Origin of the sequence: Vibrio aquimaris (assembly GCF_009363415.1) — a bacterium.
GTDB classification, from domain to species: domain Bacteria; phylum Pseudomonadota; class Gammaproteobacteria; order Enterobacterales; family Vibrionaceae; genus Vibrio; species Vibrio aquimaris.
On the sequence record NZ_CP045350.1, the window covers coordinates 1,498,156 to 1,555,826 of the forward strand.

Here is a 57,671-nt window from a genome sequence, read left to right on the forward strand (position 1 = left end):
CGTCCCCCATATTGGGAAGGTGCGTTAGCCGGTAAACGTACGCTTTCTTCAATGAGACCGTTAGCGGTACTCGGGGATAACATCACTACGGATCATTTATCACCTTCCAATGCCATACTCGCTTCAAGTGCAGCTGGAGAGTACCTTTCAAGCATGGGGGTCCCCGAGCAAGATTTTAACTCCTACGCAACACATAGAGGGGATCACCTTACTGCTCAGCGAGCGACGTTCGCTAACCCTAAACTTTTCAATGAGATGGTTCGCGAAAATGGCGAGGTGGTGCAAGGTTCTCTCACACGTATTGAGCCTGAGGGTCAAATATCACGTATGTGGGAAGCAATTGAAACTTATATGAGCCGCAAGCAACCTTTGATTATTATTGCTGGCGCAGACTATGGCCAAGGTTCTTCAAGGGACTGGGCTGCGAAAGGAGTTCGCTTAGCTGGCGTTGAGGTGATTGTTGCCGAAGGGTTTGAAAGGATTCACAGAACAAACCTGGTAGGGATGGGAGTACTACCCCTTGAGTTTAAACAGGGAGAAAACCGAAAAACACTCAAACTTGATGGTAGTGAAGTTTACGACATAGTTGGAAACATTCAGGCAGGTGTAGATCTTAGTTTAATCATTAGACGCAAAAACGGTGAACGAATAGAGACTTTGGTGACATGTCGTTTGGATACGCAAGATGAAGTCTCGGTATACGAGGCTGGTGGTGTGTTGCAGCGTTTTGCTCAAGATTTTCTTGCTCAGTAGGAGGAATTATGTCGAGTCATCAAACCAATCAAATAAAGGTTGCAGCAACTTACATGCGCGGCGGGACCAGCAAGGGCGTTTTTTTCAATATAAGCGACTTACCTCCTGAAGCGAAAGTGCCCGGAAAAGAGCGTGATGCACTTTTATTACGGGTAATTGGCAGCCCTGACCCCTATGCAAAACAGATTGATGGAATGGGAGGAGCAACGTCAAGCACCAGCAAAGTTGTCATTCTCTCCCCAAGTACTCAACCTGATCATGATGTAGATTACTTATTTGGCCAAATTTCGATTGATAAGGCATTGGTCGATTGGAGTGGCAATTGTGGAAATCTCTCTGCAGCGGTAGGCCCTTTTGCTATACACACTGGTTTAATGCCATCCGAGCGTATCCCCAAGAACGGAACTGCTGCGGTCAGGGTCTGGCAAGCCAACATAAAAAAAACTATCGTCATTCATGTTCCTATTAGAGATGGATTAGTACAAGAAACTGGCGACTTTGAGTTAGATGGAGTGACGTTTCCTGCAGCAGAAATTCCGGTTGATTTTATGTCGCCTGCAGATGGCAAAAGTAATATGTTCCCTACTGGAAACTTAATTGATGATCTCGATGTTCCAGAGGTTGGTACATTCAATGCTACGTTTATAAACGCAGGCATACCAACCATATTTATGCAAGCCGACTCCCTTGGTTATACGGGGACCGAACTTCAAGATGACATCAACAATGACCTAAATGCGTTGGATAAGTTTGAGAAGATTCGTGCTTATGGGGCATTGAAGATGGGGCTCATAAGCAATATTGAGGAAGCCGAAAACCATCAGCACACACCTAAAATAGCGTTTGTTTCTAAGCCTAAAAGCTACCACGCATCAAATGGTAAATACATTTCTGAAAATGATGTGGATTTACTTGTTAGAGCCTTATCTATGGGGAAACTACACCACGCCATGATGGGGACGGCTGCGGTAGCCATTGCTTCAGCAGCATGTATCCCAGGAACACTGGTTAATCTAGCCGCTGGTGGCGGTGAAAAGCATTCAATCACATTTGGTCACCCGTCTGGTGTACTAAAAGTTGGTGCTATTGCAAGTCACAATGAAAAAGGTTGGGTTGTTGAAAAAGCAGTGATGAGTCGAAGTGCACGAATCATTATGGAAGGTTTTGTTCGTGTTCCTTCCAATATTTTTTAGAGCAGGCCTGTAAAGTCATTACAGGACTTAATCCTATCTGGACATACGGGAGGATACGTTATGTCTGCCTATCAGAAAGAATATTTATTGGCCAAGGAAGATCCTAAAAAGTTTTGGCAGAGCCAAGCGGGCAATATTGATTGGTTTAAAAAACCGACCAAGATTTTAGAGTTTGATAATAATGGCATTGAACGCTGGTTTACCGATGGTGTTCTCAATACATGTTGGTTGGCGCTAGATTATCACTGTGAGCAGGGGCGGGGTGACAATGTCGCTCTAATTTATGACTCTCCGGTTACAGGAAATAAAAGCCAATACACTTATCATCAGCTACGAGACCAAGTATCGAAAGTTGCTGGCATGCTTGCTAATCAAGGTGTAGAAAAAGGCGATCGGGTGATTATTTATATGCCCATGATCCCCGAGGCCGCGATGGCTATGCTGGCATGCGCAAGACTAGGTGCTATCCACTCCGTGGTGTTTGGTGGCTTTGCTCCCCATGAACTTGCGGTTCGAATTGATGATGCGCAGCCCAAAACCATTATGACGGCTTCTTGTGGGATTGAATTCACGACAGTGATTCCATATAAGCCTCTTGTCGATAAAGCGATTGAACAAAGTCATTGGAAGCCTGAAAAAGTATTTGTGTTCCAGCGCCCTGAGTGTCAAGCAGAGTTAGCTCACCCTTATGATTTAGATTGGCAGCAAGAAGTTGAGAAAGCCCAACCTCACTCATGTGTTCCCGTTTTGGCTACTGACCCCTTATATATTCTCTATACATCCGGAACGACAGGTAAACCAAAAGGTGTTGTAAGGGACAATGGTGGTCATGCTGTTGCGCTCAAGTACTCTATGAGCGCGATTTATAATGTTGCTGAAGATGGCGTTTATTGGGCCGTCTCCGATGTTGGTTGGGTATTAGGCCATTCATATATTGTTTATGCACCTTTGATCCATGGCTGTAAAACTGTCCTATATGAGGGGAAACCAATAAAAACACCGGATGCTGGTGCATTCTGGCGTGTCTGCGCAGAACATAAAGTCAATGTTTTGTTTGCTGCTCCCACCGCCTTTCGTGCGATAAAGAAAGAAGACTTTGATGGTGTCCATATTGAAAAATATGACCTATCCAAGTTACATACAATTTTCATGGCTGGTGAGAGGCTTGATCCTCCAACTTTAGCTTGGGCACAGGAAAAAGCAGGTAAACCCATTATTGATAATTGGTGGCAAACCGAGACGGGCTGGCCTATGGTCGCAAACCCTATCGGACTGGAACCCATGCCAGTTAAGGCTGGCTCATCAACCAAACCAGTACCCGGCTACAACATAGAAATACTTAATGAACAAGGGGAGGTTTTAGGGCCTAATCAGCAGGGTTTTATTGCTATTAAACGTCCTTTACCCCCAAGTTGTCTGCCCACGATATGGCGCAATCATGAAAGGTTCGAATCTGGCTATCTAAATGTATTCCCCGGTTACTATATATGTGGCGATGGTGGCTATTTCGACAGTGACGGATATTTGTACATCATGGGCCGGGTTGATGACGTAATTAATGTCGCAGGGCACAGGTTATCAACAGGGGAGATGGAGGAAGTGGTTGCTGGACATCCAGCTATTGCAGAATGTGCCGTAGTGGGGATAAGCGATGAATTAAAAGGACAGTTGCCTCTGGGTCTTGTTGTGCTCAAGGATGGGGTTAAGGTGGATAATAATCAACTGGAAGACGAAATTGTTGATGTTGTACGAGACAAAATTGGCGCGGTTGCCTGTTTCAAGCAAGCTTTGGTGGTTGAGCGCTTACCAAAGACTCGGTCGGGTAAAATTTTGCGAAAAACCATTAGACAGATAGCCGATGGGGAAAAGTATACCGTTCCTTCTACAATTGACGATCCAAACAGTTTAGTGGAAATAGAGAAAATACTAGAGCGCTAGATTAACGCATTGTATAACCACCAAGTAGCCTTTAGTATATTGAGCTACTTGGTGCACTAAGCTCTGTGATTACTTTATATAAGGTGGGCTATGAAAAACATCACGATTCGAGTTGCACAAACTCAGGATGTAGAGCAGCTCGATGAATTAATGTTCAGGCTACATGATGAGCATCATCACCAGTGCCCTGAACATTTCAAAACCGCTCAAGAGATAGAGCAGGAAAAAAGCATTACTCGTTATATCAACTCGCCAGATTGTTTAGTCTTGGTGGCTTGCGATGGCGATTACATCCTTGGCTTTATTACAGGACATTTTTGTGAGCTCATTTCAAGTGTGAGTAAGCCGGTTCAGATGGGAAGTGTAGATGAACTCTATGTCATGCCTGAAATGCGAAAGTTTGGTATTGCGACACAGCTATATCACGACCTAGAACATCGTTTTGACGAGTATGGCGTCAAACAAGTGTTTGTCGAGGTATGGGACTTTAACCATGTCGCACTCGATTTATACAAGGGTTTAGCGTTCCAAAATCATATTCACTGGTTACGAAAACCAATCAGTTAGGGTTGCTTTTTCTTGGCCAATCAATTTGTTGGCGATACGAGACAAACACAACACAAAAAGATTGTGGTTTTTTCTCATTCTGATTTAGTTGACCTTCGTGTTGCAGTCATTTAAGGTCTCGGTCCGGCATTGCACAGATGATGATTTAGGCTGAGATAAAGTTGTACAAAATTAACGAAATGTTTGAAACCATACAAGGTGAAGGTGTATTTACGGGGGTACCGTCTGTATTCATTCGCCTACAGGAATGCGCTGTTGGTTGCTCTTGGTGTGATACTAAGCATACCTGGGACGCAACCCCTAAAGACGAGCGCCCTTTAAATGAAATTCTGACTAAAACAAAGGACTCGTCTACATGGTGCAGTGCTGCCAGTTCTGACATTATCGATCAATATCATCAATTGGGTTACCAAGCTAAGCATATCGTGATTACAGGCGGAGAGCCATGCATTTATGACTTACAACCACTCACTGAAGCCTTTGAAAATATTGGATGTAGTTGCCAAGTGGAGACCAGTGGTACATCCGAGGTATTAACCAGCGAGAAGACCTGGGTGACAGTGTCACCAAAAGTAGCGATGAAAGGAAAGCTTCCTGTGCTGGATAGTGCATTGTTACGAGCCAATGAGATCAAACATCCGGTAGGGACAACCAAAGATATTGAACACTTAGATGAGCTAATAGTGCGAGCCAGCGTGCCAGAGACCACAGTGATCGCACTGCAACCCATTAGCCAGAAACCTCGAGCAACTCAACTTTGTATTAATACCTGTATCGAGCGTAACTGGCGACTTTCAATTCAATCCCACAAATATTTGAACATTGCTTAAAGGACATAAGAATAATGAAAAAAGCTGTAGTCGTATTCAGTGGAGGGCAAGATTCTACGACTTGCCTAGTTCAGGCACTTAATGAGTTTGATGAAGTTCATGCTATTACTTTCGATTACGGACAAAGGCATAGATTAGAGATTGAAGTCGCCCAAAGTTTAGCTAAAGAGTTGGGGGTTACGGCTCACAAAGTTATGGATGTCGGTCTGCTTAATGAATTAGCGATTAGCTCGCTAACTCGAGATGACATTCCAGTCTCTCATGAGCTGCAAGACAATGGTTTACCAAACTCCTTCGTTCCCGGTCGTAATATTTTATTTTTAACACTTGCGGGTATTTACGCATACCAAATTGGCGCAAGCACTATCATTACAGGGGTATGTGAAACAGATTTTTCTGGCTATCCCGATTGTCGTGACAGTTTTGTTAAAGCCATGAATACGGCTCTTGCACAAGGTATGGAATACCAGTTAAAAATTTCTACTCCTTTGATGTGGCTAAATAAAGCTGAAACTTGGGCGCTTGCAGATCAATGTCAGGCTCTCGATTTGGTGAAAGAGAAAACGTTAACTTGTTATAATGGTGTCATTGGTGACGGTTGTGGAGACTGCCCTGCGTGTGGGCTCAGAAAAGCAGGGTTAGAAGATTACCTCAATAACCGAGAGGCTATGATGGCTTCTTTGGTTAAAAAGCAGCAGCCTGCCTAAAAACAATACAAAAATGCCCTCATAAAGTCCGAGAGGGCATTTTCAAATGGCTTATTAACCCAGATACATTTTCGCTAATTCAGCAGGTTCTACTTCTTTACCTTCCAATTGTGCATTCCAGTTGGTACCAACTAAAACACCATCTTCTGACAAAGTGAGTAACCAATCTTCGACGAAAATATCGAGTGGGATTTCTAATACCTCAAAATCGGCCCACTCTTCGACATTGTGCGCTTGCGCATCTTCTTTTGCCGACCAGAATGGCATAACTTCGCTATTCTCAAATTCAGTGGAGTCGCATGATAGCCATCCTTCTTCGTTACGAAGCCCCCAAACTAAATTGGTCTGTTTGGTGTCCGCTACAAAAAGCTCTAGGTTCGCTTGAATGTCAGAAGTTAAGTTGCTCATCACGTTTTTCTCTTCATGGTAATTATGGATTAGGGTAGCACTGTTATCGTTAAAGCTAAATAAAAAACCAGATTTTCTGTCTAGATGACCTTGCAGGCAAAGCCTTTTAGATAAAACCCTTCTGGATAGGCTGTGTCTGTTGGGTGGTCGGCCGCTTGCTCAAAACGTTCAACAAACTTGACCTGACGACCAGCGTCAACGGCGGCATCGGCAATGATCTTTTGAAAAAGCACTTGGTCCATTAACCCAGAACAAGAATAAGTTAGCAGTGTTCCACCCGTTCTTAAGATTTGCATAGCTAGCATATTAATATCTTTATAGCCCCGACATGCCCCATTGAGTTGTGCTTTGCTCTCGGCAAATTTTGGCGGGTCCATGATCACGACATCGAATTTTGTTCCCTGATCTCTATATTCACGCAGCAACTTAAATACGTCCGCGTTGAGAAAAACGGCACGCTTTTTCGAAATATCAAACTGGTTAATTTCGGCATTGTGTTTTGCCATATCCAGTGCGGGTTGAGATACATCAGCGTTGATAACGCGTTTTGCCTCACCTTTCAATGCATATAAACCAAAGCCACCTGTGTAAGAAAAGCAGTTGAGCACTTCCTTATCTTTACAATATTTGATGGCCTGTTGGCGGCTATCGCGCTGGTCGAGGTAGAATCCTGTTTTATGGCCAGCCTTAATATTTACACTTATCTTAATGCCATTTTCTTCAATAACAACGGACTCTGGCGGCTCTTCACCATGTAACACACCAATTCGTTCACTTAGCCCCTCTTTCTTTCTCACCGCAACATCTGAGCGTTCATATATGTAGTGGTCAGGGAACACCTTTAATAGAGCTCGGGTCAGAGTGTCTTTTTGGTATTCGGCACCGGCACTCAATAGCTGACATACCAAGTAATCTTGGTACTTATCGACAGTAATACCCGGCAACCCATCAGATTCAGCGGCAATTAAGCGATAGCCTGTAAGACCGTCTCGCTCAATAATATCCTGACGAAGTACTTGTGCTTGCTGGATCCGCTGCACAAAAAAATCTAAATCTATCTCTTGGTTCTCAAAGCTCCAAATTCTTGCACGAATTTGCGAGTGTGGAGAGTAGGCAGCTTTTGCCAGCCAAGTTCCATCATGAGCAAAAACATCCGCTGTTTCACCTAACGAAGGTTTACCCTCTATTTTTTTTATACCTCGAGAGAAAACCCAAGGATGTCTGCGCTTTAGCGACTTTTCTCGGCCTTTTTCTAGATAAATAGCTGGGGTCATGATGTTGCTCACTTGAATATTAAAGGTCGGGTATTGTGGTGGAAGTCTATAAGAAAATCAAACAAAACCACCAGTTAGGATTGGAATATGCTTATTTGAATAAAGCCTTTTATACTTTTGCTAGAAAGTTACGAGGTCGATTAACTATAACAGTACATTGTATAGGTATATCATTATGGATTTTGAGTGCAAAAGGTTTCTCATAGGTGGTTGTGTACAGGGCGTCGGGTTTCGCTATCACACATCTCAGCAAGCTATGAAATTTGGCTTAACAGGCTATGCGAAAAACCTTACCAATGGACAGGTTGAAGTGGTGATTTGTGGACATAGCCAGAAAATGGTTGAGATGGAACAATGGTTACAAAACGGGCCTAAAACTTCGTCGGTAGAATCCGTTGAGTCGGAATCTATACCTTATCAGCTAATGACAGACTTTGATATTTTATAGGCACTTTGCGGGTTTGGGTAAGCCTGCCAATTTTGTTGCTTGTTTGGCTGGGCCTTGTTTAAAGAGCTTGAATAAATACTTACTATTACCTTTCTCTGGCCCATGAGCTTTTTGTATTGCTTTAACCAGCATCCTTATCGCAGGTGAAGTATTAAACTCTTCGTAAAAAGCACGGACAAAGTGAACCACTTCTAAATGCGCTTCAGTTAGTTCGATGCCTTCCTGCTTTGCAAGCAACGCAATCATGCCTTCTTCCCAATCATTGTGGTTAAGAAGGTATCCTTCGTTGTCGGTGTGAACGGTTTTGCCTTTGTACTCAAACATGTTATTCAATTCTCGGTGTTGTAGAGTCGATAGGGTAGCTCAGCTCAGCGGCGTTTCGCAACATGTAAAAAGAAAAAGCCCAGAAGATTCAACCTCTGGGCCGTAACAAAGCATAATGTGTCTAGTAATTAGTCATCATTCATAATGCCAAGAATCGTTAGTAAGCTAGTGAACAAATTCAAGATGTTAAGATACATAGAAATTGTTGCGCTTACATAGTTAGTCTCTTCACCACGAACAATACGGCTTGTGTCGTACAAAATAAAACCAGAGAAAACAAGCGCTGACATACTGCTGATAGCGAGCTGACCTAGAGTAGAGCCAACGAAGATATTAATGATTGCTGCTACGATGACAATAATCAGTCCTGCGATAAGAAAATTGCGCATGAAAGAAAAATCTTTCTTACTGCTGATTGTATAAGCAGACAACCCAAGGAATACCATCCCCGTCAGGCCGAGTGCTTGGGCAATGATCGATGGTCCATTAGGAATAGACGCATAGTGGTTGAGCATTGGGCCAAGAGCGCCTCCCATCAATGTTGTAAACACGAATGTCCATACGATACCCATAGATGAGTTGATGCTTCTTGGTAGAGCGAAGAAAAGAATACCAATAGCTGCTACTTGCATAACAAGAGCCATCATAGGAGAAAGGCCCATTGCCATTGTAGCAAGCGCTGCAATAGCACTAGTGACCAAAGTCATGGAAAGAAGAAAATAAGTGTTCTTCAGGGTTTTATTGATCTCAAGTGTGTTAGTTGCACTTGTAGAACGTGTAAACATAGGGCTGTTCATAATTGTCCTCGTAAGGGTTATGTTTATAGCTACATTTATGGGGTTAAGCTATGAAAAGATCAAGCCTTAACTGTATATTCATTACAACAAATTCTATATGAATTACACAAAAATGTATCAAGAAAGATGTAACACAATATAACAGATTGATTTATATGAGAGCCACACCAACCTATGCTCTAATTTTTCAAACAACACTAATGACTTAGAATTTGAGCCAAAAAGTTTTGAGTACGATCAGATTGAGGGTTCTCAAAGAAATCAACTGGGTTATTTTCTTCAATGATCTCACCAGCATCCATGAAGATAACGCGATCAGCAACTTCTTTAGCAAACCCCATTTCATGAGTGACACATAGCATAGTCATACCTTCTTCTGCTAATTCAACCATAACGTCAAGCACCTCGCGAACCATTTCTGGATCGAGTGCCGAAGTGGGTTCGTCGAATAGCATAACTTGTGGGCTCATACATAATGATCGCGCAATCGCCACGCGTTGTTGCTGTCCACCGGAGAGCTGACCAGGGTATTTCTCTGCTTGATCTGGAATTTTTACTCGCTCGAGGTACTTCATAGCGACTTGTTTAGCCTCATCTTTTGGCATTTTTTTGACCCAGATAGGTGCTAAAGTACAGTTTTCGAGTACAGTGAGGTGAGGGAATAGATTGAAGTGTTGAAAACACATACCGACTTCTCTGCGTACGGCTTCAATATTTTTCAGGTCTTCGGTGAGTTCGTTTCCTGACACAATAATTTGGCCTTTCTGATGTTCTTCAAGTCGATTGATACACCGAATCATTGTAGATTTTCCTGACCCTGAGGGACCACATATCACGATTTTTTCGCCTTTTTTAACACTAAGATTAATGTTCTTGAGTACGTGAAACTCTCCGTACCACTTGTTCATGTCCTTAATCTCAATCATCAAATCCTGCTGTGTCATAACATATCCTTGAGCATTAAATTATCGTTTGTGGCCAGTATGGAGTTTGTTTTCCAGCCAAATGGAGTATCGAGACATGCCAAAACAAAATATCCAGAAAACCAATGCGACAAAAACATAACTTTCAGTCGCAAACCCCAACCATTGTGGATCAGTATTGGCTGCTTGTCCTATACCCAATACATCAAACATTCCAATAATGAGAACTAAACTGGTGTCTTTGAAGAGGCCAATAAAAGTGTTCACAATCGAGGGGATAGTGATTTTCAATGCTTGAGGTAATACAATCAAGCCCATTTTTTTCCAATAACTGAGTCCGAGGGCGTCAGCCGCTTCGTATTGGCCTTTCGGTATGGCCTGTAACCCCCCTCTGACTACCTCTGCCATATACGCCGCACTAAACATGACTACCCCTATCAGAGCACGTATGAGTTTGTCTGTTTCTGAGCCCTGAGCAAGAAATAGTGGCAACATGACAGACGCCATGAAGAGCACTGTAATAAGAGGAACACCACGCCAAATTTCAATGTAAACAGTACAAATACTTCGAATGATAGGCATCTCTGACCGACGACCAAGAGCGAGAGCGACTCCAATGGGTAATGATACTACAATCCCCACCAACGCAATGATAAGTGTGACTAAAAGCCCACCCCATTTATGAGTATCAACGACCTCAAGTCCAAATACGCCGCCGTACAGTAGGGCGGCAATGATAAAGGGATAAATGTTAACAAAAAACAACCATATCCATAGCCGTTTAGGCGTTTTTTCATAAGCGAGCAGAACAGTAAAGATGGCTAGTGTTGCGTAAAATAAACGCGGACGCCATAACTCCTCTTGAGGATAGAAGCCATACATAAATTGCTCCCAACGCACGCTGATAAACACCCAGCAAGCACCTTCTCGAGAGCAGTCATCTCGGGTCGAACCTATCCAATCGGCTTGCAAAATTGCCCAATTGAAAATGTTCCAAATGAGGGAGATCGCGATGTAAGCGAGAATCAAAGTAACTATAGAATTCACCGGACCATTGAATAGATTTTTCCGCATCCAACCTATTGGTCCCACAGTATTGGCAGGAGGTGGTAAATCGGGCTGAAACTGATGTATCTTCATATCATCTCTCCACCAAAGCAACTTTACGGTTATAAATATTCATCAGCGCGGATGTCAGTAAGCTGAGCGATAAATAGACTGCCATAGTCATTGCAATGATTTCTATCGCTTGTCCTGTCTGATTGAGGGTTGTCCCTGCGAATACTGACACTAGATCGGGGTAGCCAATCGCCATCGCCAATGATGAGTTTTTGGTAAGGTTAAGGTATTGGCTGGTTAATGGCGGTATGATGATTCTCAGAGCTTGAGGCACGATGACGAGTTTAAGCGTTCTGGAACGGGGAAGGCCAAGAGACATGGCGGCCTCTGTCTGACCATGACTGACGGCATTAATTCCTGAACGAACTATTTCAGCGATAAACGAGGCGGTGTAAATACTTAAAGCTAGAAGAAGCGCGGCTAATTCAGGGATAATACTTATGCCCCCTTGAAAATTGAACCCTTGTAGCTTCGGATAATCTGCTGAAATAGGGGAGCCCATAAGAAAGTACACAGCGATAGGAAATACAAAAACTAACCCAAACACGATACGACCCATCGGGGTCTGTTGCCCAGTTAATTTCTGTTTGTTATTTGCCCAAATATTGATTAAACAGCAGCTAGCTATCCCAAAAGCAAAGCAGATTCCGACAATAGATGCACCTTGTTCGAACACTGGGGCTGGAAAATATAGGCCGCGTACATTTAAAAATATTGCTTCTCCAAGGCTGAGACTTTGTCTAGCGGAAGGCAGTGCTTGAAGTACTGCGAAATACCAAAAGAATATTTGTAACAGTAGTGGTACATTGCGAAAAATTTCTATATAGACGGCGGCCAAACGGCTCACTAACCAATTAGAAGATAAACGGGCAATGCCCATAATAAAGCCAATCACTGTGGCTAAAATGATTCCGAGTATAGAGACTAGGGCGGTATTCAAAAGCCCGACAACGAAAGTACGGCCATATGAGAAAGTTTCGTTGTACTCAATCAGTGACAAGCCAATCCCAAATCCAGCTTCCTGATTTAGGAAGCCAAACCCTGTCGCGATACCACGGGCTTCAAGATTGGTAAGAGCATTATTAACGATTGTGTAAAAGAAAAAAAACAACGCAATGATTGCGATGATCTGAAAAACGACTGATCGAAATGTGGGGTTATAAAAAAGGCTAGTTTTCGAATTCTGGCTTTGTGCGCTAGGCTCATTGGCATTAGTATGTTTCATTTAGCTATGGCCTCAATCCCTTGGTTATAAAAAGGGCGGCAGTACCGCCCATTTTGGTTGCCTGCTAGCGAATTGGCGGTGCGTACATGAATCCACCGGCATTCCACAGCGCATTGACACCACGAGAGATTTGCAATGGGGAGCCGCTACCTACAGTGCGCTCGAAGCTTTCACCATAATTCCCAACTTGTTTAACTATCTGGTAACCCCAGTCATCACGTATACCGAGACCTTTCCCTTTTGGCCCTTCAATACCCAAGATTCTTTTTACGTTAGGGTCTTTTGACTTTAACATTTCTTCTGCATTCTTGGATGTAATACCATACTCCTCAGCATTAACCATTGCTGCCAAAGTCCATTTACCAATGTTGAACCACTGGTCATCGCCTTGGCGCACTACTGGACCTAGTGGTTCTTTCGAAATAATTTCGGGTAAAACCATCGCAGAAGCTGGATCTTGAAGGTTTAGACGCAGCGCATAAAGCCCTGATTGGTCGGTCGTTAATGCATCACAACGACCAGCATCAAAACCCTTAGAAGTTTGTGCAGCGGTATCAAAAACAACGGGCTTGTACGACATTCCGCTATTTCTAAAATAGTCTGCTAGATTAAGCTCTGTTGTTGTACCAGATTGAACACACACTGAGGCGCCATTTAGCTCTTTCGCACTTTTGATACCCAGATCTTTTTTCACCATAAAACCCTGACCATCGTAGTAATTGACGCCAACAAAATTGAGGCCAAGCGCGGTATCTCGGTGTAATGTCCACGTGGTGTTGCGTGATAAAACATCAATCTCACCCGACTGAAGGGCAGTAAAGCGTTCCTTCGCGGTTAAAGGGACATATTTGACCTTTTTCTTGTCGCCAAGAACGGCGGCGGCTAAAGCTTGACAATACTCTACGTCAATACCTTCCCATTCGCCTTTTGAGTTAGGGTTAGAAAACCCAGGTAAACCTGTACTGACACCACAAGTTAGGAAACCCTGTTTCGTCACTTTGGCTAGGGTAGTATCTGCAGCAGAGACGCCCGTAGACATCAGAGCAGTCGAAGCCGCTACTAATGAAGCAATAAATGTGAGTTTGTTTGCCATTTGAATCCTTCCTGTATGATCCATGTTAAATTAGGTACCACTTATCACAACGAATGAAAATGTGTTGTATATCAATGGTTATTATCAAATCATCTAAAAAACGACTTGTATATAAATCAACCATTTATAAGAATAGGTAAGGATTGGTAAATTCTCAAATATATCATTTAAAAGAGGTTATTCTGTGAAGTTACGTATCTCAGACCTAACTTAATGATTAAATATTAATCAAATTGGTGTAGTGTGAAACTTCACATTAATAGTCCAAAGGTAAACAATGTTGTCAATATACGATTTTAACAGTAATAAATTTTACCATACGAGGTACTGGTAATTGATAACGTTGCATTTTCGATGGTATCCAGCACTATCTATTGCAATGACAAGTAATCTCTGTATTTATGTATCACATTTTTGATAATATCTTGTGTAATAGCTTGTAAGTTTGCCTAAGGATAGAAATGCAATATTTTCCACTGTTCATGAATCTTAGAGACAGACCAATTTTGGTCGTTGGGGGAGGTGAAGTAGCTTGTCGCAAGGTTGACAGCCTAATTCGTGCAGGTGCAAATGTATCCATTGTTTCTCCACAAATTGACCTATATCTCCAACGTTTAGTTGAGCGTAATGAATGCCACTGGATTCAAAATTTGTACTCTAAAAAAATACTTGATAAAAAATACCTTCAAGTGTGGGCCACAACGGATAACCTTGAACTTAATCACCGAGTTTATGATGATGCCAAAGCGTTGGGGATTTTGGTTAACGTCGTCGATGATCAGCCTTATTGTGACTTTATTACACCTTCAATGATTACTCGTGGCAGAATTCAAATCGCAATATCAAGCGGAGGAGCATCGCCTGTTCTTATTCGCAATATTAGAGAGCAGCTAGAATCAAGTTTGGCATTCAACCTCTCTTTGTTAGCAGACTTTGGCATGTCGAAAAGAGGGGATATTAAACAGCGTCTGCCTTCAGTTGACCTCCGACGTAAATTCTGGGAAATGTTTTTTGCCTGTATCAATGTTCAAAATGCAACGGAACGTTGCCAGTTAGAAGCTGAATATTCAAAGCTGTTAGACAGTGAAATTCAATCTCAAGGGTCTATTACATGGGTAGAGTTTGGCAATGATGTCGAGTTGTTGCCGATAAAAGCATTGCGCTTGATGCAGCAATCGGAACAAGTTCTGTATAGCCCTCAGTGTCCTGATGAGTTCCTAGAGCTGAGTCGAAGAGATGCTGAGAGACATATGTATGAGAGCGAAGTTGATCTATCCGAGAGGCTAGTTATTGGACGAAAACAGAATATGCGTGTTGTTGTATTTGTTCCTTCTGAAGCAACTGAATATAAACTTCTTATTAATGGGGATTTACATATTCGACCGGGTAGCGTATGAAGGCTAACACTCCAAGCACTTCGCTAGGCACTTGGAGTGTTCTCAATTGGTTGTATTCAGTCTCTGAAGTTTTCGTACTGAAGAGGTTGGCCGAGATCCGCGTCTCGAATCATTGCTATCGTAGCTTGAAGGTCGTCTCTTTTCTTTCCTGTAACACGTACTTTCTCACCTTGAATAGACGCTTGTACTTTAAGTTTGGCATCTTTAATCGCTTTAACGACTTTTTTGGCCATGGGAGCTTCGATTCCTTGTTTGAAAATAACAATTTGATGCCACTTTTTGCCTGACGCTTCTTCATCCTTGGCTTCCATAGCATTAACATCAACACCTCTTTTAGTAAGGTGAGAACGTAAAATATCCCGCATCTGTTTAAGTTGAAAATCACCTTCGGCATTTAGCCTTACCGATTCATCTTTTTGCATTTCAAACGAGGCATCGACACCTCGAAAATCAAAACGCGTAGATAATTCGCGAGAGGCATTATCGACTGCATTTCTAAGCTCAACAGTATCGATTTCAGATACGATATCAAAAGATGGCATTACTTATTCCTCTATGTTTACCCACGTGATTTAACGGCATTCGCCAGCAAATCCAGCATCTTGACTGTGTCTTCCCAGCTTAGACATGGATCGGTAATCGACTGGCCGTATACCAAGTTATCTATGTCTTTCATGGATTGGTTGCCTTCAACAATAAAGCTTTCGGCCATGATACCAGCAATTTGGTCTTTACCAGATAGAATCTGATCACAAATATCTTTTGCGACGTCTAATTGTCTCTTATGTTGCTTTAAACAGTTGGCATGGCTGAAGTCAACGACAAGACGAGGTGGAAGATTGAAGCTTGCTAATTGTTGGCATGCTGAGTTTACAGAATTGGTATCATAGTTAGGACCGTCATCACCACCTCTCAGAATCACATGCCCATATGGATTTCCACTAGTACGGTATACTGTCATACGCCCGTTTTTATCCGGCGAGTAAAAGTAATGAGAAGCTTGAGATGCTCGGATAGCATCGATAGATATTTTTACGTTGCCATTAGTCCCATTCTTAAACCCTACAGGGCAAGATAACGCCGAGGCCATTTCTCTGTGTATCTGAGACTCTGTGGTCCGCGCACCAATAGCTCCCCAAGAGATTAAATCGGCTATATACTGGCCTGTAATCATATCAAGGAACTCAGTCGCAGTTGCTAACCCAAGCTTATTGATGTCAAGTAGAAGCTTACGTGCTTTGTTAAGTCCAGTCTCTAAAGCATAAGAGCCATCCAAGTTTGGATCTGTAATAAGGCCCTTCCATCCTACAACAGTACGTGGCTTTTCAAAGTAAGTACGCATAACGATAAACAACTCGTCTTGGTACTCTTCTTTAACCTCTGCTAAACGCTTGGCATAGTCAAGAGCTGCATCTGTGTCGTGTACTGAACAAGGCCCCACAACGACCAATAGTCGCTTGTCTTCACCTGTCAAAATCTGTTCGATTTGCTGGCGAGATTTAGCAACGCGTTCTGCTACATCTCCAGTAATTGGATGTGCGCTCCCAAGCTCTGCTGGTGTTGGCATTGGGCCTAATGGTTGGGTTCTTAACTCATCGGTTTTAATTGGCATAAACTCGCCTGTTATTTTTATCGCGAAGGGTTAAAGATAACGGAAACAACATGACTAATAAACCTTTAGCATAATATTCTTGAAGTTGTGCTGCTCTGCACAAGGCCTGCTGTGCTCTGTTCATCATTACGATATATAATATTAACATTTTGTTGACATTGGTTCGGATTCGTTATCAACTAAGTGTCATGCCAAATGACATCGGACCAGTTGTATGATTTCTTCTCTCGATAAAGCCAATATCTATTTAAAAATGTTTGGGTTTTTCAAAGTTCCGCTCATATGGCTGTGTGGCCCAAAAATTTTGCAGCTCAATGAAAAAAGCGTAGAAATAAAAATACCGCTTAAGAGAAAAACGAAAAATCATCTCAACAGTATGTATTTTGGCGTCTTAGCCGTCGGAGCCGATATCGCTGGCGGTTTTATGGCTATGAGTAAAGCGCAGTCAAGAGGGCATAAAGTTTCATTGGCATTCAAAGCCGTAGACGGACAGTTTCTTAAAAGGCCAGAGAGTGATGTCCACTTTTTATGTCATGATGGAGAGTTAATTGACGCAATGTTAGATGAGACAATTGCAACAGGTCAACGAGTCAATCAACAGGTTAAAATAACCGCCATTTGCCCCAAGCTGCATGGTGATGAGCCTATGGCGGAATTTCTTCTTACTCTGTCGTTGAAGAAAGTGGCAGGGTAGATGTGTCGAGATCCACTTGCTCAATTGCAACAATTTTGTTTCTGTTTAGGACGATTTTCCATCGGTAATAAGTCGGTTCGTCGTTATGATTATCTTCTTTCGCAATTAGATTAATCAAATGCCGTTTTTCAACCGCCTCTTTACTCACCTGATTGTTATTGAGGGTGTAAACTTTGTTTGAGCCTTTATCCATAAGTCGCATCAAAGGACGCATGCTGAGCATCATGGACTCACGTGTTTCTTCGTAACCACTCATAAACTTGGACGTAGACATTTCAGTTTCACTTCGATAATGAAGCACCTGTTCTTCTCTTTGCACCACTCGCTTCTTACGTATGGTCTGTATCCGGTCAGGAAGCTTTTGCAAACTTCTATAGTCTAACCATTCTAATTTCTGCCCAACGGCTTTGTTTGTGGTGGGGTCGAGATAGTACTTTCTCCATTTCGGGCGTCCTTTTCTGATCCACCGCCATAATACGTCTCGCAGGTCATCTTTAAATATTTCACGAAGCGCATACACAAAAGACATCCAAATAATGAAAGAGACGGTAATTTCCCCCCAGTAGTCTCTGGCTAAGATTGCTGTAATAGTCACGAACACCATGACAAAACCGGTTGCAGATCCCTTAACAACACGTTTCATGTTTTTACCTAGTGACTGGGTTTTTGCTTTTAAAACGACTGGGTGTTCAATCAAACGGCGGAGCAGACGCATTTTATTGCTTAGCCTTGTTACGTCGTCACATACATTTTTCGAATTATAATTGTTGAGTTTTCGATGTGCTGCTTCCTTTTCTACAATGGCGAGTAATCTTTCTTTGATTGTTTTATAGTCGGCTTCTCGTGGCATATGTGCAATCAAAGACATAAAACGTTGGCCAGTGTACCATGATAAATAGTTATCTATATTCGCATAGTAACGCTTTTGACTTTCTTCATACGGAATACTGCGCCTAAGTTTTTTTAAAATATCTAGAGCAAGTTCTATCACTTCATCGACTTCTTCTGTAGTAACGGCCTCACTATTGTGTTTGTTGAGCTCATTAACGGCATTATCTAGAGCTATAACATATTGGTAAGCGAACAAACTAATACTGACACGATATTGAGTTGAAGAAAGTCTGCCTCGTTTTGCAAGTCGGCTATGCACTAAAGGTAAGAGTGTTTTGTCACTGAAATAAGCACGTTTCTGTATAATGGATTCATAATAAATTTCATTTTCCTTTAGCACATTAGGTGTTAAACCTAGTTCTCCTGGAACGAAAAAATAGAGGTCAAGGTCTGACTTTTTTGATGAAGCCATTGAATGGGAAATTTTGAGAGTGATGCCGTCCTGCTTATCAACGGTGATCAAAGAATATACTCCTGAAAAAATTCTCTTTATCTCGCGAAAGCATAACAGAGTTTCGCTATAATGACCTCAAATTTAGTAAGAGACCATTGAAATGATTAAAGTTGGACAGATAAATCACTTGGAAATCGTCAAAAAAACAGATTTCGGACTATTTCTTGATGCAGGTGATTACGGTACGAGCTTACTGCCAAACAAATTTGCTCCATCAGGTGCTGAAATTGGTCAATTCATAGATGTTTTTTTGTACTTTGACTCGGACAATCAACTTGTAGCTACCACTGAATCACCAATAGCCCAAGTAGGAGAGTTTGGGCTGATGAAAATAGAAGGTGTCAGTAGTATCGGAGCATTTGCTGATTGGGGGATTAAAGACAAAGATTTACTCATTCCATTTAGTGAGCAGCGAACTCGATTTTCAGCAGGGCAGAACATTCTAGTGTATGTCTATACCGATAAGGCTTCAGGTCGTATTGTTGGAACCACTAAATTCAATAAGTGGTTAGATAAAACACCAGCCAACTATCAATGCAATCAACAAGTTGATTTGATCATCGCTGAGCGAAGTGATCTGGGTTTTAAAGCTATTGTTGAAGGTCAACATTGGGGCATGATTTTCAAATCTGATGTTTTTGGTAAGTTGTTCATTGGGAAGCGATTAAAAGGATACATCAAAGATGTTCGAGAAGATGGGAAAATTGACCTTACTTTACAGAAAGTAGGGGTTGCTAAAATGGATGACTTGAGTGAAAAGATCCTTGATGTACTCGAAAAGAAAGGGGGGTTTTTGCCTTTAAACGACAAGTCTTCGCCCGAAAGTATCTTCTCGACGTTTCGAACAAGTAAAGGGACGTTTAAGAAAACCATCGGTGGGTTGTATAAACAAGGAAAAATTGCCATTGAAGAGCAAGGAATACGCCTGATTTCTTAACCTAGCGTTTTACAGAGACACCCACTAGGTTTTAGATACAACCTAGTGGGTAAGAACAATTTAAAATAAGTTTTTATCGCGTACAAGCTCTCTGGGCAATCCATTCTTCAATCGATTTCCGACCCACTTTCCAAGACCTATTACGTCATCGCCAAGTTTGATAATGACCTCTCCTTTGCCTGATTGATTTTCCGGTCTAACATCTCTTCCCATGAACCAGTCTCTGGCTTCAGGAATCGTCAATTCAATACAGTTAGGTTCTGCCCCTGATGCTAGGGTGGTTGCTACTTGATGATGCCATCGATAGCCGTTTTTGTGAGACTCAGCTATCTTAATTCCCATTCTTGAAAACCTAAATTCGCCAATAAATTCTTCCAGAGCACTCGGGAATAACCAGACATCTTTATCTCTGAGCCATATATCCGATTGGGAAGGAAGTTCAATACTCAAACTTTGATATAGTTTATGGGCAACTTCTTGTTTTATCTTGTTAGATGCTTTTTCAAATGGAAATTTTCCTAGGCGTTTTTTTACACTAGGGGGCGTTGTTCTTCCAAGCTTTTTGATTTTGGCTACAAAGAACCCCTCGCAATCATAGGTTTCGGGGAATACATGTAAGAATCCATGTTCGGTAATCGCTTTGTCTGCACCCGAAAATAACGAGGATAGGGATTCAAAAGAGACTAAATCGGGAAATGTATTCTTCAAGTGAAGACAAACATGTTGGTTTTCTTCGACACTGAGTGTACAAGTCGAGTAAACCATTACTCCACCTGGTTTTAATGCATGAAAGGCGCTTTCGATTAAATCTTTTTGGGTCTGAGATATGGTTAATACAGCCTCTTTGCTCCAGTTTTTCAACGCGTCAGGGTCTTTACGTACCGTCCCTTCGCCAGAGCATGGAGCATCAATAAGAACGGCGTCGAAGCTTTCTGGCAGCCACCCTCCAAACACACGACCATCATAGTTGCTAAGAGCAGAATTACGTACACCACATCGCTCAATATTGGCATGCAGAACTTTAACACGGCTGGATGAAAACTCGTTTGCGACAAGCACGCCTTCATTGTTCATCTTTGCTGCAATCTGTGTGGTTTTAGAGCCAGGAGCTGCAGCCATATCTAGAATAGTACGAAATTCATCTTCTAAATTATTGAACAGAGCTGATACAGGCATCATTGAGCTGGCTTCTTGAATATAAAATAGACCGCACATATGTTCAGCAGTATTACCCAGCGGTGCAATAGATTCATCAGCGTCAATCCAAAAGCCTTCATCACACCATGGTATGGGTGATAAGTGCCAGCCTTTATCAGATGCACGTTGAGAGAACGCATCGACAGAAATTTTTAGCGTATTAACACGTATGCTTTTACGAAGTGGACGCCTGCAAGCGGCTACGAAGTCGGAAATATCATATCCGCTAGGCATAATAGCCTGCATTTCGCGTAAGAATTCTTCAGGTAAATAAGTGTTTTGATGCAAAGTGATATCTCATGCACAAAATAGTAAAATGATAACGAATTAAACCAAAAAAACGCAGCTTTTAACACTGCGTTTTTGATTCTATGGCTTTGGTATGGGCATTCGCCACGTTTTCCATGACTCTTCGGGAGTTGAGTTTAAAAAGAAAGATTGGCCACTCTCTGCTACCGGCTGAAGAGGGATATTGTCCGGTGTAGAGAAGGTTATGCCACCTTTAATAATACTGTCGATTGTACCTGCTTTTATATTGGCTCCACCTAGGCCAATAGATACATCAACACCAGAAGTGTTCCAAAAAACACTATTTTTTCTGATCAGATAAGCATATTGAGGGGATATTGAAATAGTAGATACTACCCGATCAGCGAATTCACCGAGACCTACCTGAATCACCCTTCCCACTTCCATATCCCGAAAAAGAATAGGGGTACCAATAGTGATTGCGCCTAGTGTTTCACTCTGAAGCGTAAATGCTATTCCGTCACTATCTGAAGGTTGCTTATGTAGATTAAACTTGAATGTGGCTTTTCCGCTTCCTGGCTTCACATTGATTGCTGGTGCCCAGAAATTTTGTAAGTTCTTAACGCCGCTTAACCCTAAAGTCGGCTGTGCAATCCAAAAATAGCTGTCCTGTTTAGCGAGAATATCAGCGTATTCTGGCAGTAAACGGAGCTTAATTGTCATCGTTTCGTGCTTAAAATCTGGTGTGACAGATACGGCTTCACCCACTTTTATACCATTGTATTTAACACTGGTTCCCTTAGATATGTGATTTTCACCCTTAGCTACTAGGGTGATAGTTCGGCCATATGTTCTGGCAGTTTTAAAACTTTCGTAGAGTAACCATTTGTCCCCAGTTTTATTCTCTACCCCCGCAATGGAATCAAATGCGATGCTGCCCTGTATAAGCGATTTTAACGGAGCAGCCTTGACGTTGATACCATGGAGACCTGCATCGACTTCAACGCCAGAATAGTTCCAAAACACAGCATTTTCAGTTAATAAATGTTTGTATTGTTTTTCTATACTTACTTTTACTTCTACACCATTTTTCACAAGATTGAATTCAGAGATACGACCGACTTTGAGATTTTTATAGAGTAGGGGGCTTCCTTTGTTTACAGGCGGTAATTGCTCCGCAAATAATGTGATAGTCTCAGAGCCAGAAACATTATATTGAGCCAGCTCAGCAAGTGACTGGCTAGGGTAAAGCGTGTACTGTTTCTTCGAAGAGCGAGTGCCTTCACTTGTAAAACTGATCGAGCCAGTTAGCAGTTGTTTTGCGGGAGGGACTGAGACGTTCAGCCCGGACTCAGTAAGTTCCACAGTAGCACTACCAGTAACATAGAATCGATTCTCTGACTTTATAAGTGACGCATAGTCGCTGCCGATATGAAGAGCGATGTGGACTTTGTTTTTGACTAAAGAGACTTTCGTAACCTCACCGACCGATATACCTTTGAAAAGAACATTGTCCCCAACTTCCAGCCCAAAAGAATTTTCTGCTATCAGTGTAATAAAGGTTGAATTGGATTGTTTCTGATGAAATTCGTCTTTTTTTAGAGCGGTAAAGTAACGAGATTTATCGCCTTTTCCTGCAATTAATGTTAGATAGTTGCCCTTTAACAAGTTGGTCACATTCTCTATGCCAGAGAGCGACACTTTCGCTTCTTCCAAAATAAAGTGACTACCAGTAGTTAACATATCGGAAAACACAGGCTCAATGGCGGCAAGCGCAACAATATCCTTTCTTCCGTTACTGAATTGTAAGTCAGTGATTTGCCCGATGGCGATACCGCGATACATAATAGGTGCACCAGCAGGGTTTATCCTGTTATCATCTGGTAGTGTTATTTTTATTGGTATTCCTCGACCAGCAGTCTTCAGATCGGGATAAAGTCTAAATCGACTGTTGTCTGAAACGGGCTCTCCTCCATCAGGAGAGTCAACAGCTATCGAGCCTCCAATCAAGGAACTCAAGCTATCTAGTTTGAGGTCAACCCCATGAACACCGAGGGTTGCACCTAAACCACTGACATTCCAAAAGCGGCTTTCATCGGTAATAATACTTCTGTACTCATCTTGAATTGACGCATGGATAAGAACATTTTTTTCATTACCATCTAATTGATAGCTGTATACTTCGCCGATAGGGATCTTCCTGTAAACAATTTGCGATCCAATAGATATTCCCCCTAGGTCATCAGCCCGCAGGGTAATATTGAGGCCACTGGGTGCACGAATATCAGCAGGGGGACGTTCTAAAGCGTTGAACTTTGTTTCCGGCTCAGACGATTCATCGCCAGGTTGAATAGCAATATAATTACCAGAGACCAGCGCATCTAGGCCAGAGATACCAGATAAGCTTGCGGTTGGTTTGACCATCCAAAACAAGGTATCCCGAGAGAGAAGCTTCGTTGCCTCGGGATAGATATCAGCCTCCACGTAAATGTTGCTCAGGTCGTCTGATAGTTTGATGTCACGAACTATACCTACTTCGAGTCCGTGATAACGTATTGTAGTTCGACCTGCAATCAAGCCTTGTGCATCCGAGAAATGTATCTGGATACGTTCCCCTGCGTCATTTATCGCCTTTAATACTAACCAACCGGACAAGATCAACGCTAGGATTGGGAGTAACCACAAAGGTGACATACCTTTGTTGCGTTTGATATCAGGTGAGTACGAAGGCGAATTTTGAGTTGAATTAGCCATTTGATATTTCTTCTCTTCGGTCGGTTTCGGACTTCATCGAACCTTCATCCCAAATAAGTCGGGGATCGAGGCTTTCTGTGGCAAACATAGTTAGTAAAACGACGAAGCCAAATGCAACCGCGCCAAAGCCTGGGCTAAAATCGAGAATTTGGCCACGATCAATGACTGCCATCATAATGCAAATCACAAATAGATCCATCATTGACCACCTTCCTATCCATTTGATAATGAAATAAATAACCATTCTTTGGCGCCGGAGCAAATTTCGTTTGAGCTGAATTGAAATGAGTAGATAGCTGAGCCCCAAAATTTTTATTACTGGAACTGCTATGCTAGCAACGAAAATGATCAAAGCAATTCCCCACATACCACTTTTTACTAGTGATGCAACCCCTGAAAAGATAGTATCTTCGATACGTCGTCCATTGGTTATTAGAATGGATATAGGTATCAAATTTGCGGGGAAAATTGCAATACTTGCCGCAACTATGTATGCCCAAGTTGTTTTGATGGAATACGGTTTACGACGAAAAATAGGCTTTTTGCAGCGAGCGCAAACGTCGCTGTAAGGTTGTGAAAGGTGACAATGGAGACAGTGAAGTTCTCGCTTTTTAAAATGATAGTCTCGTTCCGGTTTATATTTCTCCCAGTAACTATGGATACCGACTCGTGTGACGAGTAACAGTGTCATACATTGTAACATGATAAAGCCATATAAACCGGTGCCAAGATAGATATCCGAATGGTCTTGGAGTTTAAAGCAAGAGATCGCGATACTTACAAGAAACACGTCGATCATCACCCAAGTCTTGAAATGCCTAATAGTGTATAAAGAGTATTTTAAAACCTTAAACTGTTTGCTTTTCAATCCTATATGAGCGGTAACAACAGAAACACATAGCAAAAATGGAGCAATAGAACTGCAGAAAAATATGAGTAAAGAAAGGAAAATAAACCCTTCATCAAACAACGTATAAATCCCTGATGGCAAGGTAGCTGGTATCATAACACCGAACAACCGGATGCTTATGAAAGGAAAAAAATGTGACGGAAAATAAAGCAAAAGGCACGCGATGGCCAACGCTAGATTACCGGAGAGAGAAGGGGAGCCTCCTCGATATAAATGTGTACCACATCGGGGGCAGTATGCACTTTTTCCTCTCTCCAAAAGGATAAGGTTGATAGGAAGCTCGCAACCATGGCACAAACGGATATGTGATGCACTCTCAGTCGGTTCATTGTTACCATCTATAAGTTGAGAGCACACTGTCTTATCCTTACATAAGTATAGAGGCTTGATTTAGGCGTGTGATTGAACATTTCCATATAAAGTTTGATATAGACCTTCTTGCGTAACCAACTCAACATGTGTTCCTGCTTGTGTAACTTGCCCATCTTCTAGAACATAGATCAAATCAGCTTGCTTCACCGCTGATAGGCGATGTGCAACAATTAAGGTTGTACGGCCATCCAAAAATGCAGTTAGCGCTTGATGAAGGGACGATTCTGTAGAAGTATCAAGTGCAGATGTTGCTTCATCCAAGATAACAAATTTCGGATTAGACAACAGCATACGTGCAATCGCTAATCTCTGTTTCTGGCCACCAGATAAACGAATACCATTGCGCCCAATTGGTGTATCCAACCCCTCTTTTAATTCACTCGTAACGTTATCGAGCTGCGCGATTTCTAATGCATTCCATAACGCCGCATCTTCAAAATCTGAGCCTAGGGTAAGATTATGCCTTAAAGTGTCATTAAACAATATAGGTTGTTGTAAGACAACGGCAATGTTTTTTCGAATGGTATCAAACCCTATCTCCTCAGTGGTTTTACCATTGTATTTGATGATGCCGGAATCTTGATGATAAACCCCAAGAAGTAGTTGAATTAGTGTTGACTTTCCACCTCCACTGGTCCCAACGAGCGCTACTTTCTTTCCTGCTGGAATATGAAGGTTAAGATGGTTTAGGACTCTAGACTCCTCATTATATGAGAAGTTAACATTTTCGATACTGACTTCTACTTGAGAGTTAGGTTTAAATGGATTGATTGTACTGGTCGGGCGTAGTTCTTCATCCAATGACAGTAGAGAGTTAATTCTTTGCATCGCTGCTTTTGCACTATACCATGAGAACTGAATACCAAGCAGCTCTTGAACAGGACCTAGCATAAACCAAAGATAGCCAAATACCGCAAAAATCTGGCCAATAGTTAAATCGCTAAACAAAACCATTAGCATGGCGATAGCGCGAAATAGCTCAAAACCAAGAAGGAATAGAAGAAAGGAGAGACGCCCGGCAGCCTCCGATTGCCATGTGTATTTATCCGCATCCAACCGAATCTGATTCGCATCTTTTTTTAGTTCGGTAAGAAAATCTTGTTCTTTATTGGCGGCACGTAACTGATAGATACCATCTAAAGTCTCCACCAATCTATTTTGAAAGTGCTCAAAGGATTGGTTTTCTTTTTTCTTCAGGTGCTTAACTTTGTTACCCAACTTGCGGGAGAAGTAGATAACAATAGGGTTAACCAAAAGAATGAAGAGCCCAAGACGCCACTCTAACCAAAGAAGCACCCCAGCAGTACCCATTACAGTGAGCACGCCTATTAGAAATTTACTTAGGGTCGCACCAATGAATTTATCAATGGTTTCTACATCGGTGACTAAATGAGCATTTATTCCTCCACTACCCCTTGTTTCGTATTGTTTCATACTTATACGACCAAGTTTGTCGAGCATTTTGCTGCGCATCTTGTATGTAATGCTCTTTGATACAAGCGTAAATTGTCGGCTTTGTAGAATATTTAGTGCTTGACTCATGGTCCGCATGATTATTACAAGTCCAAGAGTCAAAAATATGTATCCGGAAGGCGTCTGAAGTGAACTAGGCAATACAAGGTTCATTACCTCTATTCCCTTGGCTGGTTGATTTAACAACACCTCATCGACCATGAGCGGCATGAGTAGGGGAATTGGTACACTCAACAAAGTGGCACCTATCGCAATAAAATTTGCGACAACTAGCCGCGACTTGTGTTTTTTTACTTGAGTTATTAGCCAAGAGCGGCTAATTGTGTTTGCTCTTTCATCCATGATAGCGATGTTGCTTCTCGTTGATGATGTTAGATTAATTGTACTTTGGTTCTTAAGCCAAGTCTTTTTGAAATTGGAGACTACTATGAAAATAGAACAATATGAAAGGGTGACCAAGCAAGCTATTGCGCTTATTGAATCTGAAAAGGACTTGATTGCTAATCTATCAAACCTGAGCGCACTGTTAAACATGGAGCTAGAGGACATAAATTGGGTGGGATTTTATCTGGTAAGAAATGAAGACTTAGTGTTAGGCCCATTTCAAGGTAAACCTGCGTGTGTGAGAATTCCAATTGGAAAGGGGGTCTGTGGAGTGGCAGTAGAGCAGAATTCAATACAAAGGGTAAGTAATGTTCATCAGTTTGAGGGACATATAGCTTGTGATGCAGCGAGTAACTCAGAAATTGTTATACCGTTTTATATAGATGGAGGTATAGCGGGCGTCCTAGACATAGACAGTCCTGTGCTAAGCCGTTTTGGTGAAATTGATGAACAAGGCTTAACATTTTTGATGAGTGAAGTAGAAAAGCTGTTTAATTCACACGCTATCAGTGCATAAATTCATTATTGACGGTGGTTTTTCGTTTTTAGGTCACTATAATACCTGAAATATTTATCTGAATGCTCGCGGAAGACACCGCATTAACCAGGACCCCTCATGGAAAACACTGAAAAGTTAAAAAATAGCAAAGAAGTGATTGCGTATATTGCTGAATGTTTCCCTAAGTGCTTTACTTTAGAAGGTGAAGCAAAACCGCTCAAAATTGGTATTTTTCAAGATCTTGCGGAACGTCTTACCGACGATCCGAAAGTGAGTAAAACACAGATTCGTGCAGCATTGAGACAGTATACCTCTTCATGGCGTTATCTTCATGGTGTTAAGCCCGGTGCTGTTCGTGTTGATCTAGATGGGAATCCTGCTGGGGAGTTAGATGAAGAACATGTTGAACATGCCAAAACAGCGTTAGCTGAGAGCAAAGCCAAGGTTCAGGCTCGTCGTAAAGAGCAAGCTCAGAAAGCGAGAGAAGAAGGTAAAGCCAAAGCAAAACCAGCTAATAAGAAAACACAGAACCGTCGCGCACCAAAAAATAATGTAAATAAGGCCAGCAAACCCCAAGAAACAAGGGCTCTGACAGTAGAAGAGATTACTATAGGTAATCAAGTTAACGTCAATATGGGCAAAGGTAATATGGCTGCGACTATAGTTGAAATCAATAAGGAAGATGTGCGTGTTCAACTGCCTAACGGCCTGCAAATGGTTGTAAAAGCGGAGCACCTACGCGCATAAAGGAGATACTCCTACGCATGAAATGCCGTTCAAAATTGTCGCTGATTGCTGCTAGCCTATGGTTAGCAGCTTCCTCAGCATACGCTCTTAAAGCCAATATTGCTTTAGACGACCTTCCAGTGTTAGCTCCAGAAGCGCAGCACTCTACTGCAAGTAAACGTGTTACCTCTCGCTTTACTCGCTCCCATTACAAACATTTCGCTTTGAATGATGAATTTTCTGAAGCCATATTCCAGAGGTATTTAGAGTCCTTAGATTTCAATCGTAATATTTTCACTCAAGCCGATATTCAGTCGTTTACCAAGTTAGCTACTAACTTGGATGAGCAGCTCAAGTCTGGAGATAATCAGGTCGCGTTTGACGTATATAATATGTCTTTGAAACGTCGCTATGAGCGTTTTGCTTATGCGCTGTCTTTGCTTGACAAAGAGATGAAGTTCGATATTGATGAAAGTATTGAGCTTGATCGAAGCAAAGCGGCTTGGCCAAAAGACACCAAAGAGTTAGATGAACTTTGGAGAAAACGTGTTAAGTATGATGCTCTAAACCTAAAGCTTACTGGCAAAGATTGGGATGAAATAAAAGATGTTCTAGGCAAGCGTTATAACAATGCTTTAAAACGCCTCAGCCAGACCCACAATGAGGATGCATTTCAATTATATATGAATGCTTTTGCTAGAGAAGTCGATCCTCATACAAGTTATCTTTCTCCGAGAAACGCAGAACAGTTTCAGACTGAAATGAATTTATCTTTGGAAGGCATTGGTGCTGTGTTGCAAATGACGGATGATTATACGGTTATCCGTTCTTTAGTCGCAGGCGGACCCGCATCGAAAAGTAAGCAGCTTGATGAAGGTGATCGTATCATTGGCGTTGGGCAGGATGGTGAGGACATTGTTGATGTAATCGGCTGGCGTTTAGATGATGTGGTACAGCTTATCAAAGGACCAAAGGGTACTAAAGTTAATCTGCAAGTCTTGCCTGAAGGAAAAGATGCCAAAGCTCAAGTTGTAACCATAGTTCGCGATAAAATCAGGCTCGAAGATAGAGCAGTTAAGTCGGAAATTATCGAAAAAGATGGCAAAAAAATTGGTGTATTGGAAGTACCCAGCTTCTACGTTGGCCTAGCTAAAGATACTGATAAGCTGATTACTGAGATGAAAAGCAAAGGTATTGATGGTGTCATTGTAGATTTGCGTAACAATGGCGGTGGTGCGCTCACTGAAGCGACATCTTTATCAGGTCTGTTTATTACCAGTGGTCCTGTTGTTCAAGTTAGGGACAGTTATGGCAGAGTCAATGTCAATAGTGATACTGACGGAAAGATTAGCTACGATGGCCCAATGACAGTTCTCATTAATCGCTATAGTGCATCGGCCTCTGAAATTTTTGCTGCTGCAATGCAAGATTATGGAAGAGCGATCGTTCTTGGTGAGAACTCCTTCGGTAAGGGGACAGTGCAACAGCATCGCTCTCTCAATCATATTTATGATTTGTTTGATAAAGAGTTGGGTTACGTTCAATATACAATCCAGAAATTCTACCGCATTAATGGTGGGAGCACTCAGAATAAAGGCGTTGTTCCTGACATTGCTTATCCTACACCAATCGAGCATAGCGAAACTGGCGAGAGTGTTGAAGATAATGCATTGCCTTGGGACAGCATAGACAAAGCCAACTACAAAGAGATACAGCGCAACAAAAAACTCATCAAGAAGCTTAGTGCGCTGCATCAAACGCGCGTTGCCAATGAACCTGAGTTTAAATTTATAGCTGAAGATATCGCACGATATAAAGCTGAAAAGGATGATAATACATTGTCCCTAAGCGAAAAAGTGCGCAAGCAGGAAAGCGACAAGGCTGATGATGACCGTTTAGCACGAATTAATCAAAGACAAAAAACATTGGGAGAGAAGGCGTTTAAGTCTCTTGACGATGTTCCTAAAGATTATGAAGCTCCAGACGTTTATCTTGATGAGTCAGTCGCTATAATGGTCGATCTTCTCAGAGAGTCCTCTAAAAAATCGATTTAACCTTTTGGCTTTTCTCCTAAAACGAGCTTTTTATAAGCTCGTTTTTTTCATCGTTAGCGTGAGCTAGATCTTGATTTTCGCATATTTGTGCTTCTCAGCCTAAGCTTAAAGAAAAGAGCGAGGTGCACTATGAGATGGATTGGCGTTTTACTTACATGTATAAGTCTATCTTGTCTTGCTAATGAAGTACGCGATAACAGTGACTTAACACAGTTTGACCAACCTTTTTTACTTGGCGATTGGTATTTGGTTAACCCTAATCCTGAGCAGTCAGAAGAAAACTTTTTAGCCATTAAATTGAGTCTAGATTCTAACTACAGCTTTAAAATTGATATCCAAAAACGTGATTATTCAGTTGATCATTGGGAAGGCTTGTACACGGCGAATGAAGATACGCTTATTCTGGGGTTAAATACTTCAGAGCCCCAAACTTACAATTATTCCAGCAACCATAATATGCTCAACCTGAACGGAGTTGTATTTACAAAAGCACTATCCAATGCTTTGGCGGGCATGTGGTCCAGTGCAAAATTAGGTGGGCATGAGTTTGTCGCGAGTGAAGTCCAGCAAATGGACTTGATTTTGCAACCGGATTTTGTGTTTATGTTCAGAGTGAGTAATAGCGAAGGTGATGAAGCGATACACAAAGGTGTTTATTATACAGAAGGCGAGCACCTAGTTTTGCTTTATGAAAATGGTGAACATGAAACGCGGTATAGTTTAAATAGCGACATACTCACCTTGGAAATGGAGGAAGGTGCGCTTTACGCCGTGCTTAATCGGGTACGATGAGTCACTCTCACATTGTTTAAACGTGAACGAGGTATTAACACATAATACCTCGTTTTTTTATCGGTATAGGGTTAAGCTAACAGTCCATGAAAGAGTATAAATCTATAGTGCTCAACACAGATATACTTATATAGCCGATTTTAAGTTCACTTACGCTCTTTCGCTAACATAATTGGTCCAAGCGAAGACGTTCCGGAGTTTGATTTTCATTAAAGAGCACCAAACTTGCTTATCGCTTGCCGGCAGGCTATTCACATTATTGCTTTTTAGTTAGAAGGATTTCGACATGGCTCATACACCTCAAGCCAAATACCGTAAAGATTACACTTCGCCATCACACACAATCACTAGCATCGATTTAGTTTTTGACCTTTATGACCATAATACTGTAGTGACGGCAAGGTCTAAGGTAAAGCAATTAAAACAAGACAACGTTCTTTACCTCGATGGTGAACAACTCAAATTAGTCAGCCTTGATGTAAACAATGAGAAGTGGACCAGATTCGAACAACTAGAGGGTGGGATCGCTCTTTCAGGGCTTCCTGAAGAATTTGAGCTAGAGATAGTTACTGAAGTTAATCCTGAAAACAATTTAGCTTTAGAAGGTTTGTACAAGTCTGGCGGAGCTTTTTGTACCCAGTGTGAGGCAGAAGGCTTTCGGCGAATTACCTATTATTTGGACCGTCCTGATGTTCTTGCAACATACTCAACGAAAGTCATTGCTGACAAAGCAACTTATCCCTTTTTGCTTAGCAACGGTAATCGAATTGCCGAAGGTGAACTAGATAATGGGCGTCATTGGGTTCAGTGGCAAGACCCACATCCCAAACCCGCTTACTTGTTTGCACTAGTAGCAGGTGATTTTGATGTTCTTCGCGATACATTCATTACTAAATCAGGTCGTAAGGTTGATCTTGAAATCTTTGTAGATAAGGGAAATCTTGATAGAGCACCTCATGCAATGACATCCCTGATTAATTCGATGAAATGGGATGAGGAAAGGTTTGGCCTTGAATATGACCTCGATATTTATATGATTGTTGCTGTGGACTTTTTTAATATGGGGGCGATGGAAAACAAAGGATTGAATGTGTTTAATTCAAAGTTTGTTCTCGCAAATGAGCAAACAGCGACTGATACAGATTACCTTGGCATTGAGGCTGTTATTGGCCATGAATATTTTCATAACTGGACGGGAAATCGCGTTACATGTAGAGATTGGTTTCAGTTAAGTTTGAAGGAAGGACTTACCGTATTCAGAGACCAAGAGTTTTCATCAGACTTAGGCTCTCGGGCTGTTAATCGAATCAATAATGTTCGTATTATTCGAGGCCCTCAATTTGCAGAAGATGCAAGCCCAATGTCGCATCCCATTCGTCCAGAAAAAGTTATTGAAATGAATAACTTCTATACCCTTACCGTTTATGAAAAAGGCAGTGAGGTGATAAGAATGATGCATACTTTACTTGGTGAAAAGGCTTTCCAAAAAGGAATGAAACTGTATTTTGAACGTCATGATGGGACAGCCGCAACATGCGAAGATTTTGTAGCAGCTATGGAAGACGCATCAGGTGTAGATCTAGGGCAGTTTCGCTTATGGTATAGTCAATCCGGCACACCAATAGTATCAATTAAGAGTGACTATGACTCAACAGAGCAAACATACTCCTTAACAGTATCGCAGCATACTTCTGCCACCCATGATCAGCAAAATAAGCAACCTTTGCACATTCCATTGGATATAGAACTTTACGCTGCTAATGGTCAACCCATTGAGCTACGTAGTAACGGGAAGGGTATTGATAATATCCTTAATGTCACTAAAGACAAAGAGACTTTCGTTTTTGAGGATGTATCAGAGAAGCCTGTACCATCATTACTGCGCGAATTTTCAGCTCCTGTTATCTTGGAATATGACTACAGTGATGAAGAGCTGACTTTTTTAATGGTGCATGCCAGCAATGACTTTTCACGATGGGATGCGGGCCAAATGTTACTCGCGAAATATATTCGCAGTAATGTAAACGCTGTTCAAACAGGAACAGAGATTGAATTACCCATGTCTTTGATCGATGCTTTCCGAGGTGTGTTGCTTTCTGATACCTTGGAACCAGCCTTAATAGCCGAAATTATGGCGCTTCCAAGCCACAATGAAGTATCAGGTTGGTATAGCCAAATTGACGTAGACGCAATTGCTACAGTATTAAAAGCGACTAAGGTGAGGCTAGCTAATACGCTTGAAGATGAATTAAGTGCGATTTATCACAGCCTAAAAGATGTTGACTATACGATTTCACATGAGGCAATAGGCAAGCGATCGTTACGTAATATAGCACTTTCTTATCTGGCTCATACTGAGCTCGGGAACAGCCTAGTTGAGAAGCAATACTTTTCTGCGAATAACATGACAGATACCATTGCATCAATGAGCGCAGCGAATAATGCTCAATTAGATTGTCGTGAAAAGCTGATGACTGACTACAGTGAGAAGTGGCAGCATGATGGTTTGGTTATGGATAAATGGTTCGCTTTGCAAGGATCCAACCCTGCTGAGAATGCATTGGAAGTCATTAAATCGACGATGGACCACACCGCATTTAGTCTTAAAAACCCTAACCGTACGAGAAGTCTGATCGGTTCGTTTTTGAATATGAATCCTGTTAAGTTTCATTCAATAACTGGCGATGGGTACCAATTTGCTGGAGAGATAATTAAAGAGTTAAACACGAGTAACCCTCAAGTAGCATCTCGATTAATTGACCCTTTGCTTAAGTTCAGAAAATATGATGATACGAGACAAGCACTCATGAAACGGGAACTTGAACGACTAAAATCTCTTGATAATCTTGCCAAGGACTTGTTCGAGAAAGTCAATAAGGCACTGGACTCTTAGTCTGTATAATAAGGTGGTAGCAGTACTCCCGCTGCTACTACCAAAGCCCATTACCAAAAATCCTAATACTCACTAAATTTATAAAGAAGAATGAATCAGTACTATTTCTCGCTAAACATTTCGTATCAATCTTTCTTGGCACACTATAATGGGATCGCAAGCAATGTTCTTGTGACTACAGACAATGGGATACGATTGCAACTGCCCGCCACTAAATTTCGTCCATTTCTTAGTCAAATAGGTCTTAATGGGCGCTTTCGCCTGACAACTGACCAAAACAATAAGTTTATAAAGTTGGAAATGCTGTGAACAATTGATTCTATGAGACTTTAAATAGAACCTTAGTCACATTATCAAACATTTCACCTCCTACCACTCTTAAAAGAATTAACCATTTATCAATAAAGCTTTTACAATAAAGCGGCATTACCCGTGTTAAGCACTATGCTTACAACAGCCCTCAAAAATATATAAAATTCTAATTGTGGAGTGTGATTATGACCGCGCGTGAAACTTTGATGCCGGTTCTGCTTGAAAAGGTCTACAAACTGATTCAAGACAAACTCGAGCTTGCTCATCAACCCCTTGTCACTCAACTTGCTCAGCATTTATTTAGCAATATTTCGCATGACGACCTCGTCGAAAGGAATGAATCTGATCTGTATGGTGCGATTATTAGCCTTTGGCATCATATCAATGAAAAGAAAGCCGACGAAGTCTCTGTACGAGTGTTTAACCCAACTGTAAGTCGTCAAGGATGGCAATCCACCCACACTATTGTTGAAATTGTTGTGCCAGACACACCTTTCTTAGTAGATTCCGTGAAAATGGCATTGAGCCGACTGGATTTGGCTTCTCATTTAATGCTTCATGGCCCAACGCAGATTGAGCGAAGTAAAGCAGGTGATATTACTGCGATTAACCAAGGGAAAGGAACGCTTCAGTCCTTGTTCCATATGGAAGTCGATAGATTAAGCTCAAAAGAAACCATGACCTCGCTACGCGAAGAATTGGAAAAAATCATTACAGATACTTCACTAGTCGTTCATGACTGGTTACTCATGGTTGAAAAGCTTGAAGAGGTAACCAATCAGGTTGAGGCTAATAAGGATTTTGTGAAGATAGAGCGTGACCGGTATGAAGAAACAGTGAAGTTTCTTCGCTGGTTAGGTGATCACAATTTTACATTTATGGGCTACAAAGAATACGATTTAGTCAATGTAGATGGTGATACAGAGTTAAGGCCGACAGCTGACAAAGGATTAGGGCTATTCGCCAACACTAAACGTGTGCGTAGCGTTAAGCTATCAGATTTCCCAGACTCTGCGCGTCTGGAAGCCCAAAAGCCATTCTTGCTGATAATGACAAAAGGTAACACTCCATCACGTATCCACCGTCCAGCCTATACCGATTATATTGGTATCAAGAAATTCGATAAGAATGGAAAGGTTATTGGTGAACATAGGTTCACAGGGCTGTATACATCAGCCGTGTATAACCAAAGTGTTGAAAGCATACCTCTTATCAGAGAAAAAGTTGAACGCATTCTCGCTTCAAGTGGGTATCGCGAAGGATCCTATGCATTTAAAGCACTACACAATATCCTAGAAAATTATCCACGCGATGAATTGTTGCAGGCTCATGAAGATGACTTGTTAGAAGTTGGTATGGGCGTCGTGCAGATGCAAGACCGTGATATGCTACGACTTTTCATACGCAAAGACCCATTTGGTCGCTTCTTTAGTTGTATGGTTTATGTTACTAAAGATCGTTACAATACTGAACTTAGACGTCAAACACAACAGATCCTCCAGCAGTACTTTGGCTGTGATAATGAAGTAGAATTCACTACCTACTTCTCCGAGAGCCCATTGGCTCGGACGCATTACATTGTCCGTGTTGATAACAACAACATGGATGTCGACGTGAAAATGATTGAGCGAAACCTGATGGAAGCATCTTCAACTTGGGACGATCGTCTCTCTGACGCTATTGTGGCAAACTTTGGTGAAAGTAAAGGTCTTCCTCTTGCAAAAGAGTATTTGCACGCATTTCCTCGTTCATACAAAGAAGACGTTATGCCGGGATCTGCTGTGGCAGACATTGAGCGTATTGAAGCACTGAGTGATGAAAACCGCTTAGGGATGCTATTCTACCGTCCACAAGAACTGGCTTCAGATTCAAAATCAGTTCGGCTGAAACTGTATCATCGTGATGAGCCGATACACCTGTCAGACGTAATGCCGATGCTTGAAAACCTTGGCTTACGCGTGATAGGTGAATCCCCTTATGAAGTACGCAAGGCTGATGGTCATGTGTACTGGATTCTTGATTTTTCTATGCTCCATAAGAGCGAGAAAACCGTCGATCTGCGTGAAGCCAGAGATCGTTTCCAGCAAGCGTTTGCAGCTATTTGGGCCGGAGATCTTGAAAGCGATGGCTTCAATAGACTTGTTTTGGGAGCATCACTAACGGGAAGAGAAATTTCTATTCTTCGAGCCTATGCTAGGTATATGCGCCAGGTTGGCTTCCCATTCAGCCAACACTACATTGAGGAAACTCTGAGTCATTACCCTGAATTGGCACGAGGCTTGGTAGCTCTGTTTACCAAGCGGTTTGATCCCAAATATAAGGGTAGTCAGAAAGGTCAAACAGAGCTGATCAACTCAATGACAGAACAGCTGGATCATGTAGAAAGCCTAGATGACGACCGTATCATTCGTCGTTATATGGAGATGATCACGGCTACGTTACGAACTAACTACTATCAACTTGACGTTAACAAACAACCTAAGCCATGGCTTTCATTGAAAATGAAGCCGAGTGAAATTCCGGAGATCCCTCAACCCGTTCCTGCGTTTGAAATATTTGTTTACGCACCTGATATTGAGGGTGTTCACTTAAGAGGTGGTAAGGTTGCCCGTGGTGGCTTGAGATGGTCGGATCGTCAAGAAGATTTCCGCACGGAAATTTTAGGGTTAGTTAAGGCGCAGCAGGTTAAAAATACCGTCATTGTACCCGTTGGCGCCAAAGGTGGGTTTGTCTGTAAACGACAGCATAATCTGAGTGGTAGAGATGAAATCTTCGCTGAAGGCCAACGTTGTTACAAGCGGTTCATTCGAGCGCTCCTAGATGTATCAGATAACATTATCGAAGGGGAAGTTATTCCACCGAAGAGTGTTGTACGTCATGATGAAGATGACCCATACCTCGTTGTTGCGGCAGATAAGGGGACAGCTACTTTCTCTGATTTAGCAAACTCAGTGTCTGAAGAATATAACTTTTGGCTTGGTGATGCTTTTGCGTCGGGTGGTTCTAATGGGTATGACCACAAAGCTATGGGTATCACAGCTAAAGGTGGCTGGGAGTCGGTAAAACGTCATTTCAGAGAAATGGGTATTGACTGCCAGTCTACAGATTTCACTGCAATTGGTGTTGGTGACATGGCTGGTGATGTTTTTGGTAATGGTATGTTGTTGTCAAAACACATTCGTTTACAAGCTGCGTTTAACCACCTGCACATATTTATCGATCCAAATCCTGATTCAGCAAAAAGCTGGAAAGAAAGAGATCGTTTATTTAAGTTACCGCGTTCTAGCTGGGAAGATTACAACACCAAGCTTATTTCAAAAGGTGGGGGTATTTTCTCTCGTCGGGCTAAGTCCATTACTCTCACGCCAGAAATTCAGAAAATGATTGGGACCAAGAAAACATCACTGCCGCCAAATGACTTAATTAAAAAGCTTCTGAAAATGGAAGTGGACCTATTATGGAATGGTGGTATCGGTACTTACGTTAAGTCCGTGAATGAGACTCATACAGATGTAGGCGATCGTGCAAATGACGTTTTACGTATTGATGGTCGAGATCTGAGAGCTAAAGTAGTCGGTGAAGGCGGCAACTTGGGTATGACGCAGCTAGGCCGAGTTGAGTATGCGCTTACTGGCGGCCGTGTAAACACCGATTTCGTCGATAATGTTGGCGGAGTGGATTGCTCAGATAACGAAGTCAACATTAAAATCTTCCTCAATGGACTCGTGGCAAATGGTGACCTGACTGTTAAACAACGCAATAAGATTCTAGAATCGATGGAAGATGAAGTAGGTGAAATTGTATTAGATGATGCCTATTGTCAATCTGAATCGATATCAGTAACAGAACAGCGTGGTACAGGCCTTGTCAAAGAACAAATCCGCTTTATTCATGATATGGAAAAAGCAGGCCATTTGGATCGTGCACTGGAATATATTCCTGATGATGAGACTCTTCTCGAGAGAGAGAAGTTAGGCCAAGCACTCACTCGCCCCGAGCTTGCAGTTCTTGTTGCCTACGGAAAGATGGTTCTTAAAGAAGACTTGGTGCATGATGATATCGCTAATGATGACTATCATGCTCAGCAGCTGGTCAATTATTTCCCTACAGAGTTACGCCGTAACTATATCAAGCAAATGGATAATCATCCATTAAGAGCAGAGATCATCGCGACAGCCCTTGCTAACCAGATGGTTAACGAAATGGGTTGTAACTATGTAACTCGTATGCAAGAGGAAACAGGAGCGCATATTGTCGATATTGCTAATGCATACGCTGCTTGTCGTGAAATATTTGGTTTAGATAAGGTGTTAACTTCACTACGTGCTCTCGACAACAAGGCTTCAACAGATGCTCAGTACGATATGATGTTCTATGTACGCAGAACAATGAGACGATTGTCACGTTGGGTGTTGCGTAATAGAACGGGGCGCCAATGTGTTAAAGCACTCGTTGAGTTGTACCAAGGTGATGTAGACATTATCAATGCTAAGTTGGATGATATTCTTGTTCCAGCGGAAGTTGAAGAACATAAGCAGATGGCTCAATCATGGATTGATCAAGGTATTACACCTGATATAGCTATCTACGTATCTCGCTTATCTAGCTTATATTCGGTTTTTGATATCTCTACTGTCGCTCGAGAGACTGGTATCTCGGTTGAACAAGTTGCCAAGCTTTACTTCCATTTAGGTGACAGGTTGTCATTGCATTGGTTCCTAAACCAAATCAATGCTCAAGCTGTTGATAATAATTGGCAGGCACTTGCGCGTGCAGCCTTTAGAGAAGATTTAGATTGGCAGCAAAGACAGCTTACGGGGCAGGTTCTAAATTGCCACTGTGCGCCAAAAGATCTCGATGTGATGAAAGCTCTCGATGACTGGATTTCGACAAACGAAGTATCCTTGCACCGATGGGAAAATATTCTCAATGAGTTCAAAGTAGGTTCAGTGCATGAATTTGCGAAGTTCTCAGTTGCTCTGCGAGAGCTTATGCTTCTCAACTTAAATTGCGCGGCCAACGAGTGACAAACATATTTCGTTGAATTATGCGGTAAAACAGTAAATAATATAGCCCCGTTTGTACGGGGCTTTTTTCTATCGGAGGCACAATGCTTTACCGTCTAGCCAGAGCTGGCTTTTTTCAACTTGATGCCGAAAAGGCACATGATCTCGCAATCGAAAACTTCAAACGTTTTACAGGTACACCTCTCGATTTATTTTATCGTCAACAATTACCCAACCGTCCAGTCGAATGTATGGGGATTTCATTTCGCAATCCCGTGGGCCTGGCTGCAGGCTTAGATAAAGATGGTGAATGCATCGAAGCTTTTGATGCCATGGGATTTGGATTTGTTGAAGTTGGTACTGTCACACCTAGACCTCAATCAGGCAATGATAAGCCGCGCCTTTTTCGCTTAGTTGAAGCAGAAGGAATTATCAATCGAATGGGTTTTAACAACCAGGGAGTCGATAACCTAGTTGAGAATGTGAAGAAGGCAAACTTTAGCTGTGTCCTTGGGATAAACATAGGAAAAAATAAAGATACACCAATAGAGAAGGGTGCTGAGGACTACCTACTTTGTATGGAAAAGGTATATCAATATGCTGGATATATAGCGGTCAATATTTCTTCTCCCAATACTCCAGAGTTACGTTCACTTCAATATGGTGAAGCTCTAGATGATCTTTTATCTGAACTAAAACTAAAACAGTCACAACTTGCGGAAAAACATCACAAATACGTGCCATTAGCACTTAAAATTGCTCCTGATTTGAGTGACGACGAAGTAACGCAGATATGTGATTCTCTAATCAAAAATAATATTGATGGAGTGATTGCAACGAATACAACTCTTGATCGCAGTATTGTTGAGGGAATGAAACATGCTAGTGAGGTAGGGGGACTAAGTGGTCGTCCTGTTCAACTAAGAAGTACAGAGGTTGTTCGTCTTTTACATCAGAAACTTAAAGATCAAATCCCCGTAATTGGAGTAGGTGGTATTGATTCGTATGTTGCGGCGAAAGAAAAAATGATGGCGGGTGCACAGCTAGTCCAAGTGTATTCTGGATTTATCTACCATGGACCTAGTCTTGTTCGTGACATAGTGAAAAATTTATAGAAGATACGATGTGACGCTGTCACATTAAAGTCAAGAATTTTTAACTCGTCTTTTATAGAGGAAATGACATGTCATTTCCTCTTTTTTTTCAATAGATAGTACATAAAATTTAATCAGCAGTACTTAGAGTAAGCGACAGCACACTTAAGAAGATTGAATTTTACACGAGATGAGTATGATGCTTAAACCGAGCGATAAATGGACTTGGTACTATGATGATGCAGAGCAACACCTAATGCTCGACTTAGGCGACGACATTATATTCAGAACAAATCTGTCAAAAAAATTGGTCGTGGACTGTGCAATTGGTATTAATGAATTCTCAGTTGATGATGCCTCTGCCTTCCAAACATATAGAGAGCAAATCTCTCTTCTTAACCTTTCTGAACCTAGGCAAGCAGAACTAGCGTTATACTGTGTTGCAGCCAAACGTTTTCATAAGCCCGTTCAACCGAAAAGTTGGTTTTTTAATCCAGTAACTGATTGCGGTTATACACCTGAAGAAGGTGATTTTGTAAAGCTATCAAACTCTCATAGTGAAGGCTACTTTATCGTTTTGGAAGTAGGGGATAATGCTAGCCTATGCTCGCTAGTTTGCCAGAATAACTTTGCCTTAGACGGTATGAAGTCGCTCAAATTCGGTCAAGCAATTAAAGTAATGCACGATCGAATGTCAGCAGCAAACCATATTGTATCTCAGACTATACACTCCATCGCTCTAGTAAGTTAACTTTTTCGTTCCTTTTGTTTTATTTCTGGTCGGCCTATTGCCGACATTTTTTAATTCAAGATCACAATTGCGGTGAGTTACACTTAAAATAATCACTAATTTTGTTAGCAAAAAACCTTTCATCAGTCTCGTTTTTCGTTCAAAAAACCTAAATAATTCCTCAATTAGTGCAATTTAGTTACTAAGTTACAACTTGATCTTAATCTGGTATATACCAAAATCATCCAGAATAAGTATTCACTATCACTATGAAGACTATTTTTGCGTAACAGGTCGAGGGACAGAAAGTCGTGGTTGAAAGCAAATAACAAACCCTGCTTCAACTCTAGGTTTTTGCGGTGTAATACACTCGAATTTAGCTGAACGCGCAGATTATGTGAGAAAATTTATGAGTAAGTTTCACGCGATCAGCGGTTTCATTATAATATTTGAACGGAATTGGCTAACTATATAAGCGCTATACAGGTATAATCGTCCGTTAGTTATCATTTACCTAAGAACACTATGCATCAATATCTTGCGGTCACGTCCAATGGTCTAGAAAACTTGTTAGTTGAAGAATTAAGTAGGCTAGGCATAGAGAACGCTAAGCCAGTACAAGCTGGAGTGAAATTTAAAGCTTCTAACGAACAAATTTATCGCTGCTGTTTATGGAGCCGCTTAGCTTCTCGTTTTGTTCGCATACTCTCAGAGTTTACCTGTAATGACGATATGGATTTGTATCTCGCTAGTTCAGCAGTCAATTGGGTGAAACAATTCAGTAGTTCAAACAAGTTTATCGTTGATTTTAAAGGAACTAACCGAGAGATTCGCAATAGCCAGTATGGTGCGATGAAAGTAAAAGATGCGATAGTTGACATGTTTGGTAAAAAAGACCTGCCAAGACCCTCGATCAGCAAAGATCGACCAGATCTTAGGGTTCATTTGCGTCTCCATAAAGATAAAGCACTGCTTGGAATCGATATGGTTGGCGGCGGTCTTCATCAAAGAGGTTATCGAACTGAATCAGGTAAGGCGCCTTTAAGAGAAACGCTTGCGTCAGCGATTATTTTGCGTTCTGGTTGGGACATGAAAACACCACTGTTAGACCCGATGTGTGGCTCAGGCACAATTGTCATTGAGGCAGCGATGATGGCAGCAAATATAGCGCCGGGAATCAAACGCGAGAAGTTCAGCTTTGAAGTGTTGGAAGATTTTGAGCCAGACGTTTGGATGCAAGTAAAAGCAGAAGCCTCTGTTCAAGCGAGAAAAGGTGTCAATAAATTTGACGCCAAAATCTATGGTTATGATAATGACCCGCGTGTAATTCAAACTGCCAAAGATAATGCGCGCAGGGCGAGCGTTGAGTCTCTTATTTGTTTCGAGGTGGGAGATGCAGCTGAGCTGAAGCGACCAATGGATTTCAGTTCTGGTACGATTGTCTCTAACCCTCCTTACGGCGAAAGACTCGGTACTCATCCTGATTTGATTGCGCTTTATACCGCCTTTGGGAATCAACTGAAATCAGAGTTTAAAGGTTGCAGCGCTTCAATTTTTTCTAGTTCTGACGAGTTGCTTAGCTGTTTGCGTATGAGAGCAGACAAACAATACAAGCTTAATAATGGGTCATTACCTTGTCAGCAAAAGAATTACCATATTTCTGACAAAGAGCGCTTAATCGATGGTGACACTGTAACTGATATGGTTGTTGCTCCTGATTTTGCCAATCGTTTGAAGAAAAATATCGGTAAGATTGCAAAGTGGGCCAAGAAAGAGCAACTCGATTGCTACCGAATTTATGATGCAGATCTTCCGGAATACAACGTAGCGATTGATGTATACCTAGACCATCTAGTGATACAGGAGTACGCTGCACCCAAAAATGTTCCCGAGGAAAAAGCGAAGCGTCGATTGACTGATATTATACGTGCTTCAATTCAAGTAACTGGGACTCAGGCTAACAAGGTCATTTTAAAAGTAAGAGAAAAGCAGAAAGGGCGCTCCCAGTACCAAAAGCTGTCTCAACAATCACAGACCATGAATGTTTTTGAATACGGAGTTAATCTGATTGTCAATTTGCACGACTATCTAGATACAGGTTTGTTCCTAGACCACAAGTTAACTCGCAGAAAAATTGGCCAATGGGCGTCGGGCAAAGATTTTCTAAATTTGTTTTCGTATACCGGTTCTGCCACTGTTCATGCTGCTTGCGGCGGGGCTAAGTCTACAACAACGGTAGATATGTCGAACACATACTTAGAATGGGCTCAGGAGAACATGCGATTGAACGGTCAAGTAGGACGCCAGCATAAATATGAACAGGCTGATTGTTTACAGTGGCTAGAGAATTCAAGTTCTCAGTTTGATTTGATTTTTATTGATCCACCGACATTTTCAAACTCTAAACGAATGCAGCAAACGTTCGATGTTCAGCGTGATCATATTCAGCTAATGACAAACCTCAAGCGACTCTTGCGTCCTGAAGGAATGATTATTTTTTCTAACAACAAACGTCAGTTTAAAATGGATATAGATGCAATAAGAGAGCTAAGGCTGGAAGCAAAGAATATTTCTTCACAAACTTTGCCGCTCGACTTTGCTCGTAATAAGCATATACACAACTGCTGGGTAATTTCGCACAGTGACTAACAGGACTTCAATCATTACCTTATATAGCACAGAAGGTTGCCACCTTTGTGAAATGGCACTCGCGCTCTGCCAACAACTAGGAGTAGATCATTTGATTCGCATCATCGATATTGCGACCAACGATGAACTATTTTTACGTTACGGCGTCACAATACCAGTGCTAAGTATCGATGATAGAGAGCTTGAATGGCCATTCGACGTACAACAACTACAACTATGGTTAGAGAATAATGGCATTACTTACCATAAATAATGGGCTATTAGCTTACGGCGATCACCCTCTGCTTGATAAAGCTGACTTTTCACTTCAAGAAAATGAACGCGTATGTTTAGTGGGCAGAAACGGGGCAGGAAAGTCGACGTTAATGAAGGTATTGGCGGGAGAAGTCACTCTCGACGATGGTAAACTGACGATTACACAAGATGTCACTGTTTCACGTTTAGAACAAGATCCACCTCGTAATCAAGAAAGTACGGTTTTTGACTTTGTAGCCGGTGGGCTATCAGAAGCTGGAGAACAGCTTAAGATCTATCAAGATCTGCTCGATCTAGTGGCCAACGAGCCTACAAATAAAAATATTAATAAACTTTCTCGGGTACAAGAGCAACTGGAGCACTCGGGAGCTTGGCGTTTTGAAGACCGTATCAAAAATGTATTAGGCGCCCTTCAGCTAGACGGTCATGTTAACCTGACTGACTTGTCAGGTGGTTGGCAGCGTAAGGCTGCACTAGCAAGAGCGTTGGTTTGTGACCCAGATGTATTACTACTAGATGAGCCAACTAACCACCTTGATGTAACGACAATTGAGTGGCTTGAAACATTTCTTAAAGATTTTCGTGGTTCTATTATCTTTATTTCGCACGATCGCGCTTTTATTCAGTCTATGGCAACCCGAATCGTTGATCTGGACCGAGGGCAACTTGCGTCATTTCCTGGTGATTACGACAATTATCTTGTTGAAAAAGAAGAAATGCTACGTGTAGAAGAGATGCAAAATGCAGAATTCGATAAAAAACTAGCACAAGAAGAAGTTTGGATTCGACAAGGTATCAAAGCACGTAGGACCCGAAATGAAGGTAGGGTGAGGGCGCTCAAAAAGCTTCGCGAAGAGCGTAAAGACAGACGAGATGTTCAGGGTAAAGCGCAAATCCAAATAGATGATGCCTCTCGCTCCGGTAAGATTGTTTTCGAGGCCGAAAACCTTTGCTTTGGTATTGATGGGAAATCTATAGTTAACAATTTTTCCTTCAATATCATGCGTGGTGATCGTATTGCACTTATTGGTCCAAACGGTTGTGGTAAAAGTACCTTGCTCAAACTTTTGTTAGGGAATTTAAAACCTGACTCTGGTCGGTTGCATTGCGGTACAAAATTAGAAGTGGCCTACTTTGATCAATATAGAGAAGTTTTAGATCCTGAAAAATCTGTCATCGACAACTTGGCCGATGGTAAACAAGAAGTCATGGTTGGTGGACGTCAGCGACATGCATTAAGTTATCTTCAAGATTTTCTTTTTGCACCTAAGAGAGCGAGAACACCCGTTAAAGCTTTGTCAGGGGGGGAAAAAAATCGCCTACTGCTTGCTCGTATCCTATTGAAATCTAATAATTTGCTAATATTGGATGAGCCGACCAACGATCTCGATATTGAAACATTGGAACTTTTAGAGGATTTACTTGCCAATTATCAGGGTACATTGCTTTTGGTTAGCCATGATCGTCAATTTGTGGACAACACAGTAATGACCAGCTGGATTTTTGAAGGTGAGGGAAAGATAGAAGAATTTGTAGGTGGTTACCACGACGCGCAGCAGCAAAGAGATCAAAGCCGCAAAGTGCGCAGCAGTGCGCAAATATCGGTTCCTACTATAACAGACCGAGATCAATCTGCTAAAACAAAACCAGTATCAAGTAAGCCTAAGAAGTTATCTTATAAACTTCAGCGCGAGCTTGAAGAGCTACCAGCAAAATTGGAACAGCTAGAAGCTGACATAGAGTTAACCCAAGAGAAGGTCAATTCTCCAGAGTTTTTCTCAAAGCCAATTGATGAAACACAACCTATTTTAGATTCGCTTGCTGCTTTAGAGCAGGAGCTTGAAATTGCTTTTGAACGTTGGGAAGCGTTAGAAGCAATGCAACAGGAAAGTTAATACCAAATGAGCAAGACTATTTTTAAGCTGTCATCTGTTACTCTAGCCCTACTAGGCTCTTTTTCCGTTAATGCTGCCATTTATGACATATACGGCTATCAGCCAGTAAAAAATGGTAATGCAAAAACTTATGGCGTAGCTATTGAGCCAGGCACAGCAAACTGTTGGAGTGGCACAAACTGCTCTCAGGCTTCTTATGAAATAGCCTTTGAAGAAAAGTTGTACAATGAAGGCTTTGCGTATCGAGACGAGGTGCCATTTCGCTATAACCTAGGATACGACCTGATAGATAATGATGGTTTATCTATTTATGATGGTTTTAAAAGCTATTGTAATAGTTTTCTAGGTTACAATGACGCAGGATGTTCGAGGTGGGCAGATGAAGAGTACAACAAAGGCTATGCCCAAGAAAATAGTGATACTTCGTTTGCATACATAGAAAGCTCAGCTAACCAAATAGAAGATAGTAAGTCTAATGTCATCATTAATAACTTCACTGATAGTAACGATGTTATTGGCACTTACTATGGAGGGGAGTTAAGAAACAGGACAGTTGCTTTCTCAGGCAATGTCTCGCCCACACTTACTGCCTCAAGTGTCACTTATGATCAAAATAAAGTTTGGGCTAAAACATCAAGTGGATCAAACGATATACTGGTAGGTAGTGTAAGTAAGCAATCGACTAATACACTCGATTATACTTCTTATGCTGCTATCTGGAGAGATGATGGTTCCAGCGCTGAGATAGTAGATTGGCAAACAGATGCAGCGGAACAAGACCGAAGAACTCCTCATGGAAGTGCAAGAGATGTTGCCGTTGTGGGAAGCGAAACATACGCGGTGGGCTATAACTCAGATTCAGAGGAAAGACCTGTTGCTAGCGTATTTAATGTAAACAGAGCCACCTTAAAAGCAACATCATCAATTATCAGTAGATATTCATCTACCAGTTATTTAAACTCGCTTCTAACTTCAATTAATAGTAATGGTTATGCTATTGGCGAAGCTAAATATGCAACACCTATTAATGGTGCTTACGCTAATAGCTTGTTCTATATCACTGATCCGGCAAACCCTAACGGTAGTTTTAATGAATTTTCAGGCCCAATATTTTTCTCCGGTGCTAATGGAAAGGCAGGAGCGATCAATAACAATGATGAAGCTGTTGGTGCAATTGACTATCAAACACATGCCGAAGTGAATGGGGATCAGGGCAAGCAGAGAGGCCAGAGAGCCTTTATTGCTCCTTTAAATTCCTCAAATACGAAAGCACCTTTGAATGGGAGAGCTTGGTATCTGGATGACCTAGTTAATGATGGAAACACTAATTCCACTAACAACCAGTTTAGAGTCATTGACGCGACTGACATTAATGATGCCGGTGTAATTTCTGGTACAGCATACTATTGTGAGGGTGGCTATGACACGCTTTACTTAGATTCTAAGTGTAATGGCTCTACACAAGGAGCTGAGAAAATTGTTGCAGTTAAGTTAGTTCCGATTCAAAACTCAACGGCTTCAAATATCCAAGAGAGAGGTTTAGAGCCTGTCTCAATAGACCGTAAAGGTGGTTCATTAGGTTGGTTTGCTTTAGTAGTCATTGGGTTACTCGGGTTCCGTAGAAAGTAAACAAAATTTCCTTCTTAGGCACAGGTTCAAGTTTTTGGATCTGTGCTTTTTTACACCTTGAGAAAGGCGGAAATTTGAGCGATTCTTAAGTGTGGGGTAATAAAAACTCCACAAAAAGTTAATAGTAGTACGTTAGAAAACGATATGTATGAGGACGACACTATGAAGAGACAAAAGCGTGACCGCATGGAGAGGGCTCAATCACAAGGGTATAAAGCTGGTCTAAATGGCCGCTCTACGGACTCATGTCCATACCAACAGATGGATGCTCGCTCTCATTGGCTTGGTGGTTGGCGCGATGCCAGGGAAGATAGACACTCTGGTCTCTACAAATAAAATTACACAATCCACATACGAAATAAAGCCCCAATTATTGGGGCTTTTATTGTTCTTAACTTAAACGATCTTTTAAAAAGAAGAGGTGTCTTGGAAGAGTCCAACTTTTAGGTCTTTAGCAACATATATCTCTTTACCGTCAACAAGAACACGCCCATCAGCAAGGCCCATAACTAATTTACGGTTAACGACTCTTTTCATATGAATTTCGTAGGTGACTTTCTTTGCTGTTGGCAGAATCTGCCCAGTAAATTTAACTTCGCCGACACCTAGAGCTCGACCTTTGCCTTTACCACCAACCCATCCAAGGAAAAAGCCAACCAATTGCCACATTGCATCTAAACCCAAACAGCCAGGCATTACAGGGTCACCTGGAAAGTGGCAATCAAAAAACCAAAGGTCTGGAGTAATATCAAGCTCTGCCAGAATTAAGCCTTTACCGAAGTCACCTTCAGTTTCAGACATTTTAGTTACGCGGTCCATCATCAGCATATTAGGTGCTGGTAACTGTGGGTAGCCTGGGCCAAAAAGTTCACCTTGACTAGAGGCTAGTAGGTCATCACGGTTATAAGAATCACGTTTGTTTTGCATCATCAATCACTCCAAATTTTGATAGCTGCATCTTAGTGAACAGGTGTACGCTAAACAACTCCGATCAGTATGAATACGAACAATGTTTGCTCTAAACGAACCAGTTTTTGATGCGTTCCACAATTCCTAGTGGATGTTCATGTTTTTCATAGGTTTCTATACGTTGGGCTATCTTATGAATGACGCTCGATTCATCATCACCACGAAAAGGTTTGCCCATAATAATTGGTATCGTCTCATCTACAGTCTCAACTGACCAGATGTGAAACTCGTTACTTTTAATGCTAGCAACAACTTCTTTATTTAATGCGAGGTGTTTCAAGTTAGTTTGGGGAATAATAACACCCTGTTTACCCGTAAAGCCTTGGTGTTTACAAACTCGGTAAAAGCCTTCAATTTTTTCATTGAGTCCACCTACTGCTTGAACCCGCCCAAACTGATCAACAGCACCGGTCACCGCAATCTGTTGATTAATGGGATACTCAGATAGGGCACTAACAAAAGAACATAACTCTGCCAATGTTGCACTATCGCCATCTACTTCACAGTATGATTGTTCAAAGACGACAGAAGCAGAGTAGGGAAGTGGCTCTTCGAGCTTTAAAGCACTTGAGACAAAAGCCTGCATTATCATCATGCCTTTCGCGTGGAGGTTTCCTCCAAGTTCTGCTTTACGCTCAACGTCAGAGATGTCTCCATCCCCAAAATGTATTACACAGGATATTCGAGCGGGTTCTCCATATGATAAAGGGTGTCCTGATACATCAATTACCGTGAGTCCATTGACCTGACCAACGCACTCACCCTGAGTTTCAATGATCACTTGTCCGTCTAAAATATCAGAGAGTGCTCTCTCTGGTAGATATGACTCTCTTTGATACTTAGATTCAATGGCTTTATCGATCGCCCTCTCATCGATAATTACACCATTAGTATTTAAACGGGCTTCTTGAAAAATAGATAAATACCACAATGGCTCTATCGGCATATAACGTTGATCTTCGCTATATCGTGCTCCTGCAACCATTAACCTATGTATTGCTTCAGAAGAAAGCGAGGGTAGATCAAACTCTTTAACCAAGGATGATAAATAGCCTAGGTATTGCTTTATAGATTGCTTGGTCACTGCAATGTCATGTTCTATTTCTGTATAATTAGCGATGCCACGATAAAGATCTTCATCTAAGAAATCCAAATCAGCGATTTGGTCGCGATTGCCGACGACGATGAGTTTTAGTGAACAAGAATGTACAGGAATTTGGCTAGCAATATGTTTAGGGGTGACAGAAACAGGGCTGAATGTCTGGCCCAGGAAAATAGATTTAAAAATCGGCCAACTAGTTGGATTCGCTAGCAAGGTATTTGCAGATATTATGAGAAAACCATCATTCGCTTTTTCAATCAACCCTTGAGTTTTACCTGTAATTTCACCAGTTTCGTTGCAGGAATACGTACCTAGTAAATCACTTATATTGATACTTTCTGTGCTGAGAACAGGTTTATCAACCAGACTTGATAAACACCTTTGAATGCTGGTGCGATAAAAAGCATTGTCGGGAGAATTAACAATCAGAATTCGGTTAAAGCCTTGTGTCACCGCAACTGTCGAAAGGGCTTGTTTAAGACGTGGCTGTATATCTAGGAAATTGACTTCGGGTAAACTTTCAAAATTGGAGATTACGTCATCAAACTCTGTATATTGCGGTGTAACTGCTTTCCAGCTTTCTTGATTCATCTGCGCTATTCATCTTCTTGGTAAGGCTCCGAATTATATAAAAAACCACTCGGGATTACACTGCAAATTTATCTAATGATCTAAGTCGATTAATTCTATAATTGATATTGTAACTCTCAAAGAGCTGAGTTACACTGTAACTATAGTTGAAGTGGAACTAACATAACCATGAAATACCAACAACTTGAAAATTTAGAATGTGGCTGGAAATGGAACTATCTGATCAGCAAATGGAAAAATGGAGAGTCCATTACCCGCCATATCGATTCTAGCCAAGCTATTGCGGCAGTAAACGACCTACAAAAGATCGAGTCAGACCCAACAAAAGTACTTCAATGGGTTGAACAACATTTATCCGAAGAATTGGATAACAAGCTCAAGCAAGCAATACGCGCGAAACGCAAGCGTCACTTTAACGCTGAGCAAGTGCATACTAAGAAAAAGTCGATAGATCTTGATTATCGTGTGTGGGAAAAATTATCTAACCGCGCTAACGAACTTGGTTGTACCTTGTCTGATGCCATTGAATATTTATTGTCTGAAGCATCAAGAAGTGAGAAGGCAAGTAAAGCGGTAAATAGTTTAAAAGAGGATTTAAGTAAACTGTTAGACTAAGGGAGACGACATGTTATATGTGATTTTGGCTGCTGCAATACTGGTTTTTTGGCTCGTTGCAGTAGACCGGCCTGTACTACTTATTCACTTTAAATCGGGACAGATATCTAAACAGAAAGGACATTTCCCCGCAACGTTCAGACATAATGTTATGGATATCGCCAAGCGTACTCCATTTGATGGTGAAGTAAAGGTTTATCAACAAAGAAGCGGGACAAAGCTTGTGTTTTCAAAACACATACCGAAAGCCACACAGCAAAGAATTAGAAACGTATTTCCACATCAAAGCTTTCTCTCGAAAGGAAAGCGGCACTCACACTGATTAATCTACTTTTATTGACCACACCCAGATCTTATGGTATCCGCATTAGTGGTCTGTTAGCGGCCATTTATTTAGCGGTCGCTAACGGCTTGGTCATTTAATGTTATGACTCAATAACTATGTCTGAATCCTCAGTTGTAAACAAATGGGCTTTGTTTTGCTTAATTAGCTGAGCAGCATATGAAGGTGTTACAGCGTGTAAGTCGCCTTTAGCTCTCAAAGTATATGCTTCCCATGCTTGATCTCGATATTTTCCAGTCTGAGTATATTGAATAAGTACTTTCATCTCGACCTCTCTTGTCAACCAGTAGTGAACCTATTGTTAACAATACTGCTATAAATCGTTAAACACACCTGCTAAAACTGCAACCTAAGATTAACTATGGTTACAGACTTAGTGGCACGAGAATCGCACCCACATTACAGATTTTGATGTTTTGACAAGGCTACCTCTGTCGACATACAAAGTTATATTTGATCACAGTTACAATTTTTAAATGACTGATTTTATGAGCTAACCACCACTCTAAAACCCATGAACATAAATATTAAGTTAAAAAAACACAACAAAACATACAAAAAGAAAACACTTAAATACTCGATTATACATAACCAGAGCTAATAATTAGCAGCTCATCACATTCATGGTAAATCTATGTTTCATAATGCGAAAATTTTGTTAACTTGTTCACGCTTTGGGTGTTATCCCAAGCCTTACGTTTGCTGTTTCGGGTAACAGGCCGGCTCTTCTCGAGCCGGTTCTTTTTATTTTACCTTTATAAAAAGTGGTATGTTGCAATAGGTATAATAAATGGTACTAACTAGTATGGCTAAACTTTTCTATGCTTTGGTAGAGTATTATACAAACGAAAATAGTGAGTATGACGCGTTTAACTTCGAATCTATGCATGTCTGTGTTTCTGATCCTTTCTGTCGAGGTATGGTCTGCATCTCTGAGATTGGCCTATTCCGATATTGAATCTTACCCATTCCAATTGGGTAATGGGACGGATATAGCCCAACCTCCCGGACTTGCTCTTGATGTCCTTAACCATGTGGGTAAAATCTTAAATCTTGATATTGAGTATGTTCGTCTGCCTGGCAAGCGGGTATTAGAGGAGGTTTCTGTTGGAAACGTAGATGGTGGGTTTATCTTTTCCTATAACACTCAACGTGCTCAATATGCTCGTTACCCAATGAAAGAGGATAAGCCGGATAGCACAAAGCGTATTGCCACGATTGGATATTATTTCTATACATTGGAAGGGCAAGCTGTAGATTGGGATGGAGAACACTTTGCTCAATCTAATTATAAAATTGGTGCACATCTTGGGTATTCAATAGTGAAAGATTTGCAGAATAAACAGCTCAAAGTTCATGAAGTAAAAACAACTGAACAGCTGTTCAATATGCTAAAACTCGGGCGACTGCCTGTTATCGCTGTACAAGATACTATGGCTCAACAATTTCTTTCAGTTCAGGGGATCACGAATATAGAGCAAGTTACTCCAGCGATAAAAACGAAAGACTATTTTTTAGTATTAAGCGAACAATTTCTAGAAGCTAATCCTCAAACAGCGAAAGACATATGGGACCAGATAGCAGTAGTACGAGACAATATTGTAAAGCAAGCAGGGCCCAATTATTTTAACTGACTTACGAACTCGGAACTATTACGACTATTCACCTCACGCAGTAAGATTTGATACTTGGATGATGTAAAAAAGGAAAATACATGAAAGCCAACGTTATTATGAGTACAACTCTATCGCTATGTATTGCTTTTTCTTCAATAGCCTCTAACAACCCAAATATAGAATTTATCAGTAATGTGTCGTGTAAAATGGGCGGGTGTACTTTGGTCTGCGTAACCTCTGATGGGAAAAAAGATGTGAAAGCACGTGAGATAAATAATGCAGAAATCATTACTTATAAAAGCGGTACAGTCCAGCATAACTTGGTAATTGGATTTCAAAAAATGATCGTCACTTCTCCATCTGGCACAGAGTCTTGTTCGCTAAACAACATCGACAAGATAACAACACAATAAAGAGTGTTGGTTTATACATGAATCTTGGGTAGGGATGTTCCGGATTGAGTATCAATCATACCTTGTATTTCTTCGACAAAATATTTGTGCTCTTGATAAAAAGCCTCCCCACTGGTCACTGTTTGATTGACCGCGTCACAAACAAGATCTGGGTTAGAGCTAGGTAACAAAAAGCCTGCATTTTCTTGTCTAACTTCAACGAGCAAATCACCCAGTGCCATCAAGTTATTCAAGATAGTATCTTCATCTAGCCCATTATTACGCATAAAGTTTTCCCAAATCCAAATAATTAAGTGGTCTTCGCAAGCGATTGTCTTGCGACTTGGAGTGGTTTTTACGTTCATTCACATTTACCTTAAGCAGGGGCTAGGCATGAGTAAGCCAACCATATAGCGCTAAGAGTTGAGATATACTGGGACTTTATCAAAAGAATTGAATATCAAAAAGCAAACATTACGCATATTCACATTCATGACAATGCCCTGACATGCAGATTGATCTTAATTCCAAACCTCATTGTTTTGAACTAAGGTTTATATAGTTAATACAAACTTTATCTAACTAAATGACAAGGTTTAACATCATGCTTGGGATGAAATTTGCTGTTGTCTTATGTCTATCGTTGTTTATGGTCAAAGCGGTAGGAGCAAAACAATACAAGTTTGCTGTTGTCCCCAAAGAAGAAAATAACCCATTTTTCCAAGCTAGTAGAGAAGGGTGTGAAGCGGCAGCGAAAGAGTTGGGGAATGTGGAGTGTATTTTCCGCGGCCCCAAAGGTGTTGATGTTCGAAAACAAGACAAGATCATTACCGAACTTGTTGCAGAAGGAGTAGATGGTATTGCGATTGCTGTTGCTCAGTCAGCATTCATTCTAGATAACAGTATGAAAAAGGCACTCTCTGCTGGTATTCCAATCGTAACATATGACTCAGACTTTGAAACAGAGGCTGTTACACGCAATCCCAATTTAAGAGCTGCTTATATTGGCACTAACGATTTTGAACTCGGAAAAGCGTTAGGTGAAGCGTTGAAAGCTGAAATGCCAAATGGAGGTAACGTGATAGTTCAATCTGGTCGTTCTGACTCCCCCAATTTAAATCTGCGGGTTATGGGCGTTCGCTCCGCTTTATCTGGCAGGGAATACGAACATTCACCGGGCAAGCGCTTGATGGGAGATGGCGGTTGGACGGAGCCAACTAAACCACTTTACAATTTTGGTTCTTTTGAGCAGGCGTTGGAGGACCTAAAAAACGTACTCAACTCATATAAACAAAGAGATATCCATGCGGTTGTTGCGGTTGGTGGGTGGAGTCAGTTTCTAACGAATTACCGCAATGTTGTCGAGCCATACAAACAGGCTATAAGCGACAAAGAGATCATTATCATCACTGCAGATACCGCCGACGAGCAGTTAGTGTATTTAAAAGATGGACTCGCTCACGCAAATGTTGGTCAAAACCCTTTTGAAATGGGCAGACAAACGATACTCACTCTTTATAAGCTCGCCACCAAAAAACCAGTGGAAGAAATACGATATATTCCAATGACCTACTGTACTCAGAAAAACTACCAGACCTGTACTAAAAATTAACGAATCACTCCTTTAGCGCGTCGCAAACATTTTGTTAAGCATTGCGTGTTCACCATAGAGTACTTTCTCTATTTCATCATAGTCATATGATTTTTCGATACAGAAACGCTTTGTTGTTAAACCGGCAGTCTTTGCCGCTTTCTCTACATAGTTTTTTGTTTCATTACTCGTTTTTTTCTTATCATTGTCTAACTGTATGAGGGTCCGTATCTCTAATGTGATAGGGTCACAAAGCACAAAATCAACGTATTTCCGAGATAATTTATTGTAAGCTCTCTGCCTGTCACCACTACTATATAAGCCTTTTCTTGGCAACATCAAATCGCCCGCGCTGACTTTAGTAAAAATCACATCTCTACCTTTTACAACGATGGATAACGCGCGGTAAAACTCGAGCTCCTCCGGATTTGCAATTGATGTACGCGAGTCATATTGGTAAGTCATAGGCAGACTTGATTGAAAATCATCTATTGGGATTTGCTTAGTTCGGGTAACCAACGAAATGACAAGAATCACAGCTGCAACAAAGACAATAAGAATAAGTAAAAGCATGACTTCTATTCCCTAACTTAGTTTGAAACCTAATAAATGTGGTTATTTAAACACCTTTAGTTATGGTCACCAATACATTTATAACCCTAGTTGCGGTTATTAAATATCGCTCAAAATAAATCATACTTTTAATAAGGTTTTTATGGCTAGTTCTGAAGCAGTTTAACGAAATAAGAGTCTTTTTTATCTGCAGTGAAATTATTGATACGAACATCAGGTCACTTATGTCTCTATGTAATAAGTTGAGGAACACTCGAATGAAAAACACTTTGGCCATAACTATTTTGAGTACATTTTCTTTTTTCAGTCTCGCTCACACGATCTCTAATCAAGATGAATATGCAAGCAGCGCTAAAACCATTCCAGTAGAAAGTTATGCGAATGAAACTAAATCAGACTATATCGAGGGCACGACAAGGCACATCGTGCTTTTTGATCTAAAAGATGATGTAACACCAGCACAGACAAAAGAAATTATTGACCGCTTTCTTGCTTTGAAAAGCTCAAAGCGCGATGGCAAACCCTACATAAAAAACATTGAGGTAGGTACCGGAAACATAAGTAAAGAAGGGCAGGGAAAGGGTTATGACTTGTCATTTACTGTAAGCTTTGCGTCAAAAGGGGATCTCAACTACTACGTAGGCACACCTGCAATCTCTGACCCTAAATATTTTGATGCTAACCACCAAAAATTCAAGGACTTTGTCGGTCCGCTTTTAAAAATCGAAAAAAATCCCGATGGAAGTAAATATGTCGGAGTTTTGGTATTTGATTATCAACTATAGCACTAATGAATATAACATCATCAAGCTGAGAACGCAGCTTGATGATAAATTGCACTATATTTTTTAAATTTAGTTTCAGCACATGTTTAATCAGTGATCTTTATCCAAGTAGGCGATGGCATACATTTAGGGTGTAACTGTTTAATGATACTAGTGTCCTTAATATTTCATACCAATAAGAAAGTGAGGATGTATATCTATGAAATTACTCAAAATAATCGCCATCTCAGCATTGTTAATCAGTTCTTACTCTTTTGCTCAACATCCTACGAGTAAAGATGGAAGTGTCATTAGAAGTGAAACGACGTCGTTTGCTGCTGGCCCCTGGGATAGGATCAGTTAATTCGATTAAGCATAATAGAGCCAGAGAAATCTGGCTTTTGTGACTGAGTAGATTAGGTTGAAAATCGAGCATTGCGTCCAATTATAATTCAGGTAATGCTAAGAGTTCAAAGTAGAAACTATCTAGGGAGTTAATCTATGTTCAAAGTTGCAACTATCTTGTTAAGTGCCAGTTTGTGCTCACTTTCTGCATCTGCAGAAGACAGTATTATTAGACTGTCAAGCCAACATTCAGTGTCCAAAACAGCGGATCAATTTGTCACTACCATTCAAGAAAAAGGATTTAACGTTTTCGCCAGAGTGGACCATAAAGCTAATGCTGAAAAAGTAGGTATGGAGCTTCGACCTACACAAGTGGTTATTTTTGGTAACCCGAAAGTCGGCACAAAGCTTATGCAGTGCAGTCAAGAAGTCGCTATCGACCTTCCACAAAAAGCGCTCATTTATGAGGATAAACAAGGTAAAACTTGGATTGCCTATAACAACCCTATGTATTTGAAGGATCGTCATGGCATGAAAGGCTGTGACCAAGTTCTGGCAAAAATAAACGGCGTACTAAACAACCTGGCAAGCCAAGCAGCCAGTAACTAATTATGTGAAGTTGAATTAAAAGGCTAGTGAATGATTAGCCTTTAATTTATTTGAATTAGAGTTCAGATGTGAAAACTTGTGACATAAGATAAAATACAGATACTTTTATTGTTTTTTATATCAATATGACTAACCACGCTTCAGGAAGAAGCAATCCCAGTATAACGTATTGGAGTCGTGTTATGGTTAGCTCAATTAATTTAAACCCTCAACTGTCATTAGATCCTTCAAGCAGCAGCACAGAGTCTGTAGAAAGCCTACGCAATAATGTTGCATCAGTAAAGAACGTCGATATATCTAAAACTTCAAATCCTCATGTATGTATGAATGAAATAAGTGAAGAAAGAAGCTTCTCTTTCATTGTGATTGGTAGGGGTAATGGTGCCGATAATTTTGCGAGAAAAGAGCCTAGTCGACATCAACAACGCGTCGAGCGTGATGCAAAAGCCCGTGCCGCTGTTTTTGGCCAGAAAAAGGAAGAAAAGAAGGGGGCATTTGCTCAAACAAAAGCCTTGGCTCAACAGTCTGAGGATTATCAGAAGAAAAGAGCGGCTAAAGCAGCGGCTCGAAAGGCAGAAAAACAACCTCAGCAATCGTCTACGAGCAATAAACCTGGCGGAGTAGAGGGCGTATTTCAGAGCCTAGATAAAAATGGTAAGAAGTTGAATGACTTTGTTGGTGTTCTAAAGATGTTTAAATAAAGA

At 41.3% G+C, this 57,671-nt stretch carries 52 protein-coding genes (1 of these 52 running past the window's edge); 32 read left to right on the forward strand and 20 right to left on the reverse strand.

The features are described from left to right. From acnD to queC, 6 genes are all read left to right on the forward strand, one after another. Positions 1-753, forward strand: partial view of a Fe/S-dependent 2-methylisocitrate dehydratase AcnD gene (acnD, locus tag FIV01_RS06950; protein ID WP_152430351.1) — the end only. Its footprint begins 1,839 nt before the window's first position; the window shows 753 of its 2,592 coding nt (coding positions 1,840-2,592); the start codon falls outside the window, past its left edge; the stop codon is at positions 751-753. Positions 754-761: 8 nt separating this feature from the next. Continuing rightward, on the forward strand, positions 762-1,946 hold the full coding sequence (gene prpF / locus FIV01_RS06955; RefSeq protein ID WP_152430352.1) for a 2-methylaconitate cis-trans isomerase PrpF: 1,185 nt from the start codon (positions 762-764) through the stop codon (positions 1,944-1,946). Positions 1,947-2,006: 60 nt separating this feature from the next. Continuing rightward, positions 2,007-3,884, forward strand: a complete 1,878-nt coding sequence (locus FIV01_RS06960; protein WP_152430353.1) for a propionyl-CoA synthetase — start codon at positions 2,007-2,009, stop codon at positions 3,882-3,884. 90 nt (positions 3,885-3,974) lie between these two features. After that, complete coding sequence (locus FIV01_RS06965; RefSeq protein ID WP_114785763.1) at positions 3,975-4,451, forward strand: GNAT family N-acetyltransferase; 477 nt, start codon at positions 3,975-3,977, stop codon at positions 4,449-4,451. A 161-nt stretch (positions 4,452-4,612) separates the two neighbouring features. Further along, entirely contained in the window at positions 4,613-5,281 is a 669-nt protein-coding gene (gene queE, locus FIV01_RS06970) for a 7-carboxy-7-deazaguanine synthase QueE (RefSeq protein WP_152430354.1), read from the forward strand. A gap of 14 nt (positions 5,282-5,295) precedes the next feature. Beyond that, positions 5,296-5,988 (forward strand): 7-cyano-7-deazaguanine synthase QueC, encoded by a 693-nt coding sequence (queC, locus tag FIV01_RS06975; protein WP_152430355.1) that lies wholly within the window; start codon positions 5,296-5,298, stop codon positions 5,986-5,988. Between the two features lie 54 nt (positions 5,989-6,042). Here the strand turns inward: queC and FIV01_RS06980 are convergent, their stop codons facing one another. Then, on the reverse strand, positions 6,043-6,396 hold the full coding sequence (locus FIV01_RS06980) for a DUF2750 domain-containing protein (RefSeq protein WP_152430356.1): 354 nt from the start codon (positions 6,394-6,396) through the stop codon (positions 6,043-6,045). An 80-nt stretch (positions 6,397-6,476) separates the two neighbouring features. Then, positions 6,477-7,670 (reverse strand): class I SAM-dependent methyltransferase, encoded by a 1,194-nt coding sequence (locus FIV01_RS06985; protein WP_152430357.1) that lies wholly within the window; start codon positions 7,668-7,670, stop codon positions 6,477-6,479. A gap of 175 nt (positions 7,671-7,845) precedes the next feature. Between FIV01_RS06985 and yccX the strand changes: the two genes are divergently transcribed. Then, positions 7,846-8,118, forward strand: coding sequence for an acylphosphatase (yccX, locus tag FIV01_RS06990; protein WP_152430358.1), 273 nt, complete (start codon positions 7,846-7,848; stop codon positions 8,116-8,118). Here yccX and FIV01_RS06995 read toward each other — a convergent pair. From FIV01_RS06995 to FIV01_RS07020, 6 genes are all read right to left on the reverse strand, one after another. Beyond that, positions 8,113-8,442, reverse strand: a complete 330-nt coding sequence (locus tag FIV01_RS06995; protein ID WP_152430359.1) for a TusE/DsrC/DsvC family sulfur relay protein — start codon at positions 8,440-8,442, stop codon at positions 8,113-8,115. The two genes, yccX and FIV01_RS06995, sit on opposite strands and share 6 nt — an antisense overlap. A gap of 128 nt (positions 8,443-8,570) precedes the next feature. Then, a complete protein-coding gene (locus tag FIV01_RS07000; RefSeq protein ID WP_152430360.1) occupies positions 8,571-9,239 on the reverse strand; it encodes a Bax inhibitor-1/YccA family protein in 669 nt (222 codons plus the stop codon). A gap of 197 nt (positions 9,240-9,436) precedes the next feature. Continuing rightward, positions 9,437-10,183 carry an amino acid ABC transporter ATP-binding protein gene (locus FIV01_RS07005; RefSeq protein ID WP_152430361.1) on the reverse strand — a complete coding sequence of 249 codons (747 nt, stop codon included), beginning with the start codon at positions 10,181-10,183 and terminating at the stop codon, positions 9,437-9,439. A gap of 21 nt (positions 10,184-10,204) precedes the next feature. Continuing rightward, complete coding sequence (locus FIV01_RS07010; RefSeq protein ID WP_152430362.1) at positions 10,205-11,302, reverse strand: amino acid ABC transporter permease; 1,098 nt, start codon at positions 11,300-11,302, stop codon at positions 10,205-10,207. Between the two features lies 1 nt (position 11,303). Beyond that, entirely contained in the window at positions 11,304-12,506 is a 1,203-nt protein-coding gene (locus FIV01_RS07015; protein ID WP_152430363.1) for an amino acid ABC transporter permease, read from the reverse strand. 64 nt (positions 12,507-12,570) lie between these two features. Further along, positions 12,571-13,599, reverse strand: coding sequence for an amino acid ABC transporter substrate-binding protein (locus FIV01_RS07020; RefSeq protein ID WP_152430364.1), 1,029 nt, complete (start codon positions 13,597-13,599; stop codon positions 12,571-12,573). A 461-nt stretch (positions 13,600-14,060) separates the two neighbouring features. Here FIV01_RS07020 and FIV01_RS07025 point away from each other — a divergent pair, with 461 nt between their 5' ends. Next, positions 14,061-14,996: a precorrin-2 dehydrogenase/sirohydrochlorin ferrochelatase family protein gene (locus tag FIV01_RS07025; protein WP_152430365.1), complete on the forward strand. Its 936-nt coding sequence runs from the start codon at positions 14,061-14,063 to the stop codon at positions 14,994-14,996. Between the two features lie 56 nt (positions 14,997-15,052). Here the strand turns inward: FIV01_RS07025 and FIV01_RS07030 are convergent, their stop codons facing one another. Next, complete coding sequence (locus tag FIV01_RS07030) at positions 15,053-15,538, reverse strand: YajQ family cyclic di-GMP-binding protein (RefSeq protein ID WP_152430366.1); 486 nt, start codon at positions 15,536-15,538, stop codon at positions 15,053-15,055. A gap of 17 nt (positions 15,539-15,555) precedes the next feature. Further along, entirely contained in the window at positions 15,556-16,608 is a 1,053-nt protein-coding gene (locus FIV01_RS07035; protein WP_152430367.1) for a 3-deoxy-7-phosphoheptulonate synthase, read from the reverse strand. Between the two features lie 214 nt (positions 16,609-16,822). On the opposite strand from FIV01_RS07035, the gene FIV01_RS07040 reads away from it, so the two are divergent. Next, positions 16,823-17,302: a PaaI family thioesterase gene (locus FIV01_RS07040; protein WP_152430368.1), complete on the forward strand. Its 480-nt coding sequence runs from the start codon at positions 16,823-16,825 to the stop codon at positions 17,300-17,302. Here the strand turns inward: FIV01_RS07040 and FIV01_RS07045 are convergent. Then, positions 17,271-18,656 carry a hypothetical protein gene (locus FIV01_RS07045; protein WP_152430369.1) on the reverse strand — a complete coding sequence of 462 codons (1,386 nt, stop codon included), beginning with the start codon at positions 18,654-18,656 and terminating at the stop codon, positions 17,271-17,273. The two genes, FIV01_RS07040 and FIV01_RS07045, sit on opposite strands and share 32 nt — an antisense overlap. 91 nt (positions 18,657-18,747) lie before the next feature. Here FIV01_RS07045 and FIV01_RS07050 point away from each other — a divergent pair, with 91 nt between their 5' ends. After that, on the forward strand, positions 18,748-19,584 hold the full coding sequence (locus tag FIV01_RS07050) for a CvfB family protein (protein WP_152430370.1): 837 nt from the start codon (positions 18,748-18,750) through the stop codon (positions 19,582-19,584). 60 nt (positions 19,585-19,644) lie between these two features. Here the strand turns inward: FIV01_RS07050 and rsmF are convergent, their stop codons facing one another. The 4 genes from rsmF to FIV01_RS07070 all read right to left on the reverse strand — a co-directional run bounded on the left by rsmF (position 19,645) and on the right by FIV01_RS07070 (position 26,881). Beyond that, the gene (rsmF, locus tag FIV01_RS07055; protein ID WP_152430371.1) at positions 19,645-21,069 is read right to left on the reverse strand and encodes a 16S rRNA (cytosine(1407)-C(5))-methyltransferase RsmF; all 1,425 of its coding nucleotides are present in this window, start codon (positions 21,067-21,069) and stop codon (positions 19,645-19,647) included. Positions 21,070-21,150: 81 nt separating this feature from the next. Next, entirely contained in the window at positions 21,151-23,784 is a 2,634-nt protein-coding gene (locus tag FIV01_RS07060) for an MlaD family protein (RefSeq protein ID WP_152430372.1), read from the reverse strand. Then, on the reverse strand, positions 23,777-25,036 hold the full coding sequence (locus tag FIV01_RS07065) for a paraquat-inducible protein A (RefSeq protein ID WP_152431679.1): 1,260 nt from the start codon (positions 25,034-25,036) through the stop codon (positions 23,777-23,779). The genes FIV01_RS07060 and FIV01_RS07065 overlap by 8 nt, the downstream gene beginning before the upstream one ends. A gap of 48 nt (positions 25,037-25,084) precedes the next feature. After that, positions 25,085-26,881 (reverse strand): ABC transporter ATP-binding protein, encoded by a 1,797-nt coding sequence (locus FIV01_RS07070; RefSeq protein WP_152430373.1) that lies wholly within the window; start codon positions 26,879-26,881, stop codon positions 25,085-25,087. Between the two features lie 85 nt (positions 26,882-26,966). On the opposite strand from FIV01_RS07070, the gene FIV01_RS07075 reads away from it, so the two are divergent. The 14 genes from FIV01_RS07075 (at position 26,967) to rmf (ending at position 47,793) form a co-directional block, all read left to right on the forward strand. Then, positions 26,967-27,440 (forward strand): GAF domain-containing protein, encoded by a 474-nt coding sequence (locus FIV01_RS07075; RefSeq protein ID WP_152430374.1) that lies wholly within the window; start codon positions 26,967-26,969, stop codon positions 27,438-27,440. A gap of 99 nt (positions 27,441-27,539) precedes the next feature. Then, positions 27,540-28,169 carry an RNA chaperone ProQ gene (gene proQ / locus FIV01_RS07080; RefSeq protein ID WP_114785742.1) on the forward strand — a complete coding sequence of 210 codons (630 nt, stop codon included), beginning with the start codon at positions 27,540-27,542 and terminating at the stop codon, positions 28,167-28,169. Between the two features lie 17 nt (positions 28,170-28,186). Beyond that, a complete protein-coding gene (gene prc, locus FIV01_RS07085) occupies positions 28,187-30,202 on the forward strand; it encodes a carboxy terminal-processing peptidase (RefSeq protein ID WP_152430375.1) in 2,016 nt (671 codons plus the stop codon). 129 nt (positions 30,203-30,331) lie between these two features. Then, positions 30,332-30,994, forward strand: a complete 663-nt coding sequence (locus FIV01_RS07090) for a hypothetical protein (RefSeq protein WP_152430376.1) — start codon at positions 30,332-30,334, stop codon at positions 30,992-30,994. 286 nt (positions 30,995-31,280) lie between these two features. After that, complete coding sequence (gene pepN, locus FIV01_RS07095) at positions 31,281-33,887, forward strand: aminopeptidase N (protein WP_152430377.1); 2,607 nt, start codon at positions 31,281-31,283, stop codon at positions 33,885-33,887. A 90-nt stretch (positions 33,888-33,977) separates the two neighbouring features. Then, complete coding sequence (locus FIV01_RS07100) at positions 33,978-34,196, forward strand: DUF2835 domain-containing protein (protein WP_152430378.1); 219 nt, start codon at positions 33,978-33,980, stop codon at positions 34,194-34,196. 188 nt (positions 34,197-34,384) lie between these two features. Continuing rightward, positions 34,385-39,226 carry an NAD-glutamate dehydrogenase gene (locus FIV01_RS07105; protein WP_152430379.1) on the forward strand — a complete coding sequence of 1,614 codons (4,842 nt, stop codon included), beginning with the start codon at positions 34,385-34,387 and terminating at the stop codon, positions 39,224-39,226. An 83-nt stretch (positions 39,227-39,309) separates the two neighbouring features. Then, a complete protein-coding gene (pyrD, locus tag FIV01_RS07110; protein WP_152430380.1) occupies positions 39,310-40,320 on the forward strand; it encodes a quinone-dependent dihydroorotate dehydrogenase in 1,011 nt (336 codons plus the stop codon). 178 nt (positions 40,321-40,498) lie between these two features. Further along, positions 40,499-41,050 (forward strand): cell division protein ZapC, encoded by a 552-nt coding sequence (locus tag FIV01_RS07115; protein WP_152431680.1) that lies wholly within the window; start codon positions 40,499-40,501, stop codon positions 41,048-41,050. A gap of 504 nt (positions 41,051-41,554) precedes the next feature. Then, a complete protein-coding gene (gene rlmKL / locus FIV01_RS07120) occupies positions 41,555-43,678 on the forward strand; it encodes a bifunctional 23S rRNA (guanine(2069)-N(7))-methyltransferase RlmK/23S rRNA (guanine(2445)-N(2))-methyltransferase RlmL (RefSeq protein WP_152430381.1) in 2,124 nt (707 codons plus the stop codon). A 10-nt stretch (positions 43,679-43,688) separates the two neighbouring features. Then, positions 43,689-43,931 carry a glutaredoxin family protein gene (locus FIV01_RS07125; RefSeq protein ID WP_152431681.1) on the forward strand — a complete coding sequence of 81 codons (243 nt, stop codon included), beginning with the start codon at positions 43,689-43,691 and terminating at the stop codon, positions 43,929-43,931. Beyond that, positions 43,909-45,828 (forward strand): ABC transporter ATP-binding protein, encoded by a 1,920-nt coding sequence (locus FIV01_RS07130; protein ID WP_152430382.1) that lies wholly within the window; start codon positions 43,909-43,911, stop codon positions 45,826-45,828. The genes FIV01_RS07125 and FIV01_RS07130 overlap by 23 nt, the downstream gene beginning before the upstream one ends. 6 nt (positions 45,829-45,834) lie before the next feature. Further along, positions 45,835-47,457 (forward strand): DUF3466 family protein, encoded by a 1,623-nt coding sequence (locus FIV01_RS07135; protein WP_152430383.1) that lies wholly within the window; start codon positions 45,835-45,837, stop codon positions 47,455-47,457. Positions 47,458-47,619: 162 nt separating this feature from the next. Beyond that, positions 47,620-47,793, forward strand: coding sequence for a ribosome modulation factor (rmf, locus tag FIV01_RS07140; protein WP_114785731.1), 174 nt, complete (start codon positions 47,620-47,622; stop codon positions 47,791-47,793). Between the two features lie 72 nt (positions 47,794-47,865). Here the strand turns inward: rmf and fabA are convergent, their stop codons facing one another. Both fabA and FIV01_RS07150 read right to left on the reverse strand, forming a co-directional pair. Beyond that, positions 47,866-48,384 (reverse strand): bifunctional 3-hydroxydecanoyl-ACP dehydratase/trans-2-decenoyl-ACP isomerase, encoded by a 519-nt coding sequence (gene fabA, locus FIV01_RS07145; RefSeq protein WP_114785839.1) that lies wholly within the window; start codon positions 48,382-48,384, stop codon positions 47,866-47,868. Positions 48,385-48,475: 91 nt separating this feature from the next. Further along, positions 48,476-50,119, reverse strand: a complete 1,644-nt coding sequence (locus FIV01_RS07150) for a S16 family serine protease (RefSeq protein WP_152430384.1) — start codon at positions 50,117-50,119, stop codon at positions 48,476-48,478. Between the two features lie 168 nt (positions 50,120-50,287). On the opposite strand from FIV01_RS07150, the gene matP reads away from it, so the two are divergent. Both matP and FIV01_RS07160 read left to right on the forward strand, forming a co-directional pair. Beyond that, positions 50,288-50,734, forward strand: coding sequence for a macrodomain Ter protein MatP (matP, locus tag FIV01_RS07155; protein WP_152430385.1), 447 nt, complete (start codon positions 50,288-50,290; stop codon positions 50,732-50,734). A 10-nt stretch (positions 50,735-50,744) separates the two neighbouring features. Then, positions 50,745-51,056, forward strand: a complete 312-nt coding sequence (locus FIV01_RS07160) for a DUF3634 family protein (protein ID WP_152430386.1) — start codon at positions 50,745-50,747, stop codon at positions 51,054-51,056. 103 nt (positions 51,057-51,159) lie between these two features. Here the strand turns inward: FIV01_RS07160 and FIV01_RS07165 are convergent, their stop codons facing one another. Further along, positions 51,160-51,342 (reverse strand): hypothetical protein, encoded by a 183-nt coding sequence (locus FIV01_RS07165; protein ID WP_114785727.1) that lies wholly within the window; start codon positions 51,340-51,342, stop codon positions 51,160-51,162. A gap of 595 nt (positions 51,343-51,937) precedes the next feature. Between FIV01_RS07165 and FIV01_RS07170 the strand changes: the two genes are divergently transcribed. Further along, positions 51,938-52,711 (forward strand): substrate-binding periplasmic protein, encoded by a 774-nt coding sequence (locus FIV01_RS07170; protein ID WP_152430387.1) that lies wholly within the window; start codon positions 51,938-51,940, stop codon positions 52,709-52,711. A gap of 80 nt (positions 52,712-52,791) precedes the next feature. After that, positions 52,792-53,106 (forward strand): hypothetical protein, encoded by a 315-nt coding sequence (locus FIV01_RS07175; protein ID WP_152430388.1) that lies wholly within the window; start codon positions 52,792-52,794, stop codon positions 53,104-53,106. 11 nt (positions 53,107-53,117) lie between these two features. On the opposite strand, the gene FIV01_RS07180 is transcribed toward FIV01_RS07175, so the two are convergent. Further along, positions 53,118-53,450: a hypothetical protein gene (locus tag FIV01_RS07180; protein ID WP_152430389.1), complete on the reverse strand. Its 333-nt coding sequence runs from the start codon at positions 53,448-53,450 to the stop codon at positions 53,118-53,120. Between the two features lie 239 nt (positions 53,451-53,689). Here FIV01_RS07180 and FIV01_RS07185 point away from each other — a divergent pair, with 239 nt between their 5' ends. Beyond that, on the forward strand, positions 53,690-54,697 hold the full coding sequence (locus tag FIV01_RS07185) for a substrate-binding domain-containing protein (protein WP_152430390.1): 1,008 nt from the start codon (positions 53,690-53,692) through the stop codon (positions 54,695-54,697). Positions 54,698-54,709: 12 nt separating this feature from the next. Here the strand turns inward: FIV01_RS07185 and FIV01_RS07190 are convergent, their stop codons facing one another. Beyond that, positions 54,710-55,249, reverse strand: coding sequence for a DUF2726 domain-containing protein (locus tag FIV01_RS07190; protein WP_152430391.1), 540 nt, complete (start codon positions 55,247-55,249; stop codon positions 54,710-54,712). 257 nt (positions 55,250-55,506) lie between these two features. Here FIV01_RS07190 and FIV01_RS07195 point away from each other — a divergent pair, with 257 nt between their 5' ends. The 3 genes from FIV01_RS07195 to FIV01_RS07205 all read left to right on the forward strand — a co-directional run bounded on the left by FIV01_RS07195 (position 55,507) and on the right by FIV01_RS07205 (position 57,668). Next, positions 55,507-56,034 carry a Dabb family protein gene (locus FIV01_RS07195; protein WP_152430392.1) on the forward strand — a complete coding sequence of 176 codons (528 nt, stop codon included), beginning with the start codon at positions 55,507-55,509 and terminating at the stop codon, positions 56,032-56,034. A 480-nt stretch (positions 56,035-56,514) separates the two neighbouring features. Further along, positions 56,515-56,967 (forward strand): DUF302 domain-containing protein, encoded by a 453-nt coding sequence (locus tag FIV01_RS07200; RefSeq protein WP_152430393.1) that lies wholly within the window; start codon positions 56,515-56,517, stop codon positions 56,965-56,967. 182 nt (positions 56,968-57,149) lie between these two features. Further along, the gene (locus FIV01_RS07205) at positions 57,150-57,668 is read left to right on the forward strand and encodes a hypothetical protein (protein WP_152430394.1); all 519 of its coding nucleotides are present in this window, start codon (positions 57,150-57,152) and stop codon (positions 57,666-57,668) included. Positions 57,669-57,671 lie beyond the last annotated feature (3 nt).

Excerpts from the sequence above, each read along its gene's own strand:
- prpF (WP_152430352.1), top strand. The coding sequence starts at position 762 with ATGTCGAGTCATCAAACCAATCAAATAAAGGTTGCAGCAACTTACATG.
- FIV01_RS06960 (WP_152430353.1), top strand. The coding sequence starts at position 2,007 with ATGTCTGCCTATCAGAAAGAATATTTATTGGCCAAGGAAGATCCTAAA.
- FIV01_RS06965 (WP_114785763.1), top strand. The coding sequence starts at position 3,975 with ATGAAAAACATCACGATTCGAGTTGCACAAACTCAGGATGTAGAGCAG.
- queC (WP_152430355.1), top strand. The coding sequence starts at position 5,296 with ATGAAAAAAGCTGTAGTCGTATTCAGTGGAGGGCAAGATTCTACGACT.
- FIV01_RS06980 (WP_152430356.1), bottom strand. The coding sequence starts at position 6,396 with ATGAGCAACTTAACTTCTGACATTCAAGCGAACCTAGAGCTTTTTGTA.
- FIV01_RS06985 (WP_152430357.1), bottom strand. The coding sequence starts at position 7,670 with ATGACCCCAGCTATTTATCTAGAAAAAGGCCGAGAAAAGTCGCTAAAG.
- yccX (WP_152430358.1), top strand. The coding sequence starts at position 7,846 with ATGGATTTTGAGTGCAAAAGGTTTCTCATAGGTGGTTGTGTACAGGGC.
- FIV01_RS06995 (WP_152430359.1), bottom strand. The coding sequence starts at position 8,442 with ATGTTTGAGTACAAAGGCAAAACCGTTCACACCGACAACGAAGGATAC.
- FIV01_RS07000 (WP_152430360.1), bottom strand. The coding sequence starts at position 9,239 with ATGAACAGCCCTATGTTTACACGTTCTACAAGTGCAACTAACACACTT.
- FIV01_RS07005 (WP_152430361.1), bottom strand. The coding sequence starts at position 10,183 with ATGACACAGCAGGATTTGATGATTGAGATTAAGGACATGAACAAGTGG.
- FIV01_RS07010 (WP_152430362.1), bottom strand. The coding sequence starts at position 11,302 with ATGAAGATACATCAGTTTCAGCCCGATTTACCACCTCCTGCCAATACT.
- FIV01_RS07015 (WP_152430363.1), bottom strand. The coding sequence starts at position 12,506 with ATGAAACATACTAATGCCAATGAGCCTAGCGCACAAAGCCAGAATTCG.
- FIV01_RS07020 (WP_152430364.1), bottom strand. The coding sequence starts at position 13,599 with ATGGCAAACAAACTCACATTTATTGCTTCATTAGTAGCGGCTTCGACT.
- FIV01_RS07025 (WP_152430365.1), top strand. The coding sequence starts at position 14,061 with ATGCAATATTTTCCACTGTTCATGAATCTTAGAGACAGACCAATTTTG.
- FIV01_RS07030 (WP_152430366.1), bottom strand. The coding sequence starts at position 15,538 with ATGCCATCTTTTGATATCGTATCTGAAATCGATACTGTTGAGCTTAGA.
- FIV01_RS07035 (WP_152430367.1), bottom strand. The coding sequence starts at position 16,608 with ATGCCAATTAAAACCGATGAGTTAAGAACCCAACCATTAGGCCCAATG.
- FIV01_RS07040 (WP_152430368.1), top strand. The coding sequence starts at position 16,823 with ATGATTTCTTCTCTCGATAAAGCCAATATCTATTTAAAAATGTTTGGG.
- FIV01_RS07050 (WP_152430370.1), top strand. The coding sequence starts at position 18,748 with ATGATTAAAGTTGGACAGATAAATCACTTGGAAATCGTCAAAAAAACA.
- FIV01_RS07060 (WP_152430372.1), bottom strand. The coding sequence starts at position 23,784 with ATGGCTAATTCAACTCAAAATTCGCCTTCGTACTCACCTGATATCAAA.
- FIV01_RS07070 (WP_152430373.1), bottom strand. The coding sequence starts at position 26,881 with ATGGATGAAAGAGCAAACACAATTAGCCGCTCTTGGCTAATAACTCAA.
- FIV01_RS07075 (WP_152430374.1), top strand. The coding sequence starts at position 26,967 with ATGAAAATAGAACAATATGAAAGGGTGACCAAGCAAGCTATTGCGCTT.
- proQ (WP_114785742.1), top strand. The coding sequence starts at position 27,540 with ATGGAAAACACTGAAAAGTTAAAAAATAGCAAAGAAGTGATTGCGTAT.
- prc (WP_152430375.1), top strand. The coding sequence starts at position 28,187 with ATGAAATGCCGTTCAAAATTGTCGCTGATTGCTGCTAGCCTATGGTTA.
- FIV01_RS07090 (WP_152430376.1), top strand. The coding sequence starts at position 30,332 with ATGAGATGGATTGGCGTTTTACTTACATGTATAAGTCTATCTTGTCTT.
- pepN (WP_152430377.1), top strand. The coding sequence starts at position 31,281 with ATGGCTCATACACCTCAAGCCAAATACCGTAAAGATTACACTTCGCCA.
- FIV01_RS07100 (WP_152430378.1), top strand. The coding sequence starts at position 33,978 with ATGAATCAGTACTATTTCTCGCTAAACATTTCGTATCAATCTTTCTTG.
- FIV01_RS07105 (WP_152430379.1), top strand. The coding sequence starts at position 34,385 with ATGACCGCGCGTGAAACTTTGATGCCGGTTCTGCTTGAAAAGGTCTAC.
- pyrD (WP_152430380.1), top strand. The coding sequence starts at position 39,310 with ATGCTTTACCGTCTAGCCAGAGCTGGCTTTTTTCAACTTGATGCCGAA.
- FIV01_RS07115 (WP_152431680.1), top strand. The coding sequence starts at position 40,499 with ATGCTTAAACCGAGCGATAAATGGACTTGGTACTATGATGATGCAGAG.
- rlmKL (WP_152430381.1), top strand. The coding sequence starts at position 41,555 with ATGCATCAATATCTTGCGGTCACGTCCAATGGTCTAGAAAACTTGTTA.
- FIV01_RS07130 (WP_152430382.1), top strand. The coding sequence starts at position 43,909 with ATGGCATTACTTACCATAAATAATGGGCTATTAGCTTACGGCGATCAC.
- FIV01_RS07135 (WP_152430383.1), top strand. The coding sequence starts at position 45,835 with ATGAGCAAGACTATTTTTAAGCTGTCATCTGTTACTCTAGCCCTACTA.
- rmf (WP_114785731.1), top strand. The coding sequence starts at position 47,620 with ATGAAGAGACAAAAGCGTGACCGCATGGAGAGGGCTCAATCACAAGGG.
- fabA (WP_114785839.1), bottom strand. The coding sequence starts at position 48,384 with ATGCAAAACAAACGTGATTCTTATAACCGTGATGACCTACTAGCCTCT.
- FIV01_RS07150 (WP_152430384.1), bottom strand. The coding sequence starts at position 50,119 with ATGAATCAAGAAAGCTGGAAAGCAGTTACACCGCAATATACAGAGTTT.
- matP (WP_152430385.1), top strand. The coding sequence starts at position 50,288 with ATGAAATACCAACAACTTGAAAATTTAGAATGTGGCTGGAAATGGAAC.
- FIV01_RS07160 (WP_152430386.1), top strand. The coding sequence starts at position 50,745 with ATGTTATATGTGATTTTGGCTGCTGCAATACTGGTTTTTTGGCTCGTT.
- FIV01_RS07165 (WP_114785727.1), bottom strand. The coding sequence starts at position 51,342 with ATGAAAGTACTTATTCAATATACTCAGACTGGAAAATATCGAGATCAA.
- FIV01_RS07170 (WP_152430387.1), top strand. The coding sequence starts at position 51,938 with ATGACGCGTTTAACTTCGAATCTATGCATGTCTGTGTTTCTGATCCTT.
- FIV01_RS07175 (WP_152430388.1), top strand. The coding sequence starts at position 52,792 with ATGAAAGCCAACGTTATTATGAGTACAACTCTATCGCTATGTATTGCT.
- FIV01_RS07180 (WP_152430389.1), bottom strand. The coding sequence starts at position 53,450 with ATGAACGTAAAAACCACTCCAAGTCGCAAGACAATCGCTTGCGAAGAC.
- FIV01_RS07185 (WP_152430390.1), top strand. The coding sequence starts at position 53,690 with ATGCTTGGGATGAAATTTGCTGTTGTCTTATGTCTATCGTTGTTTATG.
- FIV01_RS07190 (WP_152430391.1), bottom strand. The coding sequence starts at position 55,249 with ATGCTTTTACTTATTCTTATTGTCTTTGTTGCAGCTGTGATTCTTGTC.
- FIV01_RS07195 (WP_152430392.1), top strand. The coding sequence starts at position 55,507 with ATGAAAAACACTTTGGCCATAACTATTTTGAGTACATTTTCTTTTTTC.
- FIV01_RS07200 (WP_152430393.1), top strand. The coding sequence starts at position 56,515 with ATGTTCAAAGTTGCAACTATCTTGTTAAGTGCCAGTTTGTGCTCACTT.
- FIV01_RS07205 (WP_152430394.1), top strand. The coding sequence starts at position 57,150 with ATGGTTAGCTCAATTAATTTAAACCCTCAACTGTCATTAGATCCTTCA.